Origin of the sequence: Sphingobacterium sp. BS-2, assembly GCF_046161205.1 — a bacterium.
GTDB classification, from domain to species: Bacteria; Bacteroidota; Bacteroidia; order Sphingobacteriales; family Sphingobacteriaceae; genus Sphingobacterium; species Sphingobacterium mizutaii.
The window spans coordinates 1-57,671 of record NZ_JBIXGO010000010.1; the positions used below are offsets into that span (position 1 = coordinate 1).

Genomic DNA, 57,671 nt, shown 5'->3' on the forward strand with positions numbered 1-57,671 from the left:
GACTAACATCCTCCGGGGTCTTTATGACCAATGACAAGTTAAAGTCTTGTTCCCTCTCTCGGCTGGATCATCAAATAGACCAACAAAATAATATTCTGTCGATTGATCTCCAATTATACTTTCTCAAACTTACGATGACAAAAAGTAGTGGGCATTTACGTACAGATTCTTCACTAATCGTTCAGAATTGGAAATGCGCTTAAGAGGGATTCAGAGTGAAGCGAAGAATCTATTTTTTAACTTATAGTGAATTGCGGTCATTGTGAATCGCAAGATGAACAAACTATTTTCTTGTTTCAGAAGGGTTCAACCCTAGCCCCCACCAATCCGGTCTCTTGTCTAATGTCTATTATCTAATGTCTAAAAAACACGAAAGGCTCCCTCTTCAGGAGCCTTTTCATGTTTTTTAAATATTTTCGTTAAAATTCTTCTTCTTGATTTAATACTTCTTTGTGATTACTTAGATTAGTTCTTGTTTTGGTCTTGTGTTTGTTAATCTGTCGTCTAATAGATTCAATTGCAATATCCGTTGCTTCCTCGAAACTCTTAGCTTGTGCTTTGGCAAACAGTTGATTGCCGGGAATATTAAATTTAAGTTCCACTATCTTGTTGGCTTCATCTTCTACGTTTTCCAGTCGTAAATAACATACACCTTCGATGATGTTATCCAAGAACTGATTTAGTTTTTCCGCTTTCTTCTTAATGAACTCGATTAGCTTACTGTCAGCATTAAATTTAATAGATTGCACTGTAATGTTCATTTTTCCTCCTTTTTTAAGCTTTTGGATGAGCTTGTTTATAAATTGATTTTAAACGTTCTGCCGAATTATGGGTATACACTTGTGTTGCCGATAACCCAGCATGACCTAATAATTCCTTGATTGCATTTAAATCTGCGCCGTTGTCCAACAGGGCGGTTGCAAAGCTGTGCCGCAAAACATGCGGACTCCTTTTCTTCTGGGAAGTGATTGTACTTAAGTATTTCTTGACAATGCGATATATCAGTTTAGGATAAGCTTCCTTCCCTTCTTTGCTAACGATTAATTCCGGTGATTTGTTTTGAAAATCCTTTGCTTTTTTCAAATCCAAATACTTCTTTAATTCGTTGGCCAATGTTTGGTGTATTGGAACAAAACGCTCCTTGCTCCTTTTTCCGAATATAAGTATTTTTTTATTATAAAAATCAATATCCTGCTCCTTTATTTTTAACAATTCCGCCAAACGAATACCAGTTCCAAACAAGAGTTCCAAAACTATGAAATCCCGAGTTTGCTCGAAATCTTCGGACTCCAAACTCATGTTGTCCAGTAGCTTGACCATCTTGTCTTTCTCAACAATTATTGGCAACCTCTTGGCAGTTTTCAGGGACTTGATCAAAGCACTCGGATTCTGTTTGGCCAGACCCTCGCGCATTAAAAACTTATAGAATGATTTCAATGAGGATATCGCCCGATTCACCGAGGTAGCTTCCTTTCCTTGCTCCTTTAGATTGGAAAAGTAATACCTTAAAAAACGGTAATCGATTTCTTCAAAAGGCATGCTTTCCACTTCCAAGAATTGGAACAAAGCATCTATTTCCCGTTCATAAGCAACGATCGTATGTTCAGAATACCGCTTTTCAAATTTTAAATAATTAATAAATCGATCCTTATACATTCTCATTTGCTTCTTATTGTAATATTAAGGATAATATACCGTAAAAAATGTGATAACGGACAATTTTACATTTGATTTACTTCAGCCTTTCCCGGAGCCTTAATTTTCAATAGACACCCTTATAATTATATACGTGCTTAAGCTTTGCTTATTATCCAGAAGTTTGAATTGTTTTCAACAGTAGCAGATTTACTTTATTTAAGAGAAGATAATAGCCAAATCAAGCATAAGCTTCTCTAAAATCCAGGATAATTTACCTTGCTTTGCTTCGGGAATTATTCGAGACATATTCGAGAAATCACTTGACCAGTCCGAGCGTTCTCGAATGTGCCTCGAATGAGGTCAGAATTAAATCCCTTAAAAGGAACAAAAAAAATAGCTATCCGAAATGGATAGCTATTTTTAGTATGTTAAATTATGTTTTAGAATTATATTTTATCAGTTGCATTCACCGCGTTCAATTCAGCAAAAGCTTGCTCTAAACGCTCAACGAAAGCTTCTTCACCTTTACGCAACCATACACGTGGATCGTAATATTTTTTGTTAGGAGAGTCAGCACCTTCTGGATTACCGATCTGCGCTTGTAAGTATTCACGGTTTTTAGCTTCGTATTTTCTCACACCGTCCCAGAATGCCCATTGCATATCTGTATCGATGTTCATTTTGATAGCACCGTAAGAAATTGCTTCTTCGATTTCCTCAGGAGATGAACCCGAACCACCGTGGAAAACAAAGTTAACCGGTTTTTCAGCAGTTAAGTTGAATTTCTCGCGGATGTACTCTTGAGAGTTATGCAAGATAACTGGTTGCAATTTCACGTTTCCTGGTTTGTACACACCATGTACATTACCAAAAGCAGCAGCAACAGTGAATTTATCAGAAACTTTAGAAAGCTCTTCAAAAGCATAAGCAACCTCTTCAGGTTGAGTATATAATTTTGAGCTATCTACGTCAGAGTTATCCACTCCGTCTTCTTCACCACCAGTAACACCCAATTCAATTTCGATGGTCATACCAAGTGGTTTCATACGCTCTAAATATTTTTTAGAAATCTCGATGTTCTCTTCCAACGGTTCTTCTGAAAGATCCAACATGTGAGATGAAAACAATGGCTTACCATGTTGAGCAAAGAATTTCTCGCCAGCGTCCAACAATCCATCAATCCAAGGCAATAATTTTTTGGCAGCATGGTCAGTGTGCAAGATAACTGCAACACCATAGTGCTCTGCTAATAAATGTACGTGTTGAGCAGCTGAAACAGCCCCTAGAATACATGCTTGTAAATTATCATTGTTCAGTGATTTACCAGCGTAAAATTGCGCTCCACCGTTTGACAATTGAATGATCACAGGTGAGTTAACTTTCTTAGCCGTTTCCATAACAGCGTTGATAGAATCTGTACCGATAATGTTTACTGCAGGTAATGCAAATTTATGCTCTTTTGCTTTCTCAAAAAGCTCTTGAACTTGATCTCCAGTTAAAACTCCTTTGAAATCTTTTAGGCTCATAGTATATTTTCTAAATTTTATTAATACCAATAAAGATAAAGTTTTTTTGTGAGTTCAAAGAATATAGTGTAAAAATTACACTAAGAACTTTTAGTTATTCCCGTCACCCCCCCCTCCCTTAGCTATTAAAGATTTTATTAATATCTTTAGCAGAACAAAAAAATCTATTAACAATATAACTATGCTTCAGGTCTACGGAATTAAGAATTGTAATACAGTAAAAAAGGCAATTGATTGGTTAAATGACAACCATAAAGAGTATGTTTTTCACGATTATAAGAAAGAACCGGCTACCCTAGAAAAACTTGAAGAATGGGAAAAAGAAGTTTCTTGGGAACAACTACTGAACAAAAAAGGGACAACCTGGAGAAAGCTTAGCCCTGAAGAACAAGCTGCCGTAAAGGATGCAAAGAGTGCAAATCAAGTCCTTCTTGGTAACAATAGTATGATAAAAAGACCTTTGATTGAAAGTCCGAAGGGCATTTTATTGGGTTTTGATGAAGACGAATACAAATCTAAATTATAAACACGCATGAATAAATCTATTATTAAAATATCCCTGGGGCTCTTATTGGCCCAAGCTGGTATTTTACAAAGCAGTTTTGCGCAGAAAGTCGAAAGTAAATATGATTACAAAGAGGCTTTCAAACCAGGTTTCTATACCCAAAACGGCAATGTTTACCGTTCTGCATCTGGAAAACCTGGACAATTGTATTGGCAAAACGCTGCAAGTTATGATATCAAGGTTAGCTTGGACGACAAGACCCATGAGGTAAAAGGAACTGTAAAAATCCATTATACCAATAACAGTCCGGATCAATTGGATTTCATCTGGTTGCAATTGGAGCAAAACATGTTCAATCAAAAATCTATAGGACAAGCTGTTGTTCCTTTGACCAATAGTCGTTATGGAGATGCAGGATCCGATTTCAATGGGGGTTATACCATTTCAAACGTTTCAGGTGGAGGTAAATCTGACGTGAAATACAGCATCAATGATACGCGTATGCGAATCGACCTTCCTACTCCATTGGCTGCAAACGGTGGTAAGACAGAAATCAGCATGGACTTCTCCTATATCGTCCCTCAATATGGAGCAGACCGTACCGGTATACTTCCTACTGAAAACGGAGATATTTATGCCATTGCACAATGGTACCCTAAGGTATCGGTTTATGATGACGTAACAGGCTGGAACACATTACCATATTCTGGACCAGGTGAATTTTACCTAGAGTATGGAGATTTCAATGTAGAAGTTACTGCTCCTGCAAACCATATCGTCGTTTTAGGTGGTGAATTATTGAACCCGCAAGAGGTATGGACCAAAGAGCAACTGGAAAGATACAACAAGGCTAAATCAAGCGATAAAACAGTGATCATACGTTCTCAGGATGAGGTAACGAATAAAAACTCTAGACCGAGCAAAAGTACCTTGACTTGGAAATATAGACTGGAAAACGCGAGAGACGTGGCTTGGGCTTCTTCTAAGGCATTTATCATCGATGGAGCACAGATCAACCTACAGGATGGCAAAAAAGCCTTGGCACTATCTGCTTATCCAAAAGAAAGCAATGGTGGAAATGCTTGGGAGCGTTCAACGGAATATACCAAAGCCTCTATAGAATATTACTCAAAAAAATGGCATAATTACCCGTATCCGGTAGCTGTAAACGTAGCATCCAATGTGGGTGGTATGGAATACCCTGCTATTGTATTCTGTGGTAGCAAAGCAAAAGCCGGAAGCCTTTGGGGCGTAACGGACCATGAATTTGGGCATATTTGGTTCCCAATGATCGTGGGTTCTAATGAGCGTCTTTATGCATGGATGGATGAAGGTTTCAACACCTTTATCAATGACCTTTCTACAGAAGCATTCAACAATGGTGAATATTACCGCAGAATGGGAGATAAAAATGCTATGGCTAAAGCCTTGATGCATCCGAACCTAGAGCCGATTTTCACTAGTCCTCAAGGCATGAAAGAAAGAAATATCGGTCTTTTGGCTTATTACAAACCGGGCTTTGCCCTTAGAATCCTTAGGGATGAGGTTTTAGGTCCAGAAAGATTTGACGCCGCATTCAGGAAATACATTGATTATTGGGCGTACAAGCACCCTACTCCGAATGATTTCTTCCGTACGATTGAAAATGAGACCGGGGAGAACTTAAATTGGTTCTGGAGAGGTTGGTTCTTGAACAATTGGTCTTTAGATCAAGCGATTTCTGATGTTAGCTACGTGGACTTAGATCCAACAAAAGGTTCGGTGATCACCATTGAAAACCTTCAAAAAATGGCTATGCCAGTGGTCGTTGAAGCAACGACTGCAAGTGGCAAGAAAGTAAGAAAGAAATTACCGGTGGAGGTTTGGGAAAGAAATACTTCATGGAAGTTCCAATTAGATACTACAGAGAAGCTTACTAGCGTTAAAATAGACCCAGACAATGTTTATCCGGACATCAATCCTGAAAACAATACCTGGTCATCAAAATAATATATGAAGATTCACAAAAATTTATTGCTAATGGTTATGTTGCTTCTAGGCAGCATAACCTTTTCATTTGCTCAAGAAATCAAAGGGATAGTTTATGATTTGGAAACCAGCCGGAAATTACCGGATGTACAAATCAAAAACTTGCGCACAAACGACATGGTTAAATCCGACCTGCAGGGAAACTTCACGATCCCCGGGAAAATGAACGACTACCTAAGCCTGATGGTCCAAGGATATGACCGAGACACCGCATTTATCTATCAAGAAGGAATCACTCGCATCTATCTGGTAAACGACAAAAGCACCATTACGATTGATGAAGTTGTGGTATCGAAGATTACCGATAGCCGATTGACCAGGGAAATCGAAAGGGCGAAGAACAACAGTAAAGCCGTTGAAACAAGCACAACCCGTGGAGGTTTGAGGATATCTCCTTCCAGATTATTTGGTAAGGAAGCGAAACAGGCACGGGCATCGATTGAAATCTTGGAAATTGAACGAGAACAGCGAAATGTGGACCGTGTGTTTACAAACGATGCCATTCTTTCCCTGATTCCTATGGAGCGACAAGATCTACTCTTGTTCAAAGATGGATATAGGCCTTCTTATGAGTTTATTAAGCAAGCCTCTCCTGAGGACCTTAAAGCTTATATCTTGGATTCCTATGCGAAATTCAAGAAAAATAAGGTGGAGCCTATCAAGCAATAATTGATTGGAATAAACATTTTATACAATAAATTGTATTAATAGCAGGTTAGTCAGACTTTGAAAGAAGTATGCTAACCTGTTTTTTATTGATTAAAATTGAATATTCATGAAAGTAGCTTTAATTGGAGCAACAGGCTATGTTGGCTCTCATATATTGGAAGAATTGGTAAACAGAAACATTAAAGTGACTGCGATTGCACGTGAGGTTAACCAAATCAAGGATAAACCAAATGTCCTAGCGGTTCAAATGGACGTGATAAAGGACACAAGCCTTGGAAGTGCCTTGAAAGGCAATGATGTAGTTATTTCAGCCTTCAATGCGGGCTGGTCAAATCCCGAGATCTATGATGATTACCTAGCTGGATATAGGCACATTTTGGATGAGATAAAAGAAGCGGGAATAAAACGTGTCATTGTCATAGGAGGCGCAGGAAGCCTACTGAATGAAAAAGAGGAAAGACTCGTAGATGACCCCAATTTCCCAAAGGAGATAAAACCGGGAGCATTGGCTGCTGCAGATTTTTATGAGGTCATTCAAAGGGAAGATGAATTGGATTGGACATTTATCAGTCCTGCGATTGAAATGAATCAGAGTAAATCTGGGAAAAGAACCGGAAAGTATAGAACTGGAACAGACCACCCTGTTTTTGATCATGATGGGCATTCCAATATATCAGTGGAGGACTTGGCAGTAGCTGTTGCTGATGAAGTGGAGAACAATAATTTTATCCAAAAAAGATTTACCGTTGGCTATTAATTATTTATCTTTTACCCTACTAATTTACTGATTTTTAAATATCCTACTTCAAGTGTATCTTCAGGTATATTGGATGCTTCTTGGATTAGGATATGGTATTTTTCTTTGAATGTAGGGTTGAGTAAATCCACCACTTCATAAATATCATCCACATCAATTCCATATTTATCATCAATATGTGAGGATTCATGATGTTTCCAAAAAACAGTGTCCTTTGCAATCTTTGTCGCTTCAGCTAGATTAGCAGCCACGACCAACTGCTTGTAATGGTATTCTTGCATATCATTGGGCTTATAGCCACCTAGATTGACAAAATATAATCTTTTGGAATTATTAGGGTTCTGTTCAGACTTCTCAATGATTTGAATATTGTATCCATCAACCTTTCCAACCTTGCGCCAAGAGTCAATATGCATCCTTCCCTCTAGTGCTGGCCAAAACTCAAACATACTGGGCACTAATTCTTTCAATTCATCAGCAATGCCAAAGAATACATCGTGCTGTTCTGTAAATCTTCCTTCGGGTTTTCCACCGACAACAACCATAAATAGTTCCATAGTATTTTATTAATCCTTAAATTCGAAGCTCAACTAATTTAATTCTAATCCATGAAAAAACTATTCAGTCTTTGCATTATTTTTTTAACCATTATTTGCCAAGCTCAAGCACAGAAAATAGACAAAAAACTTACTGAAAAAATAAACCAAGCCATAACAGGTTTTCAAGGTGATATTGGAATCTATGTCAAGCACCTAAAGCACAATAAAATTGTTAACATCAATTCAGACAGCACCTTCCCTACTGCAAGTGTAGTAAAGGTTCCGATACTGGTTGGGGTTTTCCAAAAAATTAAGGATGGGGAATTAAGATTGGACCAGAAATTTTTATACCGCGATTCTCGGGCTTATGGAGGTTCTGGACTCATGCAATTTTTCAAGGACAGTACCGAAACGGATTTAGCGACCTTGATCGGATTAATGCTCAGCTATAGTGATAATGTGACCTCTATCTGGTGTCAAGAACTCGCTGGCGGTGGTCAAAGCATCAATCCCATATTAGATCAGTTGGGCCTTCCAAACACAAAGGTAAACTCTAGGACGCCGGGACGTGAAGAAATATGGAAGAAATATGGCTGGGGACAGACTACGCCCCGGGAAATGGCAACCTTATATGAAATGATCCGAAATGGAAAAGTAGTTTCTCCTGCACATTCGGATAAGATGTACAGATTCTTGAAAAACCAATTCTACAATGAGCGAGCATTATCCCAATTTCCTGCTCAAGTCAGTTGGATTGGCAAGACAGGCTCTTTGGATGAAGTGCGTTCAGAGGTGGTCTTAGTGAATGCCCCACATGGAGATTTTGTATTCTCCTTCTTCAGCAATAATAACAAAGATAGAAGCTGGACCAAGAGCAATGAGGCGGAGATCCTAACTAGAAAGATAGCCAATATCATCTGGAACCATTACGAGGAAGATTATACTCCTTTTCCTGCAATCGATTAATGATATAAATAATCAATACAAATAGAGCAGCTTAATTGCTGCTCTTTCTGCATTTTATCAATCAGTTTCAAAAATTACTTTCGCATTAGTCTACTCTTTAAAGGTTTCCTTTTTTCATTTCTTCAATAGCATATTTACATGCACGTGCCGTCAATGCCATATACAGGATAGATGGACTTTGATTTCCTGTACTGGTCATACAGGCTCCATCCGTAACAAATACATTTGGACAGGAATGGATTTGATTCCATTTATTTAACATGGAATTCTGGGGATCTGTTCCCATTCTAACCCCTCCCATTTCGTGGATATCCAATCCAGGTGCAATCTTATTATCCACAGCTTTGATATTTTCACAACCGGCTATTTTTAGCATTTCAGAACTCTGGGTCAAAAAGTCTTCGAGCATCTTCTCATCATTTTCATCGTAATCCACTGAAGTAATCAGTTGCAGCATCCCATATTTGTCCTTTGCAGTTGGGGATAAACTCACTTGGTTTGATTCTTTCATAATAGTCTCTCCCTGCATATACATATAGACGAACCAGGGACCTGCCAAACTCAAATTATCTTTAAATGCAGCACCAACTTCCGGAATATTCTTGTCCACTATGCCCCGATGCCTTCTAGCAGCTATAAAGGTGGTATATCCGCCAACAAAAGGTCGATCTTGCTTATCTAGATTCACATAGTTTGCCAGAATGTTCTCCGATGGATTTCTACCGAAATAATAATCTTCGGTAAATCCCGGCATATCACCGGAAACAGAACCCCTATAATTATGGAAACCTATGTACTTACCCAAAAGCTCATGATCATTGCCTAAACCATTTGGAAACCGTTCTGATTTGGAATTCAAAAGGATCAGGTTGGAATTTAAGGTTGAAGCATTCAAGAATATGATCCTTGCGTAATATATGGTTTCCTCATTCGATTGGGTATCACGGACGCGGACGCCAGCAGCTTTTTTCGTTTGTTCATCATATATAATCTCCTTCACCAAGCTATTCAGTTTAAGGGTCAGATTTCCTGTTCTTTGCGCCCATGGAATCGTTGAGGAAACAGAACTAAAATAACCTCCAAATGGACAACCACTCATACAGGCATTCCGAGCTTTACAACTGACCCTGCCTTGTTGTTTATGGATTTCCTTTGCTTCTGTCAAATGGGCCCAACGGGCATGGACCATGTATCGATTTTTATAATGTTTGAGGATGGCTTCACGGACATGACTTTCCACCTTATTAAATTCAAATGGCGGCAGGAATTCTCCATCAGGCATAGCGGCTAAATGATCATTTGAGCCACATACCCCAATATATCGTTCTACATAACTGTACCAATCGGCTACATCATCATAACCAATCGGCCAATTCATCCCATACTTCATCCTTTCAGGTCCAGTAAATTCATAGTGACTCCAACGCTGGCAAGCCCGACCCCATATCAAAGATTTACCCCCAACTTGATAACCTCGGATCCAATCAAATGGTTTCTCTTGAATATAAACTTGTTCGGCATCCTTGGTAAAGAAATGCTGATTGCTTTCTCCAATTCCTGCTGCCCTACTCGCAATTGGGTTCTCTTTTCGAAAAGCATGACTGAGTTCGCCGGCATGGGGAAATTCCCAAGGGTCTTTATTTGCAGTTGGATAATCCACAATATGCTTTACATCCCTACCTCTTTCTAGAAGCAAGGTCTTCAAATTTCCCTCACAGAGTTCCTTTGCCGCCCAGCCCCCAGAAATGCCTGAACCGATGACAATCGCATCGAAGTTATGCTCAGCAGGGATGTTTTTTTTCATTGCGTTCATTTTTCATATTCTCTATAAGCACCAAAATTAGCGAGCTGGTCTTCACCCAGTGATTCTGGAATTGGAAGAAAAGGGATTTTTAGATGGTCCGTAATTTGCTTCCATAAAGTAGTTCGATTTATAATTTGGACCCATTTTTTAGCGTCCTAATACAATAAGTGAAACTAATTAAATAAATAATTGCGGTATATACAAATAATATAAAAAGAGCAAAACATGCCCTATTTCAATTATTATTCAAGAGATTAGGAAGAATTTATGGATAGCTACAATATCAAACTATTGTAATATCACTCCTAATTTAAGACAAAATACTCTTTAATTAAAAATACTGCTTATCTTTGAACTTTAGGTATTGATTATGTTTTCAAAAGCTTGTGAACACGGAATAAAGGCGATCATTTATATTGCCACGCAATCATTAGATGGAAACCGCGTAAAGATTACGGCGGTAGCTGAACATACGGGTACCCCAGAAGCCTTCACTGCTAAGGTTTTAGGGTTATTGACGAAGCATCAGATCCTACATTCGATTAAGGGACCATTTGGAGGTTTTGAAATGGACCAAAATCAAATCCATAACACCAGTCTATCACAAATTGTGAAGGCTGTGGACGGGGATCAAATCTTCATGGGCTGTGGATTAGGATTAAAAGAATGCAATGCTTTGAAACCTTGTCCGATGCACAATAGTTTCGTGAAGATCAGGACCGATCTAAAGAACATGCTGGAAAAAACTACTGTCTATGAATTGGCAGTAGGCATTATTTCTGGCGAAAGTATCTTAATGAGGTAACTCAGGAAACATGGGCCAGATGGCCAATGATTAAAAGGAATTTAAGCATGGAAAGTACAAAACATGATATTCAGAATATTGAGGATATCAAAGTCTTGGTCAATAAATTTTATGATCAAATAAGAGAGAATGAATTGTTGGGACCTATTTTTAACGGGATCATTCAAGATCGTTGGCCGGAGCATCTGGAAAAAATGTACAGATTCTGGCAAACTGTTCTTTTGGAAGAACATACCTATTATGGAAGTCCATTCCCACCCCATGCAAAGATGCCAGTAGAAAAGAGACATTTCGACCAATGGGTCGGTATGTTCTCAAAGACCGTTGACAGCCTTTACGAAGGAGAAAAAGCGGAAAGAGCAAAATGGCAAGGCGCAAGGATGGCTGAAATGTTTCAATATAAAATTGAATACTATCAGCAAAATAATTTAAAGCCACTAATGTAAATCAAAACCATATAACAACTATTTAGATAGGACTTTTATTTCTTGTATTCAGCAAGATTAGAAGTTGTTACGCCCAGGTTTGGGTAAAAAAAAGAGCTATAATTCCAAAATTATAGCTCTTTTTCTATTGTTTAAAACTCTTATTTCTTTGGAAGCCACTCATTAAAGAATGCCATGACTTTGGTTTCATCATAGCCTTTTCCGGATTCCAGGCTACCGCTTTCTCGTGTGAACAATACTTGACCATTGCTGTCCATGACAATAAAAAATGGAAAGCCATATTCCTCTCCTTTACCAGCTGCGTATTTATTGAATACTACCTCATTTTTATTTTCAGGAGAAAAATTCAGGTGGTAATACACAAAGTTATCTTTTAGCAAATTGGCTATTTTGCTGTTTTGATGGATAAAATTGTTGAACCGTAGGCACCAAATACACCAGTTACCACCAGCTTGAATGATAATGTTCTTGTTTTCCTTTTTAGCCAATACGACTAAACTATCTATATCTTTTTGAGCATCCGCCTCAGGATGGTATGGTTTTGCTAAGGAATCCAATTCTGGATTGGCTTTTTTAGTTTGGGCAAAACTCTGTGTTTGGAATGCTGAAAGCAGCATCACTAGGCTGAATCCTAATATTAAAGTCAATTTCTTCATTTAAATAGATTTTTCCAATGTAAAAACGACACGAATTTAATTAATCGTATGTAATTTTAGCATCATTTTACATATTCATTATCTGTGTACCATTATCTTCTAATCCTTCACTCCTATTTCCGTTGGCTTGTTTTATTTGCGCTTCTATTTCAAATCGCCTGGATTTTTATCAACCATAGAAATAACAAGACTTTTAGTTTGAAAGATTATCAGATCTTACTTAGATTGACCTCGATTTATAATATACAATTCCTAATTGGTTGGATTTTATACCTGAACAGCCCCATCGTTACTGCCTTTTGGAATGATATTTCAATTGGGGTCAAAACCAGGCAACTCAGATTCTTCGGATTGGAGCATATGACCATGATGACTTTGGCTGTATTCATGATCAATATCGTGAACAACCTTGTAAAGAAAAAGATTGGAAGCAATGGTTTTACTTATTTATGGAAAAGATATATTTGGATCAGTCTAATCATTTTAAGCTCCATTCCTTGGTCCTTCTCTCCCTTCACCAATCGCCCAAACTTTAGGTTTTAAGAAGAAGCAGCGTTGGTGAAATAGTTGATAAACTGGAAGACAGAGGTTAAAATGACTACAGCTAATACAATGTATTTGAAGACCCTTTCTGAGGTATATTTCAGGATTACTTTACCCAAATAACTTCCCAAAACACTTACAAGGATCAGGAAAGGAATGAGCTTGATATATTCTGATGGAAAATAACCTTGGGATACGTAAATGATTGCTCTACTGAAATCAACGCCTAGATCAATCAAGGCTGAAGTAGCAATAAAGATATCCTTTGGCAGATTGAAGGCAGCAAGTGTAATTCCCCTGATAGCTCCACCAGTGCCTACAAGACCTGCAAAAAAGCCAGAAATAACCCCGCCTATGTATAGGTTCTGATTGGTTTGTTTCAATGGCTTATCGAATCGGAAAAGCAGGAATACGGCAAGACTGGCAATGAGGAGGTTCATCCCTAATTCCATTTCCTTAACAGGAACGTATTTAGTTAACATAGCTCCAAGGATCACAAACAACACTGCTGGAATGCCAAGTTTTATAGCGATATCCTTATTGATCCCTTTGCGGAACAAAGTAATTTTGGAGAGGTTGCTAAAGACATGGAACACTGCAGTAATCCCCAATACAGCCTTAAAATCAAAAAACAAGGAGGCAGTCGGGACGAAAAGAATAGATGAACCAAAGCCTGATACAGTTCCTATAATCTCTGTAATCAGCGCTAAAACCAAGAAAACAAAATACTTCTCCATTTGAAGAATATCCGGTTAATAATTAATAATGTTTTTCATGCGATAAAATTGCCGGTCGGTATTCAAATATACTATTTAGGTGGTAGAATCAAGGTTATTCAATCGAATTGGGGTATTGAAAATCGGTAATGAATTAAATTTTTCCTTTAAAAAGCAAATGGGTCGGAATTTCAGAGAAACCCAACCCATTCTTTTGGTGTTCTTGGCTTTTAATCGGAAAGCTAAGAACGATGGAAATGTATCATAATGATACTGTGAAGCTTGTTTAATATGTGGTTTTATCTCCAACCACCGCCTAATGACCTGTATAGATCAACATAGGACTCTAGGTGTTCTTGACGTAATTCGACCAATGCCAAATCTGAATCAAGTGCATTGCCTTGTGCAGTGATAACCTCCAAATAAGTAGCATAACCACTCTTGAATAATAATCCTGCATTTTTTACTGCCTTTTCAGAGTTTTCCACCCTTAGTCTTGCAAATTCTAATTGTTCTCTTAATTTTTCTACCGTTACGACTACATCTGAAACTTCCGAAACTGCTTCTAATACGGTCTTCTGGAATTCAATTTCAGCCTTATCACGCTCAATCTTAGCAACCTCCCATTCGGTTTTTAATTTTCTGTTCTTGAAGATTGGAGCAGTTAAACTTCCCCCAATACCCCCTAATAATGATCCAGGGATAGAAAACCAGTTCTTAGGCAAACTAGAGTTAACACCAAACACTCCTTCAAGGGATAAGGTTGGATAACGCATAGCTTGTTGGATATTGGCATTGGCATTTGCTGCAATTAAGCCTAATTCTGCTCCCCTGACATCAGGTCTATTCCTGATGATATCAACAGGTGAACCAAGGGAAATATCTTTATTTTCAGCAAAAAGGTGTTCAAAACTGGTTCCTCTTGAAACTGAATCTGGCATTTCACCAACTAGAATCCGAAGAGCATTTTCCTGAAGGACGATCTCTTTTTCCAATTCAGGCACCAAGGAAGCAGCGATCAAACGCTGGGACTCGGTCTGTTGGATCGCTAAGGCAGTATTTTCACCTGCATCATATTGCAGTTTGATCATCTGTAGCGTGCTATCATTCAATAATACGTTCCGTTTGGCAACTTCGATTTTAGCATCCAACATCAATAAGTTAAAATATCCTTTGGCCACACTGGCAATCAAATTAGTCTGGATAGCATTCTTTGCCTCTTGGGTATTGAGGTATTCTGCAACCAATTGATCTTTTGCATTGCTGATCTTTCCCCAGATGTCAATTTCCCAACTAAAGCCTATTTCTGTACCGAATTGAGAGGTATAAGTAAACATGTTCTCAGGGGCCTTTTTGTCATTGAACTCATACCATCTAGTGGAAGGTCCAGAACCAAAATGCTTAGATCGGTATTGTTTATTGACGCCGGCAATGGTTGCATCCACTTCAGGGAGATAATTAAATCTGTTCTGACGCATCCACTTGTTTGCTATTTCTATGTTTTTCAATGCCGTTTGCATATCATAGTTATTGCTCAATGCAGAATCAATCAGATCCTTTAAGGTAGGGTCATGGAAAAACTCTTTCCATGAGATCTGGCTGATACTTGACGTATCCCCGAAATATGCCAGGGTATCGCCCCTGAATTTTTCAGGCAAGTTTAAGTCTGGTTGTTGGTATTTCTGCCCTACCTTACAGCCCTGCACCATAAAGAATGCAGCACAAAGACAACCGATTAAAACTCTAAATATTATTTTCTTATTCATTGATGATCTATTCTTCTTCCGTTTTAATTTTATTACGAACCTTCTCGTCCAGCGATTTGAAAACCACAAATAGCATTGGGATAATGAAAATACCAAAGGTCACTCCGAACAACATACCGCCCGCAGCACTGAAACTGATAGAATGGTTACCGATAGCTGATGGTCCAACAGTCCACATCAACGGGATCAAACCTGCTACGAATGCCAAACTGGTCATTAAAATAGGCCTTAACCTCAATCTAGCACCATTTATAGCGGCATCTACAATACTCATTCCCTTCTCTCTTTCCTGAACGGCAAACTCCACAATAAGGATGGCATTTTTCGCCAACAGTCCGATCAACATGATCAATCCGACCTGTACATAGATATTGTTCTGAAGGCCTGCTAATCCAATCGTTGCATATACTCCGATCAACCCGACAGGAATGGATAGTAATACCGCCCAAGGGAGGATATAACTTTCATACTGCGCTGCTAATAAGAAATATACAAACAGGATACTCAATGCAAAGATGAGGATGGTTTGAGAACCAGATTGGCTTTCTTCCAAACTCATACCAGTCCATTCATAGCCAATATTTCCTGGTAATTTATCTTTGGAGAAATTTTCAATGGCTGCCATGGCATCACCAGTACTGTAGCCTTTAGCGGGTTCAGCATTGACAACAATGGCATTGTATAAATTATAACGGGTTATGGTTTCTGGTCCAACGATCTTTTTCAAGGTGACGATGGTATTAATAGGAACCATTTTACCTTCTGTATTCCTTACGAAAATCGAACTAAAGGATTCAGGATCGGTACGGAAATCAAAGTCTGATTGTACATAAACACGATACTGTCTACCAAAACGGCTAAAGTCGGAAGCCTGTACCCTAGCAAAATATAAACGGATGGTTGACATCAAGCTGTTGATACTAACTCCTAATGATTTAGCTTTTACTACATCAATATTCACTTCATATTGTGGGAATGTAGATTTAAAACTGGTATATGCATTACCGATCTCTGGTAATTCGTTCAGCTGGTTGATAAAGGTATCTGCCAAGACGTTAAAGTCACGGATATCACCTCCTAACCTATCTTGAAGTACCAATTCGATACCGGCAAAATCACCAAAACCTTGAACGGTCGGTCTTGGGAATACCGTGAATTTAGCTTCATGAAGTTGAGAAAGGTCATTTCTGACAGTATCCATAAAGTCTTGGATATTCTTGATATGCTTACGTTCAGCATGCGGAACCAAAGTGATATAGCCAGCAGCAAATGCAGGACTGGAACTAGCATCCAGCGCATTATAACCTGATACCGATGTCATGCCTTCAATATCCTTATGTCTTCTCAAGATTGAATCTGCTTTCTTTAGGACTTCTGTTGTTCTTGAAAGGGAAGCACCTGCAGGCATGGCAATATTAAAGGTCACGAATCCATCATCCTCGGTCGGAATAAATGACTTAGGCGATTTCATCATTAGGAAGGCTCCTATGGCAGTAATTACTGCTAAGCCAGCCCAGGCTACCTTTTTGTTTTTGATCAACTTCTTAACGCCGATAATATATTTATCGGTAAACCTATCGAATGAAGTATTGAAGGCTGTAAAGAACTTGTCTTTATAGGTATTGAATTTATTTTTCTTCTTACCGATTTCCTTTTCATCTTGAGGTGCCTTAAGAAGTAATGCACATAATGCCGGACTTAAGGTCAAAGCGTTCAAGGCGGATATCAAAATAGCTGTCGCCAAGGTATAGGCAAACTGTCGATAGAATATACCGGCAGGTCCCTCCATAAACCCTACTGGTAAGAATACTGCTGCCATAACCATCGTAATGGATAGGATGGCTCCTGTAATCTCTGACATGGTCGATAAAGTGGCCTGTCTAGGTTTTTGACCCGTAGCATGCATTTTATGGTGTATGGCCTCGACGACGACAATGGCGTCATCGACCACAATACCAATGGCGAGCACGAGGGCAAACATGGTCAGTACATTCAGCGAGAAGCCAAAGAGCTGCAAGAAAAAGAATGTACCGATCAAGGACACCGGGATCGCGATGGCAGGGATCAAAGTAGATCTGAAATCTTGTAAGAAGATAAATACAATGATAAACACCAAGATAAAGGCCTCGAAAAGGGTGTGTTTTACCTGATCAATGGATTGATCAATCTGATCACGCACCGAATAGGTAATATCATAATCAATTCCTTTAGGAAAGTATTTCTTTTGTTCTTCTAGTACTTTACGGACTTCAACATCAATATCATGGGCATTGGAACCACTGGTTTGTGTTAAGTTCAGGGTCAATCCTGGTTTTCCATCAACCTTGTTATCCGAGTTTAAGTTGGTAGCACCAAATTCAACCCGAGCAACATCTTTCAGGTAAAGAACAGAACCATCATTATTTGTTTTAATGACTATATTCTGGAACTCTTCAGGTTGGCTAAATCGACCTTTGTGTTTAATAACGGTCTCAAAAGCTTCATCGGATGTTTCACCAAACTTACCCGGTGCAATCTCAAAGTTTTGATCCTTGATAGCGTCTGATATATCTTTAGGAACTAGATTATACAAGGCCAATTTCTCTGGATTCAACCAAACACGCATGGCATAATCCCTAGCCCCAAGTCTTGAAACCTGTGCTACCCCATCCACACGGAGCAATGGGCGCATTAAGTTAATTTGGGCGAAGGCTTGTAAGAATGTTTCATCATAAACCGAATCTTTTTGATTGGAAAAGATATTGATGGTCATGATGACACCACTCTGCCGAGGCATCGTAGTAATACCAGCCTCATTTACTTCCGCTGGAATGGAAGATATAGCTTTTGAGATCCTCGTTTGAACGTTTACTGAAGCCACATCAGGGTTGGTTCCGGTCTTGAAATATACGGTAACCGAACCAGATCCTGAGTTAGATGCAGTCGACCTGATATAAGTCATGTTCTCTACACCGTTGATTGCTTCTTCAATGGGCAATAATACGGAGCTGGCTACAGTTTCTGCTGTTGCACCTGGGTAACTCAAGGACACAACCACACTTGGCGGAGCAATTTCGGGGAAACGAGTTACCGGAAGCAACTTCATCCCAACTAAGCCCAAAATAACCAAGATAATGGATACAACGGTAGCTAAAACGGGACGACTTACGAATGTTTTAAGCATATAGCAATATTATGGGGTTTAGCTATCCTAAGCCCTTCCTGCAAATGCAGAGGAAAGGTTAGAATACGCATAATTAATTTGACAATTATTTTTGTTGAGGTATAGGCATGATCGCTGAGCCATCAGTTAGCTCTTCGAATCCACTTAGAATAACGCGGTCACCTTCTTGCAATCCTTCAGATACGATGTACTTATCTTTTGTAGAACCGTTCAATTTGATGTTTCTGCGTTGTGCCTGATTGTTTTTGTCTACAACAAACACAAAGGTTTTATCCTGCAATTCATTAGTTGCAACTTGCGGGATCTGCAAAACATCTTTCTTGACTTCAGCAATTTTTAAGGTACCGGTACTACCCGAACGCAAGATATTGTTAGGGTTAGGGAAAGTAGCTCTCAAAGAGATTGAACCTGTAGTTCTATCTACCTGTCCATTAACCGCATCTACAACACCTTTAGACGAATATTCTTCACCATCGGCCATCATTAACGTAACTTCTGGGAAAGTCAGGCGTTTCAACTTATCGTATTTACGCCCTTCCACACTATCAGCTTTAGCTTGTGCTTTGGAGAAGTACAAGAAATCTGATTCGTTCATAGCGAAATAGATATAAACCTCCTGAATATCTGATAAATTAGTCAAGGGCTCTTTGTCACCCTTGGTAATTAAGTTACCGATACGTTTCGGAATACGTCCAATATAACCACTCACTGGCGCGGTGATCGTTGTAAAATTTCTACTTAATTGTGCGGAACGCACTTCTGCAGCAGCTTGGTCAAGCCCCGCTTTTGCGACTTGATAATCAGATTCAGCCGAAGCTAATCTAACATCTGCAATGACCTCGTTCTCAACCAATGGTTTCAAACGGTCAACTTCTAACTTCGCATTTTTCAACTTGGCTTGCGCCACTTTCTCTGCAGCATACATATTATTTAAATCCTCTTGATAAAAAGATGGATCTATTTTGAAAAGCTTCTGTCCTTTTTGGACATAAGCACCTTCATCGACATAGATTTCCTGCAGCAGGCCCTCAACCTGAGGACGTACTTCGACATTTACCTTACCTTCAATGGTACCTAGGTAATCTTTTACCGTTACAGCATCTGATTTCTCGACGGTGTAAACTGGTAATGCCATGGGTTTTGCGGTGTCTTCTTTTTCTTTGGATTTACTCTCAGAACAACTGGCCATAATGCCGACTGTTCCTATTAATAATAATGTTGCTTTTAAAATTGATAACTTTGTTTTCTTCACAGTAATTTTCCGATTTTGTACTTTGTCTTCGTAATATTTTTATTACACTTCCATCTTATTAACGTATCATTTAACAATTATTGTACCGTTTAACATTTGTTAACATATTATACTTTAGTTAACATTTTGTTAATTATGAGATATTTAAGCTTTAAGACGTTGGTTTTCAAAGAATAAAACCACTCATTCGGAAAATAAAAAAAGACTGATTCATCTGATTTTTTTGATTAAACCTATAGCGGGTTTATTAGTCAAAGACAATCTTTTGTATGATTTTAGGGAATATTAAGGTAATAAAGGAGTAATTCTAACTTATATTACTCCAAATATTGACCTTGTCTGATCAATAGCCAACGATATTTATTGAAAACAGAAGACTTAGAAATAAAGCCTAAGTATTGCTCATCCTTATTGACCACAGGAAGGATCCAAACATCTTCTTTATTCATTTTGGTCATTACATGCTCCATGTTTTCCGTTTCAATGATGATATCATTTGGTTTTTGGGCCAAGGCAGCAAATGTCTTTTCTCTTCCCTCCTCTTCCCCTAATAAAATGGAGAACAGTCGCTCACTATAGAGTATTCCAAGTAGCTTACCTTTTTCATCGACAATTGGGAATATATTTCGTTTAGAATGAATAATATCAGATTGACGGTCTAATGGTGTTTGATCGGGTCTAAGGACCACAAAATTGGTTTCAAGCACATACCTCAGCTTCATCATACTGAGAACCGTTCGGTCCTTATCTTCATAAGAAAGCAAATCCCCGGATTCCGCCAATACTTTGGTATACACCGAGTGTTTCATTACTCCTCTATTGATTAGATATGAAATTGAAGCTACCAACATCAATGGGACCATCAAGGTGTATCCTCCAGTGATTTCTGCAATCAGGAAAATCCCTGTTAAAGGGGCGTGCATAATACCAGCCAAAGCAGCCGCCATGCCCGCCATTACAAAATTGGGAACATTCAGCTGTACAAAGCCTGTTTGGTTCATACCATAGGCAAAGGCAAAGCCGATCAATCCACCCATTACCAAACTTGGCCCAAAAATACCTCCATTCCCCCCTCCATTAATCGTGAACAGCGAAGCGAATGACTTTCCAAATAATACCAAAATCGTATAACAGACCACTACCCAGGCCATATCTCTATAGTCTGAAAAAAGGGAATTCTTGACAATGGAATTGAAATGACCGTCAAGAATTTGCTGAATCGTCAGATATCCCTCACCATATAAGGCCGGAAACACAAAAATCATGACTCCTAAGGAAATCCCACTGACCCAAACCTTATTGTATGGATTCTTGATCTTTGAAAACCAAGTCTTGACGACCTGACTGATCTTTGAGAAATAGATGGTATAAAGCCCTACCAACACCGCTAAGAGGATATAAAAGAAAATAGAACTTACTTCCCAGTCGGTAGCTGCAGTATGAAACAGGGGTTCACTGTACAAGATCCTAGAAATAACAGCGGCTAGTGCTGAAGAGATCAATAAAGGGATAAATACCGGAATTGAAAACTCAGGCAACAAGATCTCAATGGCAAAGACCATCCCAGCAACAGGGCTATTGAAAGCCCCAGAGATACCTGCCGCAGCTCCGCAAGCCAATAGCATGGTGACCTCCTTGTAGCTCAATCCGAAGAATCGTCCAATATTGGACCCAATCGCAGAACCTGAATAGGCAATCGGTGCCTCTAACCCAGAGGATCCACCAAAACCTACCGTAATGGCACTGGTAACAATTTGGGAATAAATATTATGTAGATCGATTCGACTGGAACGTCGTGAAATGGCGTATATAATGGGTGTGATTCCGTGCTCAAGCTTTTTGCCTTTGATAAATTTCCGGACGTAGAGCACACTGAGAAAAATACCTATCAGCGGAAATATTAAATAAAGGGAATATTTGAAATGCCATTCTAGGTCATCCTGCAATTTGGCCGCGATAAAATGAGTCATTCCTTTTAAAAGAGCAGCCGCTAAACCTCCTACGATACCCACCACAAAGGCTAGAACGATTAGAAAATTCCTGTTTGAAATCTTCTGCATTCTCCACCTATTTAAAGCCTCTAGTTTCTTTAGAAATTTTTGTCTCATTCCTTGGTCATTTCCCCTTTAAAACAGCTAAAACTTAACGTTCGCTATTAATAAAGGTTAAGGTTCCTATTATTTAATTAGCGTGAATATATTTCCTTAATTTCTGCAAATATAGGAACCATTTATCGAATAGTTAAATAATACCCTAGCTAATGCAGTAATAAATCTGATTTGGCGATTAACATTTAGTATTTTTGGGATGAAACAAAATCTATAGTTATGTTAAACTTTATCAAAGCAGGGATAATTGCTGCTTTCTTAACAACCGGAACGGTCATCATTCCAAATGCCATTCCTGATGAAGGGATGTTCCCTTTAAGTGAATTGGGCAAAGCAGGTTTGAAAAAAGCAGGATTAAAAATTAGCGAAAAAGAAATCTATAATCCAGGACAGATTGGGCTAGTCGATGCCTTAGTTCAGGTAAGTGGATGTTCAGGTTCGTTCGTTTCTCCAAATGGATTGATTATCACCAACCATCACTGTGCTTTCAGTGCAGTTCAATTAGCCTCTACTCCAGAACACAATTACCTAGAAAATGGATTCGTTGCTAATTCCCATGAGCAAGAGATCGAAGCAAAGGGACTCAACATTAGGATTACGGACTCTTATGAGGATGTGTCGCAAAGAATCTTAGATGCTGTTGCTAATGTCACAGATCCTAGCCAAAGAATTGACATCATTACCAATAAAAGAAAAGAAATTGCCAAAGAGGCTGAAGCTCAAGATCCAACCATAAAAGCTGAGGTATCTGAGATGTTCATCGGCAAGAGCTATGTATTGTTTAAATATAAAACCATAGAAGATGTGCGCTTGGTTTATATTCCTAGACAAAACATTGGAGAGTTTGGTGGCGAAACTGATAACTGGGTATGGCCAAGACATACCGGCGACTTCTCTTTCTTGAGAGCCTATGTGGCTAAGGACGGTTCCTCTGCAAAATATTCTAAAGATAATGTCCCTTATAAACCAAAGAAACATTTAAAGGTGAACCCTAAAGGCGTCAATGAGAATGATTTCGTATTTATCCTAGGCTATCCAGGTCGTACATTCCGTCATAGGCCTGCTCAGTATATCGAATACCAACAGCAATACCTATTGCCATATACTTCTGAACTTTATGATTTCCAAAATCAACAGATGTTACTGGCTGGGAAGGATGATAAAGCCACAGAATTGGCACTTGCAACAAGAATCAAGAGGAATGCCAATGTAATGAAGAATTACAGAGGTAAATTAAAAGGTCTAAGAAACATCGACCTTGTCAACACAAAAATCAAGGAGGACGAGGAACTAGCCAAGTTCATTGAAAATGATGCTGAACTAAAAGCTCAATATGGCTCTTTGATGAAGGATATTGATCAGCACTATCAATTGGTTTTTCAAAATGCTGAAAAAGAATTATGGTACAACAATGTATACTCCGGAATTCGTGGTTTACAGCTTGCTTCTTTGACAAACAGCTTCCAAGATGCAATTAACAAGGAATTATCTAGCAAACGTAAGGAAGAATTGTACAATGCTAACATTGAAAACTTCAAAAAGCAATTGGCTGGTCTTTACGAAAGCTTCAACTTAAATGTTGATAAAAGCATTGCAAGCACAATGTTTGCCCAAGCTTATCAATTAAAGGATGGTAATGCATTACCATTTGTTGCCGCTCATAAATTCAGTAATGAGCAGGCAGCATCTGATTATATTTCAAAAACAATTGAGGACTCAAAACTTTCTAACCAAGAGTATTTTGAGAACACCGTATTAAAGGATGTGAATTCATTTTTGAAATATTCGGATGATTTGATGAAGTTCCAAAAAGAACTGGACAAAGAAATGCAGCCTTTTTATGCCGAACAAAAAAGAAGAGAAGGTAATTTGAACAAATTAATGGCGGACTATATTGCCGTGAAAGAAAAATTCCAATCTAAAAGCTTTATTCCTGATGCGAATTCAACTTTAAGATTAACTTTCGGAAACATCAAAGGCTATAGTCCAGCTGATGCAACCTATATGGAGCCATTCACTACCGTGAAAGGTATTATAGAAAAAGGTAATTCTGGATTAAACGAATTCCATTACCCTGAAGCAATCAAGACGAATTGGTTGGACAAAAACTTCGGAAACTATTTCAAAAAGGACCTGAATGATGTTCCTGTCAATATGCTATATAATATGGATACTACAGGCGGAAACTCCGGATCTCCTATTATGAATGCTTATGGAGAATTGATCGGCGTAAATTTCGACAGGGCTTATGATGCTACCATCAATGATTTCGCTTGGAATGAAAGCTATAGCCGTTCCATTGGTGTTGATATCCGTTATGTATTATGGATAGCTGACAAGATTGATAATGCCCAATTCATTATCCAAGAAATGGGTGTAAAATAAGTAACACCTAATAAAAAAGAAATCGGTCAGTCTTGCTATGCAGACTGACCGAATCTTTTTTTACTATATTAGAATTTGGATTTGGTAATTTTTTCTGAATATGGCAGATACATTGGAAGAGCAGCCGAACCATACCAGGTATAAAGGGAATAAGTCAAATATCCCGCTTTTATTGCTGGATCAGTTTCCAGAATCGCTTTCGCTTCCTCCTCAGATTTCACATTGTTCAGAATAAACAGACCCCTATATTGATCTGTATTCTTTCCAAAAGGACCTGCTACTATTAACTTCTCCTCTTTAACCAATCTATTGATGTTGTCCATGTGACCCTTGAAAGCTGTATTGATCGAATCTTTATCTTGATTCTTATTCTCCCCAGTTTTCAATACCACATAAAAGTAGGACTTCATCCCATAATCATCTGAACCTAACTTTTCAGCTAGCTTCTCATCATAAGCAATTTCCTGCGCCTCATCTGAACCCTGGATCGGCTTCATGATTTGGGTATGCTCCTTTCCTTGACCTGCAATTTTGACAATCAAATTCCCAGTGGAATCAGACGCCTTGCTATAGGTTATTTCTTGAGGAAAATCATGCTTATGATTTACAAACTTGATCTGCTTATCAAAACTTTCACCTTCAGCAATGAATTCAATAGGTTTTCCGTTATTCTGACCTATCACTGTTGCTATCAAAACCAGTTTCCCTTTTTTTAGCTGAATATCCAGATATTCAGTAACCTGGGGAAGAGCATTATTAATCTTATATCCGAAGCCTTTCATGCTCTCAGCAGAAAGAACATCCCAATGTTCTTCGTTATTACTTCCTTGTATCCCCCAATGCCCTTTTAAGAACAGAGGTAGTTTATTTTGGGCAAAAGAAAGTTGAAAAAAGAACAAACACAATAGGCTAAAAAGTAATCTCATAATTAGATGTTTGTGCAAACATAATTATTTTCAAACTTCTTAAGTAATGCCCTATACAAAAGATGGTTCTACACTTGAATATTCAGCAATGAATTGCTCCACTTTTTCAACCATATTTTTACTTCCAATGATCAAAGGAGTTCTTTGGTGCAGTTCTACTGGCTCTATATCCAATATTGCCATTTCACCTGTAGTTGCTTTCCCTCCTGCTTGTTCAGCAATAAATGCCAATGGATTACATTCATACATCAAACGTAATTTCCCATTTGGATACTGATAAGTATCAGGATACAAGAACAAACCACCTTGAATCATATTTCTATGGAAATCAGCGACCAATGAACCTATATATCGTGAAGAATATGGACGATTGGTCTCTTTATCGATTTCCTTACAGAATTGAAGGTATTGTTTTATTGCAAGTGAAAATTGATTGTAATTACTCTCATTGACCGAATATGTCTTTCCATTTTCAGGAATCCTTAAACCTGGATGAGAAAGACAAAATTCTCCAATAGAAGGATCTAAGGTAAATCCATTCACTCCTTTTCCTGTACTATAAACGAGCATGGTGGAAGAGCCGTAAATTACATATCCAGCGGCAACTTGCTTTCTTCCAATCTGTGCGAAATCTATGCTTTCTAGGTCCTCTCCGGTACTTACTCTTTTATAGATGGAGAAGATGGTACCAACTGATACATTTGCATCAATATTAGAAGAACCATCCAATGGGTCAAAATAAACCATATACTTTCCTACAGAAAACCTGTTCCGTTTCGTAAGATCTATCCCATCTTCATGTTCTTCTGAAGCTAGATAACAGCATTCACCGAATCTTTCCAATGCATCCATAAAATAATGGTCTGCAAAAACATCTAGCTTTTGTTGCTCTTCACCTTGTGCGTTTGTATTTCCTTGTTTACCTAAGATATCAGCAAGGCCGGCTTTATTTACTTCTCTATGAACAATTTTTGCTGCTAACGAAATCCCTTGTAGCAACCGCGTCAACTCTCCTTTAGCTTGAGGAAATTGAGTCTGTTGCTCAGAAATAAATTGCTCTAATGTTTGATTTCCCATTTCTGTTTTTATTAACTCAATACCTTTTCAACTGGTTTCGGGATAAATTGAGCATAGTTTTCATCAAACATTCCCTTTAATTTCTCCGCTAACTCCTCATAAGCCTCTGGGTTATCCCAAACACGTTTTGGATTTAATAGATTAGTCGGGATTTCAGGACATTCCCTTGGCATCTGAAGGTTGAAGATCGGATGTTTCTCATATCCTGCTTCGCCAATATCCCCTTCCATTGCCGTGCGGATTAATTGACGTGTATATTTTAATTGAATTCTTCTACCTACTCCATAAGGACCAGCAACCCAACCTGTATTGACTAACCAAACTTGGATCTCAGGGTTTTCTTCAAGTTTTTTCCTTAACATTTCAGCATAGTGCATTGGGTGCAATGGCATAAATGCAGCGCCAAAACAAGCTGAGAAAGTTGCTGTTGGAGTCTTTACGCCCATTTCAGTTCCTGCTACCTTCGCGGTATATCCATTGATAAAGTAATACATCGCTTGTTCAGCAGTAAGTTTTGAAATTGGAGGAAGAACGCCAAATGCATCAGCGCTTAAGAAAAAGATATGTTTTGGTGAAGCACCATATCCTCTAGGATTCACATTTTCCAAAAACTCGATTGGATAAGATGCGCGCATGTTTTCAGTGATGCTGCTATCATCGTAATCTGCTTCACGAGTTCCCGGTTTGAAATTCACATTTTCTAATAATGCACCAAACCTGATGGCATTAAAGATCTGTGGCTCGTGTTGTTGAGTCAAGCCAATTGCTTTCGCATAACAACCACCTTCAAAGTTAAAGACCTCTTTTTCTGTCCAACCATGTTCATCATCTCCGATCAATAAGCGTCCATGATCAGATGATAAGGTTGTTTTACCCGTCCCAGATAGGCCAAAGAATAAAGCAGTGTCATTTTTCTTGCCAACATTAGCAGAACAGTGCATGGTTAACACATTATGCTTTAATGGCAAATAATAATTAAGAGCAGAGAATATCCCCTTCTTAATCTCTCCTGTATATGCCGTTCCGATGATGATTACCACCTTACGGCTTAGATCCAAAACCACACAATGAGAAGTTGGTAAACCAAGTGCCGCATAATCATCTACTTTTAAATTTGAAGCAGCTAAGACAGTCCAATCAATTTGTTGTTGGGATTCTACATCAACATTGATAAACATATTGTTTACAAAAATATCCTGACATGGGCTTTGCGTAACTGTAATTACATTTTGCGCGTAATCTTTATGATTACATGCCTGTACTGATCTTACATAAATGGGATTTAATGAAAGGTATTCAGTTACCCTTGCAAGCAACAGGTCAAACAGCTCGATGCTCATGGGCTTGTTTACTTTTCCCCAATTTACATGTTCAGCTGTCTCGGAGTCTTTCACGATAAATCTAGACTCTGGCGAGCGCCCTGTAAAGATGCCAGTCTTGAAACTTAATGCTCCTGTTTCTGTTAAAGAAGCTTCATTGTTTTTAATCGCTCTTTCTACCAGCTCTGGTACTGGAAGTTGAAAATAAATTGGACTTGATGGACGGATCCCAAGTGACTCCAATTGACTACTGATTAAATTTGTCATATATAGGATTTATTTTGCGAACAAAGCTATATATATTTTTAGCAATAAAAAAAGTAAATTTAGCATATTGTAAAATTTACACAATTGTAACTACCTTATTTTCAATTCAATAAAATCAAAAATATTGATATAATTAATTTAGCAATTTTTTATAGCAAAAAACAGGGTTTTTCATAATGTGCCTTTAAACAGTTTAAACGCAATTTTCAATGTTTTTGGCGATTTTTAAAGGATTTTAAGGCATTTATTATTTTAATTGAAATGAAAATGTAGTCATAATTCTACCTTGCTAAAATGAAATGACAATATCCTTTAATAAATTGACAATATATGTTAAAAATTATTCCCATTTTGATTAAAAATCAAAGGTAAATTTTGAACTTACTCAAAGAAAAAAAACTCCAATTCCTATGTTGATACTAGACTAATGCCAACTCCTTAAATCTGTCCAGCCGCAAATTTTGACAATCATGACAAAGCTCAAATAATTCCATACATTAAGATTACCATTTCAATGTATTTTGAAATGTATATTTACCTTATGAAGAACATCCAATATTCCCTACTGGAATTAGCTACTCTAAAGAAGAACAATACCGCTGCTGATGCTATTGAGAGAGCATCACAAGGTGCCAGACATATAGATAAATTAGGTTATACAAGAATTTGGCTTGCAGAGCACCACAATATGGAATTCATTGCCAGTTCCGCGACTTCCGTTTTAATTGGTCATATTGCTAGCCAAACTAAAAACATTCGTGTGGGTTCCGGAGGAATTATGCTTCCAAACCACTCTCCCTTGGTCATCGCTGAACAATTTGGAACCTTAGAATCGATCTATCCAAACAGGATTGATCTAGGGCTAGGACGAGCTCCAGGTACTGATCAGGTAACCGCCATGGCCTTAAGAAGGAATAATTTAAATACAGCATTCTACTTTAAAGATGATGTGCAATCCTTACAACGATATTTCAGCCAGGAAAACCATAGCTCGAAAGTCCGCGCTTTCCCAGGAGAAGGATTGGAGATTCCAATCTGGATCCTTGGATCAAGCACAGATAGCGCCTTCCTAGCTGCCGAACTCGGATTACCTTATGCATTTGCGGCACATTTTGCACCTAATATGTTGAAAGCAGCTTCTGAAATCTATAGAATGAATTTCAAACCATCCGAGCAATTGCAAGAGCCCTATTTTATGGTCTGTGTAAATATTATCGCCGCAGACACGAATGAGGAAGCCTTATTTCTATCCAGCAGTCTACAGAACTTATTTGCAGGAATAGTGACCAATCGAAGGATGCCACTATCCCCTCCTACCGAAAAAACAATTTTCCATGGGATCCCAGAAATTGAACAGGCAGTCCAATCCATGACCTCTAGTACCTATACTGGCAGCCCAGAACAATTGGCAAAAAGTCTAAAAGAATTAATCGATGAAGTGCATGCTCAAGAGATCATGACCACAAATTATATATACGATGACGAAAAGAGATTGAAATCTTTTGAATTAATTAAAGAAACGTTCGACTTAATAAACCAACAATAAAGAACTTCTTTATTATCGTAAAGCAACAAAAATGGGGATTTCACACAAATCCCCATTTTTATACCCTAATTGTAGGGTATTCATAAAAAAAATTAATAAAATAAACTCAAAAAACACATTTCTCTAAAACGTTTATGGTTATTTACTGTTATATTTACTACATCACACATAACTAAATCTTTGTTGAAAAGATTGCGAAGCAAGTGGCACATTAACGCTTGCCTAGCTTAATAAGGTACAAATAACATTAATGTGATTTAGTAATTAACAATTTTGGAGATATCAGTTAGATGTCCTTGGAGGGTTATGAATTTATCCCAAGGGTTAAAACATTGATTGAAGCAAAAAAAGTGAATTTCTAAACAAGTGAATCTAAACTGTTAGGCCATGGTTGATCAATCATAGCAAGATTTACAATGCACTAAAACGCTTAAATCTATTAGTAAATTTAATTGAGCTCCAATGATTAATAAAAAAATAGATTATGATTTGGAATTCTGCATATCTAGACCCACACCTTTGTAAGGTGACGAAAAACATTTACAGTCAAGTTGTGAATGAAGAGGAGTTGCTTGCCAAACAATCTGACGCGATTTATATCGCCATTATTGGAGGTGGCCCAAAAGGATTTTATGCTCTAGACCGATTTATTTCTAAAGCTATAAATCAAAACATCAATAGATCTATCAATATCCATTGGTTTAATCATAACCGAGATTTTGCTTCTGGGCCAAATTTCCAACCAAACCTTCCGTCATACCTCATCATGAATGATTGTATCGCGGAAATCAGTTGTTGGGAAGAATCCGATTCGCCACATTATATCCCCAATAGATTAAAACTCATTGATTGGATCCATCATAATAAGTCCGCAGAAAGCAATCCGAATCCTTCTGATTTTTGCTCTAGGGAATTGATGGGATTATATCTGATGGATGCTTTGCAAAAGACCATCAGCAATAAGCCAAATCATATCGAGATCAGCTTAGTCAACAGCAATATTTGGGATATGGATATAGAGGAAGATAAGGTTAGATTAACAAGCTCTAAAAAGACGTTGCCTTTCCTGTACGAATCCGCCATTTTTTGTACTGGCCACAGTTATTCCAATATGGAAGAGGAGGATTTGCTCGCGTCTGACTACAATGAAAATATCCTTTACCTTCCGCAAACCTATCCTGTTGAGCTCTTGGATGAAATCCCAGCTCAGGTTGATGTGGCAATTAAAGGGATTGGATTGACATTTATGGATGCAGTCCTGCATCTTACGGAAGGTCGTGGAGGAATATTTTACAAGCAGGACCAAGAGTATCGCTATCTCCCATCTGGATACGAACCTACCATCTATCCTTTCTCTAGAAGGAACCTCCCGATGTTACCTCGAAATGCATTCTGGAAAGGGAATAAATATGAATTAAAACTCATGAATGAGGATTGGCTCAATTTATTAAAAAGCAGAAATGAGCCCTTAAACTTCGAAAGAGACATTCTCCCAACCTATAATTTAGAAGCGCAATTGGCATTCTACTCTTATGTACACGCGACACAAGAATTGACAGTTTCCGAAATCCTGGATTTCATTGATACTTTTGACTCCACTAAACTGTTCTCTATTTCTGCGCTCATCGACCCGATGACCTATTCTAAAGTGCAGATGGAAACAAATTATCATGAGTTCATCGTAGATCTGAGTATTTACAGCATGAAGTTATCAGATCAAGGCGAATTAAAGAGCCCAATGGCTGCAGCGCTAGCAGCATTAAGGGAAGGATTTTACCTGATTGCAGAACTTTTTGCGCACAATGGTTTTGATGAAGAATCGCAAGAATCTTTTGAAAAATATTGGCAAGGATTCATCAATCATACCGCCTTTGGCCCACCAAGAGACAATATTGATAAATTATTCTGCTTAGCGCGGGATGGCTATGTGAAATTTATCTTTTCCGAAGAACCGGTTATTGAAGTCCAACAGGAGGCCTTATTGCTGAAGAATTCTTACGTATCAAAAGAGTTTAATTTCTTGATCGATGCTAGGATCCCAAAAGGTGATCTCAAACTTCGCAATAACAAATTATACGAACGGATGCGCAAGAAAGGATTCGTCCAAGAAATCGTCAATGGGAATTATAGTAATGGAAAAATAGCCGTAGATAAAGATGGAAAACTAATTGGAAATATCCAAAATAGCCTAGTTTATCTGTATGGTATCCCAACTGATGGCACCTTTTTGCAGAATGACAGCTTATCAAGAGAATTAAACAATTTTAGCATTCCTTGGTGTCAGGCTACTTTAGAAAGGATCAACAGCAATCTTAAGCAAGATAGCCGACCGCATTATAGTTTAAGTTTTTCCAATGTTAATTACACAAACTTAACACCGAATTAATACACAGATTAAAGTCTATTTATATTTTTGATAATAAAATTTATTAAAGATGATAAAAGACGAAGTATTAACACAAGAATCGAATTCTATACTGATAGAATTCCTGTATGATGGTGATGATTTTAATTCAGAAGAGGATTAAAATCCACCATCATTTTTTTACCCCTCCCCCAACAAAACCAACTCCATTTCACCCTTCTTAATTATTACAATTCGATTTTAGAAGAATCGAATAATCCTTTTGTTTTTATCCTATAAACTCAAAAACGCGATTCACACTGTCATTTTTCTACAATATGCAATATATTTAATTTTTAATTATATATATTTATTCATATTAAACCATTATAGCGGCACCTTTATTATTTTAAGATGAATACTCCAGTCAATATGTCTGACAAAAATTTGTACCTACAGTATTACAAATTCATAAACTTTTATGCCTACAAATTAACAGGGGATTATGAGCGTGCAGAGGACTTAACTCAAGATGCTTTCACGTCATACCTAGTAAACAAATCCAAGATTTCCAGCAATCCTTCCGCCATCAAATCCTTTCTTTATACGACCGTCAGGAATAAATTGATCAATGAGCATAAAAGAATCGAAATTTCCCAAAGATATTGGAGGATTACAGGCTTTAATGAAAAAGATCCTCAGGAAATTGATCGTTTAGTGATCTATACCGAGCTGTTGCAGGAAATTGATAGACTCGTCAATTCTCTTCCCAATATGTGCCAAAAAGTGATCAAACTTAGTTTTTTTGATGGATTGACCAATAATGAAATCAAGGATCAATTAAATATCAGTATCAATACGGTCAAGACACACAAAAAAAGAGGGCTAGCCTATCTTCAAAAGCATTTGAATCCTGAATACTTCTTACTCTTTCTCAATTTCTTAGCCTCCAATTAAATTTATTTTAATAATCGTTCATCCTTTTCACTAATTAAGTTTTCTTAATTATAATTATGAACCAAAAGGAGAAACTAATAGCCATTCTGATTTTCAAATACATCCAAGGTATCTGCACATTCCGTGATATCAGGAAACTCAATAGTTGGTTGGAAGAAAACATGGATAACAAAGACTTTTTTCGTGATGCTGTCAATACTTCCCAACTGAAAAAAGACCTTGACTTATTGAATTCTTTCGACGCTGAAAAATCATGGAGGAAGAGACAAAGGAAAAAGCAAAAGCAAATTTTCAAATGGTCTATTGCAGCATCCGTTTTCCTTGTTGCTATTTCCATATTATTCTTGGATTTTGAAAGCTGGATGACCAATAATAAAACTGTTCATCGAGATAAATATGAATTCATAGATAAACCTCATTCAGATGATAAATTTCCAGCAAAGGTCGGAGCTCAGCTTATCCTATCAAACGGAGAAAGGATACAATTGAATGAACCTTTGCAAGTAAAGCTTTCAGGTGAAATAGTCAATTCCGAACAAATTGTCATTGCTAAAATCGATCAAGAAGCAAAAAATGAGGACATAAAATGGCTTGAGGTCCAGGTACCAGCTGCTCAATATTATTCTATTGTATTACCAGATAGCAGCAAAGTCTGGTTAAATTCTAATTCTAGAATAAAATTCCCTTCTCAATTCAATACGCAAGTGAGATTGATCAACTTAAATGGGGAAGCCTATTTTCAGATCAAACACAACCCAAAACAGCCTTTTATTGTCAAAACAGCTGATGCAGAAATTAAGGTTTTAGGGACCTCCTTTAATGTCAATAATTATAATAACAATTTAATCGCATCTCTTGAGGAAGGTAAAATTGAAATTAAGTCAAAATTAGACCTAAAGGAATTAAAACCTAATCAAAAAGTGGAGCTTATTGCCGATAAACTTATCGTATCGGACTCCGATTTACAAAAAGAATTGGCCTGGAAAAACAATAAATTCATTTTCAACAATGACAAACTCATGGATATCCTATTCCAAATTGAGAATTGGTATGGGATAAAGACCAATTACCGTTCCATCCAGAACAATGATGAAACTTTCACAGGAACTATTGATCGAGATGTAAATCTTTCCAAGATACTGGACATCTTAAATAGTACTACCAGATACAATTTTCGGATTATAGATAACCAATTAATTTCAACACTTAAACATTGATACCATGAGCACATAACATCTATTTTAGGGACAAAACAAAACCTTTTGTAGTCCCATTACAAACAAGAACCAATTTTAAACATCTAACAAATTCTTAAAATGCTGTACTTTTTAGTTCATAAAAAACTAGGAAGAGGGAAAGGTATTGACCTTAAATTCCTAGTTAAAATCCTAAAGTTCATAATCCTATTGATCCTATTAATGCTATATAGCATCATCGTAAAGGCTAATGAACAATTAATTTCCGTAAAGTTTCAAAAGGCAAAATTAAACACTGTCTTAAAAGCAATTACTAATCAAACCGATTACCAATTCTTCTATAACGACCGTGTAAATGTAATTACAGGTCCCGTCACCATTGATATTGAAAAGGGGACTGTTGTCCAAATTTTGGAATTAATCCTTCCAAAGGAAAAACTTGCCTATGAAATTTCTGAAAACCAAATCACGATCAGTATCCGAAGGCAAAATACCCTGACATCCATTGAACCTAGACAAGAAAATATCCAAGGTACGGTCAGAGATACTGAAGGCAAGCCTCTTCCAGCTGCGTCAGTCAGTATTAAAGGAACCAACAAAAGCACCTCGACAGATCAAAACGGAAAATTTGAGATCAGTGCCTTACCTACCGACATTATCATTGTCAGTTTTTTAGGCTATAAAAGACAGGAAGTTTCCATTGCCGGGAGAAAAACCATAAACATTAGTATGCAAAGGGATCAACAAACCTTAGAAGTTGTTGATGTCGTCGCAACTGGCTACCAAACCATCGATAGGCGCAAGTTTACCGGAGCAGCCACTAAGGTAAAAGCTGAAGATGCACAACGCTTTGGTGTACCCGACGTTTCCAGAATGTTGGAAGGTCAAGTTTCCGGTGTAAGTGTACAGAATGTCTCGGGAACATTTGGAGCTGCTCCAAAAATTCGTGTACGGGGTGCGACTTCTATCACTGGTGATAATAAACCACTTTGGGTAATCGATGGTATTATCTTGGAGGATGTAGTCAACATCTCAAATGACCAGTTATCTACAGGAGATGCCAACACATTATTAGGCTCTTCCGTAGCAGGGATAAACCCCGATGACATCGAAAGTTTTGAAATCCTAAAAGATGCGGCTGCTACTTCACTTTATGGAGCAAGGGCAATGAATGGGGTTATTATTATTACAACCAAAAAAGGTAGGGCCGGTACCCAAGCGGTTTCTTACCTAGGAAATTATACGACCTACCTTCGTCCATCCTATTCTCAATTTGACATAGTCAATTCCTATGATCAAATGTCAATCTATTCAGAAATAGCCAGAAAGGGAGCCATAGATTATGCGCTGATCCGGAACAACATGAATTCAGGCATTTTCGGAAACTTATCCAGAGGTCTATCGACATGGAAAGAAGATGGAACGCCCTTAATTGAAAACACTCCTGAAGGTCGTGAAGCCTTCCTGAAAAGATACATTTATCAAAATACCGATTGGTTCAAAACTCTTTTCAACAATTCATTATTGCAGGAACATTCTGTGAGTTTCTCAAATGGCAGCAATAAGGTCCAAACCTATTATTCAACCTCATTTTTACAGGATAATGGCTGGGCAAAAGCTAATGGAGTAAGAAGATATACGGCAAACATTCGAGGAAATTACAATATCACTGATAAATTATCGATAGGCTTATTGACAACAGGATCTATCCGTGACCAAAAAGCTCCCGGCACATTAGGCCAAGATAGTAACCCAGTTACTGGTGTGGTGTCAAGAAATTTCGATATCAATCCTTTCTCCTATGCCATGAATACTTCCAGAGTCATCGCACCATTCGATGAGAATGGAAATAGAGAAAATGTAACCATGAATTATGCTCCGTTCAACATCCTAAATGAATTGGACAAAAATATTATGGAATTAAAAATGATCGACCTGAAGGTTCAAGGAGAATTAAACTATAAACTTCCAAAGAACGTTAATTACAACTTCATTGGTGCCTACCGCTATGCTAGCACTGGGAATGAACACAAAATTAATGAAACTTCGAATCTGTCCAATGCTTATCGCGCAGGAACGATTTACGGAGTAGAAGGTATTGAAAATAGCATCATTGCAAACCAAAACAGGTTCCTATATAGAGACCCTGCGAATCCAGATGCTAGACCCATGTCTGTTTTGCCTTATGGAGGTATTTATATTACCAATGAAAACATCCTAAAGAGCTTTTATTTAAGAAATAGTTTCAATTGGAACCTAACATCCCAAAAACACTATTTCACTGCCTTTGCTACCCAAGAGATAAGATTCTTGGACAGAATGACGAAAGATATGACAGGCTATGGATACCAGTTTGATAAAGGTGGGGTTCCATTTATTGACCCAAATATCATCAAAATGACTGTCGAAGGAAATTTACCTTATTATAAAATGCAGGTATTTTCTGACCGCTTTGTAGCCTTTGCTGCCAATGGAACTTACTCATTCGACAGTCGTTATCAATTCACCGGAACAGCTCGATATGATGGTTCTAACCAATTAGGTCGAAGCCGAGTAGCAAGATGGCTTCCTACCTGGAACCTTTCAGGATCTTGGAATATAGACCAGGAAAACTTCTTCAAAAACCAGACTTTCTTTAACACTTTGACCTTGCGAGGAACTTATGGTTTGACCGCCAGTATGGGCCCAGCCACCAATGCGAGTTTGGTGTTGCGCTCCGGATCCGTCAATCGACCTTTCATCCATGAACAAGAACCTGTAATCAACATTGATTTCCTAGAAAACCAAGACTTGACCTGGGAAAAGCAATATGAAACCAATATTGGCCTTGATGCAACTTTCGCCAACAGAAGGTATCAGATCGTCTTGGATTTATATAAAAGGGATGCATTTGATCTAATCGGTCCTATGCGGATATCAGGGATAGGTGGTGAAGCCATAAAATTTGCCAATTATGCCGATATGAAATCCCGAGGGATTGAATTATTGTTCAAGGCAACTGTATTTGACAGAAAGAATTGGGGCTGGAAAACCCAATTGACCAATGCTTTTTACGACAATGAAATAACTTCGATAAGAAACGAACCCAATATCTGGAACTTGGTCAATTCTGTTGGTGCAGCAAAAGAAGGTTATCCACATCGCGGTCTATTTTCTATTGACTTTGAAAAATTGAATGAGTTCAATGGTACCCCAATATTTGTCAATGAAAACAATGAAATCTCTAACAATGTTTTCCTACAAAGTATACAGACAAATTACCTAAAATATGAAGGTCCTGTTGACCCAACTTTCAATGGAGGTTTTTATAACAATTTCAACTATAAAAACCTTAACCTTTCCTTCCTAGTTACTTATAGCGCAGGAAATAAAGTCAGATTAAATCCTATCTATAAAAACCAGTATTCTGAATTGGATGCGATGTCCTATGATTTCTTGGATAGATTTCTTGCACCTTACGAAAACCTATCCCCTTCTATTGCGACCTCTAGGACCTCTTCCAGATTACCTGGAGACCAAGTCTATAACGCATACAATTATACGGATCAAAGGGTGGCAGATGGTGGATTCATCCGGATGAAACAAGTAACCTTAGGGTATCAATTTCCAAAAAAATTCTTTGGGAAATCAATTTTCAACAACCTCTCTTTAAATCTGGTTGCCAACAATCTGTTCTTGATTTACTCAGACCCAAAATTGAATGGACAAGACCCTGAATTCTATGGATCCGGAGGGGTGGCATTGCCAATTCCTCGTCAATTTACACTTTCCATTAAAGCAGGATTATAAACGAAAACCATTATGAAAACAACTGTAATTTTAACTCTCCTTTCTGCCTTCCTTTTGTTGGGATGTTCTAAATTTTTAGAAACTCCACCAGATTTAAGGACAGAATTAGATTCTCCTAGCAAGATTGCAGAACTTCTAACTTCTGCATATCCTAGGGGAAATTATATTCCCTTTACGGAATCTGCATCAGACAATGCTGGGGACAAAGGCATGACCAGCAGTTCAAACGTTCAAACGAATATGAATCCTTGGATGTTCCTAGATGTGGAAACCAACGATTCCGATTCTCCGACTTATTATTGGTACACCGCCTATAAAGCAATTAGTGCATCAAACCATGCCCTTGAAGCCATCGAAAAACTCGGGTTAAATAAGCAAACTGCCTCCTTAAAAGGTGAAGCATTGTTAACTAGGGCTTATGCACACCACATGCTGGCCATCTTGTACTGTAAAGATTATGAACCTGAAACTTCAGCTTCTGATCCAGGGATTCCATTTATTGATAAACCCGAAAAATTCGTACTCAATAAATATGAAAGAGGTACAGTAAAAGGTCTATATGACCTCATTGAAAAAGATATCGTGGAAGGTCTTCCCTTGCTTGATGACAACCGATACAAGGTCAAAAAATACCACTTTACTAAAACTGCTGCCCATGCCTTTGCAACTCGCTTTTATTTATTTAAACATAATTATACCAAGGCCGTTGAACATGCAAATCTAGCTCTTGGAGAAAATCTCTCAAACTATATCAGACCTGTAAACAATAGAGCTTTTGCAGCGATGGAATACTTGACTTTGCAACAATGGTATTCAAGTACAGATAACCCCACCAATCTTTTGTTAGTCGAAGCAGTTTCTTCTTGGGGTCGAGATTTACCATTCAATAGATTCGGATTTACCGCTCCAATTCTAGGTGACTTAATATTTGGAAATAACATTACCACCGGACGTTTTGCCTACCCAATATATGGCGGAACGGACTACTCATTGAACATCCCAAAATTCCGCGAACATTTTGTAAAAGGAAGTTTAAACGCGGCCTATGGTATCCCCTATAATATGATTCCATTATTGACAGCAGATGAGCTGCTTTTAAACCGTGCTGAAGCCTATGCTCGTGTAAAAAATTACGACAAGGCCATAGCAGACTTAAATACGTTCATCAGTCGAAAAGTGTATTACAGTCCCGATCAGCCCGTTTATGAACCAAATGTACATAATGTAAATCCCACTAGAATAAATGGTTTTTATGGAAGTTTAAACCTAGAAGAAAACATTATTAAAGCTGCCCTAGACTTTAAAAGAAGGGAATTCCTTTTTGAAGGGCTTCGCTGGTTTGATATTGTTCGACATAAAATCGTAGTAACCCATCGTACACATGATGAGAAAGAAACTTATGTTTTAGGTGCTAACAGCCCTATGCGTCTCTTTCAACTGCCTGCTGAGGTGGTATTATCAGGTGTGCAACCCAATCCAAGATAAAAACAAACTGTTATGAAATATTTAAAATATTCGATCGCCTTAATCATATTTCTCTTTTGTACTGCATGTTCAAAAGAAGAAACCTTGCCCGATGAACCCATTGTCGATTTAGGTGGTGAAAGATGGGTAAATGGTCCTTTAGATAAATTCATTTATCAAGAATTTATTAAATCCTACAATATTGAGATCAAGTACAAATGGACGCCTTTTGAAATCAATTTTAATAGGACTTTGGTACCGCCCCAAGAAAAAAGGGTCATTCCAGTTTTAACCGCGGTAAGAGATATCTGGATGAAACCTTATGAAAAAGTTGCGGGCAAAGATTTCTTGAAAAGGTATTCGCTTTCCAAGTTCATCTTGGTGGGTAGTGCTGAGTACCAAAACAATGGTACCATTATTTTAGGTACTGCTGAAGGTGGAACTAAGGTTGTTCTTTATGTAGTAAATGATTTTGAATTATCAAACCCAGATGCCGTAAGTCAGATGCTACATACGATCCATCATGAATTTGCACATATCCTGCATCAAAACATCCATTACCCTCAAGCATGGAGAGGTATAAGTACAGCTTGGTATACCCAAACTTGGTTTAATACGCCAGAAGAAACAGCAAATACTCAAGGGTTTGTGTCGAGTTATGCTAAATCTGCTGAACAAGAAGACTTCGTTGAAACGATCGCCTACTTGTTGGTAGAAGGGCAGGAAAAATTCGATGCACTTGTAAAGGCCAATGCTCCTGTGGAAGCTACTTTCCGTCTCAAGGAAAGCATCGTGGTCCAGTACTACAAGGAAGTCTTCAACATTGATTTTAGAGCTCTTCAAAGAGAAGTTCGAGCCGCATTCTTATCCTTAACTAAACCAACAACAAAATGAAACCAATAATTTTCTCATTGATTATGTGCTTGCTCCTAATTTCTTGTAAAAAGGAATTTGAAGGAGTTCGACCGGATGCCAAATTGAATAAATTAAAAGATGAATATGCTAAGCAATTAACAGGCTCGAAAAATGGCTGGATCGGATATTTATACCCAAAGGGTGGCGGAAGTTATACTTTTAAGTTCAATTTTGACGATAAAAACAGGGTTAAAAGCTTTGCCACTATTGATAATATCAAAGCTGGCACCTCCGACGAAAGTTCATACCGCTTAGCAGCTGATCAGGTAGTCAGTCTTTATTTCGACACCTATTCCTACATCCATCAGCTGTCCGACCCAGACGAACAAAAAAGTGGTGGTTTAAGAGGTGGCGGTTTGATTTCTGATTTTGAGTTTTCCATCATTGAAACCTCTAATGATACCATAAAACTAGTTGGAAATCATAATGAAAGCACTTTAACTTTAATAAGGGCTAAGGAAAACGAGGGGGACGACTATATTAGAAAAGCATTTCTCCTAAATGCAAAGGTTGAAGAAATAAACCAGTTGGCAAACTACTATAAAACTGTAAAAATTAACAACAAGGATTATGGTGTGATTTTCAATACGGAAACCAACAATATTGCTTTTTATTATGAAGAGAACGCCACTTTCAAAAGCTTTATTACAGAGTATGCCCTAACTGATAAAGGTATTTTTCTAAAGGACCCCTTAAATGCGGGTGGTTTGGCGGTGAAAGGTTTTGATAACTTCATCATTGACAAGACCAATAATAAAACAACTGCTAAATTGAATGGAACTGTAGATGTTGATATCCTTGATCAAAACAAACCAGTCTCAATCGATAAAGATGCACCAAGAAGGATGTACCTAATCAATAAAAGATATGCTTCCTCTTTTGGGTTTACGATCGCCGGAAAAAAAGACGCCTTAGGCATTAGAACTTTCCCTGGCTTCAATTTCCTGCTTTATATTCCTAGAAGATACATCGATCCACTTGATGCCTTGTACATCATTTTCTTGGGACAGTTTAACCTTGGACCTTTATTCAACACTTTATATAATGATCAAGGCATTTTATCCTTCAAGGTATTTAGCTCCCTCACCGGACTAACCCCAGGTACCGAATTTGAAGAAATAGCTAGAAAACAAAATCAGATCTGGTTTGATCCTCAGGGTTTTTACGTATTTGAAACTGGGGATGAGCAATTTGATTTTGTGAGCGTGAAAGATAGCAAGGTATGGATAAGATTTAATTAATAAAATCATGAAAAAATATATATTATTTATGTTGTCCCTTTGCTTCATTTTCTCTTGTAAGAAAGGAGATCTGAATACATTTGAAGTAGTAGAAGTCTGGGAAAAACCTGAAGTTAAGTTAAAGCAACTTACTGACGCAATTGCTTCGCATAAAACAGGTTGGGAGTTTGTAATTGAGTATGGTCCGAATCAAGTAGTCACTTACGGTTACCTAGGATTTAATTCTGAGAATTCTTCGGATTTTATCAGTGATTTCTCAAAGAATTTTTCAACATTCGATAAAACTAATTATCAATTCGGAATCATCAAAACCAATCCATCAATACGGTTTCCTAAAGGCAGTAAATTTGCAAATCTAGCGTCTGATGCCCGATTAATCGATACATTATTTACTTTTAAGAGCATCAAGTCGGATACCATTACTTTGGAAGGAGAAATGAGTAAATCCATTATGAAATTGACTAAATGCTCTCCTGAAAAATTAACACAATTAAAAGCAAATTCAATTAGTGCAGATTATGAAAAATTAAAGAAATTGGCAGAAATGCCTAGATATTTCTTTTCATATAAGCAAAACGGAAAAACCTTTGGTTTAGAAATTGACACGGCTAACCGTCTTTTATCATTTATTTCAGGGACCAATCAAAACCCAGTGGTTACAAAATCCAATTATTTCTTTAATGGAAGTGGAATATCACTGGTTAAACAAGTTGATATTGAAGGTGTGAAAATAAAATTGATTGAAGGTTTAGAAGTCAAAGCGACATCAATGAGCTCTAGGAATGGTGTTGAAATTTCCAATGAAAGTAAACCACAGATTTACGATATAAAAACAGCAAAGGAATTTACGGAAGTGAAAGGAAAAAGGTTATGGTGGTTATCGACACATGGCTTTGGAAAACGAAATCAACCCGATATTGCAGGTTTTCAAAAGATCCCAAATTTTACGGATTTTAATTTAGCCCCTAATTATGATTATTATGAAGAATACAAAACCTATTTCTGGTTTATGGGATTCAATCTAAGAGGTGAAAATCCCGGCAGCTTTCATGGTCCTGTTTCAAGGTTTGCTGACAATGGCATTCTCAGATTCATACCTTTTTTGGAAGGTGCTCCTGCAACTATTCCATCTGTTATTCAAGCAATGAATATCACTGCGAGATATATCTATAACCGAAATGGGTTTTATGTGATTAAAACCGGTATTGGCTACACTTTAGTCGATGCAACCGATGGTTTAACGTGGGCATATTTCCAAGCTCCACCTGATTTATCTTAAATTTATTCAAACAACTCCCCAAAGTAAATATTAAACCGGGGAGTTGTTTTTTATATTACCACACATTCAACAAACTATGCTGACTTGCCGTAAAAATATTCCTAAACACAATATTTAATTCATTTTCCCTTTGTGCCGCCCGAATTCCTAATAAAGGCAAAATCTCGGCACAATCCATCCGAACATCCTTTGCAATTTCTCTTGATAAATCTCCAATCTGCTTATAAAGATTTTCTTCCACCTCTTCTCCTGCTACTGCATACGCCCACAGTTCAACGCCATAAGCCTTTACCCTACCAACCTTTTCCTCAAACTTTGAACGCAATTGATCAAGCTGTTTAAATCGAACTTTGCTATGCTTTTCTGCCCAATTCACATCCTTTGACTTCTCGAAGTAATACTTTTCGCACAGGTCTAAAAACCGTTTAAACATCCCAACATAATTCACCAATAGGGTCAATTCTGCAAATGGCATAAAAGGAATATTGAATAGTGCCGAATCAGATTGCTTATATTTCGGATCCAGTACAAAAGCATTTTCCTTTGGTACTTTGAGGTCCTGAAAGGAAAACGAATGGCTAGCGGTACATTCCAAGCCAATGGTATCCCAATCATAATGGATCAGGACATCATCTTTTGGCACCAGAAATGAATAATATTTAGCCTGTCCAGATTTATCCTTAACCAGTTCTCCATTTTCAATGATTTCGGCATTAAAGGTGAAATGCGTTAAATGCGGAGCCCCAGTTGCATAGCTCCAAAAACCGGAAACCACATAATGATCGCCAACATCAATGGCCTTCCCTCCGACCCTTCCACTTCCGCCCAAACAGATCTTGGGATCAGACCATAGTTTCTGCGCAAATTCTGGCTGGATAAATCCAGCAAACATATTCGCTCCAGCACATAAAGTCACCGTCCAGGCCAATCCCCCATCCCAATAGGCAATCTCTTCCAATAAGTCCAAGCCTTCCGGGAATGACATCTCCAAGCCGTTTAATGATTTTGGAACCCAGAGGTTAAACCAATTGTTTTGATATGCAAGCGCTAGCTGTTCCCCGCTAAGGGTTTTATTCTTGATACCCACAGCCTGTAATTCTTTTATGATTTGGATTTGTTCTGATGTCAACATTTAAGGGTTTGTTTTTAATTCTAAATTTTGGGATTTCATAATACGCTGCCAATTCAGGAAGCCAAAAATAGCAACCACAAATAAAAAGGTAGTCAATGCAGCGAAAAGGTAGAGGTCCTTATGGATCAAAAGTGGGATGGCAAAAAAGTTACTGATATTGAGCAATATCCAATTCTCTATTTTTCTTTTTGCCAATAGCCACATTCCTGCCCAGGCAGTGGAAGTCACCCACGCATCCCAGATGGGTACATCGGAATTGGTAATGCTGCGAAGCAAAAAATAAAAGATCAAGAAACCTCCAAATACGATGCTGAGGACGGTGATCCATTCTTGCTTAGTCGCATGGGTAATAGGCTGTTCTTTCGCAGTCTTATTGCTAACCCAAAACCACCAACCATAAATACTCATGACCAAGTAATAGATTTGCAAGGCGATTTCAGCATAAAGTCCAGCATTGTACAGTACCAACATACCGGTAGTAATCCCTAAAATCCCAAATAGATAGTTGGATACTTTATTGTTCTTGGACAATAAGACTTGAATGATTCCACAGATTACAGAAAACCTTTCCAACCAGGAAGCCTGCTGCAATGTTTGAATGATGTTATTAAAGATTTCCTCCAATTTCGCTGAATGGTAAAAGCACTTATGGAGATAAGGGAAAGGATTTTTATTATTCCTACGCCAGCATTACCTGGATCAGGTTCATTCTGAATAAAATCAGAATTGGGTATCATCTCAGCCTAAAATATGTCCCGTTTGCAACGGGACATATTAGCACCCCATAAGTATTGTAAATATTATTTATCGATCTGCAAAATAGCAGAAGTACGATTTCTAGTTGATTGACACAGCTCGGCGTCATCATTTAATTTCTTGCCCCAAGATGGGATCATCTCACGCAATTTTTTACGGTAAGAGTCAGATTTTGCACGATCTGGGAAACATCTCTTCAACAGATTGATCATGATCGCTACTGAAGTCGATGCACCTGGTGATGCCCCCAACAAGGCAGCTATAGAACCATCTGCACTTGAAACTACCTCAGTTCCGAATTCCAAGATCCCCCCATGTTTCGGGTCTTTCTTGATAACCTGAACACGTTGCCCTGCTTTTTCGATTTCCCAATCTTCTAATTTAGCGGTAGGCATAAATTGTTTCAAGGAATCTAATTTGTCCTGAGGTTTCTTCATTACCTCGGTGATCAAATATTTAGTCAATGGTAAGTTATCCAAACCTGCCGATAGCATCGGACCGATATTCGAAAGTTTAATCGAGGCTGGTAGGTCGAAATAAGATCCTTTTTTCAAGAATTTAGTTGAAAAACCTGCATAAGGACCAAACAACAAAGCTTGTTTTCCATCGATATAACGGGTATCCAAATGGGGAACCGACATCGGAGGCGCTCCTACTGACGCTTTACCATAAACCTTAGCATGGTGTTGTTTAATGATCTCTTCATTATTACATCTCAACCATTGTCCACCCACTGGGAAACCACCATAGCCTTTCGCTTCAGGGATTCCTGATTTCTCTAACAATAATAAAGAGTGGCCACCTGCACCGATGAAAACAAACTTCGCCAAGATTTCTCTTTTCTTGCCTGTTTTCAAATCTTTAACTTCTACTTCCCATCTGCCATCATCTTCACGGTCAATATCTTTAACTTCTTGGTTCAAGGACAACTTGATGTTATCTTTCCCATCCAAGTAGGTAATCAAATCTCTGGTAAGAGCACCGAAGTTCACATCAGTACCGATATCCATCTTTGTAGCAGCAATAGCCTCATCAGCTGATCTGCCTTCCATCATCAAGGGAACCCATTCCTTCAACAATGCTTTATCCTCGGTATACTCCATACCTTTGAATAAATTTTGTTTGGTCATGGTCTCAAATCTGGTTTTCAAGAATTGCACATCTTTATCGCCGAATACTGCCGACATATGCGAAACACGACGGATAAAGTGATTAGGATTCTTGATAATATTCTTTTCTACTAGGTAAGACCAAAACTGCTTAGAAATCTCATATTGTTCGGCAATACTGATTGCCTTATCAATTTTCACACTTCCATCAGGCTGCTCTGGTGTATAGTTTAGTTCACAAAGTGCTGAGTGACCTGTACCGGCATTATTCCACGCATCTGAACTCTCTGCAGCAACAACATCCAAACGCTCGATTATCTCTATATTAATATCTGGACTTAGCTCATTAATTAACGTACCTAACGTCGCGCTCATGATACCTCCACCAATCAGAACGACGTCAACTTCCGTTTTTTTTGTTTTCTTACCCATGGTTTTTAAATGAAATACAAAATTAATATTCGCTTTATATTATAGCGAATAAATTTGTCAGAAACATTTCAAATATTTGTGATTTTATCAATAAACACCTATTTCCTTATTCAAATCTACCATAATCCCATTTTTTTGAATTTTTGAGAGGTGAAATGCGCTGTTGGGGGTAAATTTTGAACCAGGATTCCCTTCGGGAATCATCATCGGAGCCGAGATGCCACTCAGGGTACGGATATTTGGACCAGGATTATAGGCGGAATGCCAATCGCCTATATATTTATTCTTCATTTTTCCATTTCCATTGTCTTCCTGACGAAGGAAGGATCTAGGAACTATTTATTCAATAAATTTATTGGCGAACAGGTCATCCATCTTCGATGGATAATGACAAGAACGTTGTGGGGCATTTACGTACAGATTCTTCACTAATCGTTCAGAATTGGAAGCCTCCTGAGAGGGATTCAGAGCGCAGCGAAGAATCTATTGTTGTTTTATTTTTGCGGAAATTGTTATTCCGCTATCGTAAGATGAGGAAACTATTTACTTTATTTAGAAAGAATTATTGAAAAATATTTCACCCCCGCTATAGGTTTTCCATAAACATTCACCCTTCCGAAGGAAGTCCTTTAGCCCGCGGCTCATTTCCAGTGGCGGAAAAATGGAAAGAATGCCGATGCCTGTGCGATGGGATTGGCCTTGGAATGCTTTCAATAGCTCATCCCATCAAAAGGGATGAGCTATTGAAAGATATTCCCGACAACAAGGCATTCTATCCATGTGTGGGAGCTCGTGCGAAAAGCCACCTTAAATGGGCCGAAGCCGTTACGGATTCGAGTTGTTTTTTTGGTATCCGTGAGCTCCTTCGTCGGTTTGGTACTTTTGCGCTTCAAAAGTAACAAAGAATTTAATGTTGTTTACTAAAGGACCGTTGTCATCGTGAGCACCGCGAACGAACTATTTTTCTTTATTCAAGTAGAATTTATTGAAAAAGAATTCACCCATTCCAGGAGTTTTCTAAAAATGGGGCGAAGATAGTTCCGAGACCTTTCGTTCCTACGATGACAAGTTTGTTAAATCTGTGTTTTTAGGTATTTAGAGCTATATTTATTTTCCAGAAAAATATCTTTTTTGCGACATACTGCCCTAGAAGGGCAGAATTATTTTAGCAATGGTATTGAACTATAAAGGGGTAATGCAAAAACGATGTTCGATTAATCGAACATCGTTTTTGCGCTACCACCAGGCTAACGTGCCATGTTTGCTAAAATAATGGAACCCCAAAAGGGGTTATATATTTAAAAAATAAAAGAGCTAATTTATTTTCATTGCCAACATGCTGTCATCACCTTCCGATAAATTTAGTCCAAATTTTTACTTCTCAAGGTGACACTGGAGATGTAAAGCAAAAGGATGCTTATCACCCTTATGCTTCCCCCGCTTGCCCTTCCCTCTTTCCATAAATATGTCACTGAATACTTCCTATTACTATTCATTTTTTGTATTATGCAGTTTATTTTCCACTTTTGTGGACTTTATATTATTGAACATAAATATTTATTTATATGAAATTGTTAGCCGGAAAAACAGCCTTGATCACTGGGGCATCCAAAGGGATTGGTAGAAAAATTGCTGAAGTATTTGCACAGAATGGTGCAAACGTTGCATTCACCTACCTATCTTCTGTAGAAAAAGGTCAAGCCTTAGAAAAAGAACTTGAACAATTCGGAACAAAAGTAAAAGGATACCGTTCTGACGCTTCTAAATTTGATGAAGCTGATAAATTAATCAATGATATCGTTGCTGATTTTGGGACCCTTGATATCGTCGTGAACAATGCGGGAATCACAAAAGATGGCCTTTTGATGCGTATGACGGAAGAAAATTGGGACGATGTGATCAATATCAACTTGAAATCAATCTTCAACATTTCTAAAGCAGCTTCTAAAGTGATGATGAAAAACCGCAAAGGTAGCATCATCAACATGAGTTCTGTAGTAGGTGTACAAGGTAACGCTGGACAAGCTAACTATGCAGCTTCTAAAGCAGGCATCATTGGCTTCTCTAAATCTCTTGCAAAAGAGCTGGGTTCTAGAAACATCCGTACCAATGTGGTTGCTCCTGGATTTATCCGTACCGAGATGACCGATGTATTGGATCCTAAAGTTGTTGAAGGATGGGAAGCTAACATTCCATTAAAACGTGCTGGTGAGCCTGAAGATGTTGCAAACGCTTGTTTATTCTTGGCTTCAGACCTTTCTTCTTATATCACTGGACAGGTGATCCCTGTTTGTGGTGGTATGTTATAAGATCGAACGAATTTTTATATATTTCTTCGGGTCAAGTTCGGGTCTCATTCGAGACACATTCGGAAAATTCCGAATGTGTCTCGAATAAGGTCAAAGCTTGGCCCGAATTTTTTTTGTCCAATTTTTGGATTTTTTAAATTCGATGGTATTAAAAAAACATTTAATATTTGATGTTGTATATTTGCAGCAATGGAAATTTCGGACAAAATATTCGCTATTCAAAATGAAATAGACTTTAACAATTGTGCAGTTGAAATCTTTAGATTCCAAGCCAAGAACAATTTAGTCTATCAGCAATTTCTGGATATCTTAAAAATGAAACCGGAAGCAATCCAGCATTACCGAGAAATCCCTTTCCTCCCTATCCAATTCTTTAAATCACAGGAAGTAATAATCGAAGGATTAGAACCAGAAGTGACCTTCTCTTCATCGGGTACAACGGGCATGATCACTAGCAAGCATCTGGTAGCCAAGAGTGATTTGTATGTGGAGAGTTTCAGAAGAGCTTTCGAACAGTTCTACGGAAAAGTTGAAGATATGGCCATAGTAGCCTTATTGCCTTCCTATTTGGAGCGTTCAGGATCTTCGCTGATCTATATGGTGGATGACCTTATCAAGCGTTCTAATCAGGCTGAAAGTGGTTATTTCTTATACAACCATGATGACCTGTTCCATACACTGACAAAACTTAAGGAATCGGGAACCAAGACCGTCCTATTTGGCGTGACTTATGCCCTATTGGATTTCATTGAGCAATACCAGATTGATTTTCCTGAGTTGATCGTGATGGAAACTGGTGGCATGAAGGGCAAGAGAAAGGAAATGATCCGTGAGGAATTGCATCAGATCTTATGTGAAGGGTTTAATGTGAAGAGCATTCATTCTGAATACGGCATGACTGAATTGCTTTCACAAGGCTATTCTTATGGAAAAGGTTTATTCCATACCCCAAATTGGATGAAGATCTTGATCCGTGACACCAATGACCCATTGTCCCTATTGGACAATAAAAAAACAGGAGCAATAAATGTCATTGATTTAGCCAATTATTATTCCTGTTCCTTTATTGCTACGCAAGACCTTGGTAAGTTCCATGCAGATGGATCCTTTGAAATCTTGGGTAGGTTTGACAACTCGGATATCCGAGGTTGCAATCTTTTAGTTCAATAGCTTATTGCAAGCTAGGATCTTCAAAGGTGTTTCCAGCATTGATATCACCAGTATCATAACCTTTTTTGAACCAATACATACGTTGTTCTGAAGAACCGTGGGTAAATGATTCTGGATTAGACTGTCCATACGCTTGTTCTTGGATATGGTCATCGCCTACTGCTGCTGCTGCACGCATTCCTTCGACAATATCATCATAGGTAATCTCTACATCCGTAGATTTATTTAAGTGATGTGCCCAGACGCCAGCATAAAAATCTGCTTGCAGTTCAGTCATCACTGAGATTTTATTGTTCTCACGTTCACTCAATTTTCCTCGCATGGCATTGGTTTGCGATAGAACACCAAATATATTTTGGATATGGTGGCCTACCTCATGTGCAATAACATAAGCTAAAGCGAATTCACCTTTAGCACCATATTTTTGAGAAAGTTCACGGTTAAAGCTTAGGTCAAGATAGACTTTCTGGTCCCCTGGACAATAAAAAGGTCCATAAGCTGATCTACCGACACCACAACCACCTGTTTCAGTACCTTCGGTATAAACTACCATAGTTGGTTTTGGATATGATTTTCCATTTTCCTGAAAAATCTTGCCCCATACATCATCGGTACTTGCCAAAACCACATCCGCAAAATCCATCAATTTATCTTCTTCAGGAGTAGATTGATACTCCCCTTGTTCATTGACCGTGCCTTGTTGCCCTGAACCTTGCATTTGGTTCAACAAATCATTTGGATCACCACCCATTAAGAAGCCGATAATCAAAACGATAACACCTCCAATTCCCCCAAGAGTCATTTTCTGCCCACCAGACATCCCTCTACGATCTTCAATATTTCCGCCGCGGCGGCCGCCTTGCCATTTCATAAATATTTCTTTATTTAATTTTAGTTTGTTTTGGTTACACTACAAATTCTTTGCCATAGCTATTATCAGGTGATAATATTGGTTAAAGGTACAATTCATTCCCCTCATTTAAAATGCTTATCTTTGAAATCATTATATATTACCAAACATATGTTATTAGACGATCTGAAAAATAGAAGTGAGAGTCAATGCGAATTATGTCGCTCATCAGAAAACCTGGACATTTACGAAGTTCCTCCTACTTCCAACCCTTCTTTAGATAACAGCATTTTGATATGTTCTGTTTGCAAAGCACAGATAGAAAAAACCGAACAGATTGATCCGGAACACTGGAAAGTACTTGCTGAAACCATGTGGTCTGAGCATTTGCCGGTTCAAGTGGTTGCTTGGAGAATGTTGAGCAGATTGAGAAATGAAGCTTGGGCAGCCAATAATTTAGATATTTTATATTTAGATGATGAGACCCTCGAATGGGCAAAGAAAACAGGTGATCATGAAGCTGAGGCAACCGTAGAATTTCACCAAGATTCAAATGGCACCCGTTTGTTTGAAGGTGATACCGTGGTCTTAATCAAGACCTTGGACGTAAAAGGCTCCAGTATTTCAGCAAAATTGGGCACCGTCGTTAAGAATATTAGACTTGTTCCTGACAATACCGAACAGATTGAAGGTAAGATAGAAGGGCAAACAATCGTTATATTAACAAAGTACCTGCGTAAAGGCTAAGCTTTTAGGCAGCTAGAAAAACGTAAATCATGAGAAAATTATTATTCACCGCATTAATTGGCTTTGCTTGCTTACAAGTAAATGCACAAGAAAAAATTGATGCAAAAAAAATGGAAGAGGTCATAGCAAAACCTCAAACCCAATTATTGGATGTGCGCACTGCTGCTGAATATGCTGGCGGCCATATTCCAAATTCAGTAAATGTGGATTGGAACGAAAAAGAAAACTTCCAGGAGTCCATCAAAACACTGGATAAAAATGAGCCTGTTTATGTGTATTGCCTAGGTGGAGGAAGAAGCAAACAAGCTGCTGCATTCTTGACTGAAAATGGTTTTAAGGTATATGACTATTCAGGAGGAATGATGGATTGGAGAAGTGGAGAGAAACCAGAAATAAAACCGGATAACGCGAAAGAAAGCAAAGGATTAAGCACCGAAGATTTTGATAAGATCATCAATTCTTCTGAGCTAGTCTTAGTAAACTTTTCTGCTGTATGGTGTGCTCCTTGCCAAGAATTGAAACCAACAATTGAGAAGATTGAAAAAGAACAAGCAGGTAAAGTTAAGGTCGTAAGAATTGACGCGGACCAGAATAAAGAGCTGATGAAAGTTTTAAATGTCCGTGGCATCCCCCAACTATTGCTTTTCAAAAAAGGTGAAGAAGCATGGAATAAATCAGGCATTGCAACCGAGGCGGAAATACTAGCACAGATCAAAAAAGCGAAATAAATAATCAAATAATTAGAAAAAGGTGAATCAAACTGCATTAATATCCGGAGCTGTCCTAGGAATTCTATCCATCGTCTTTGGAGCATTTGGGGCACATGCCCTAAAAAAGGTTCTAACTGAGGAAAGATTAAGTTCTTTTGAAGTTGGAGTCCGCTACCAAATGTATGCTGCCATTACCTTGCTTATCATCGGTTTTCACCTTGATTTCAGTAGTTCTATTGAAAACTGGGCTTATTATGGTCTATTTTGGGGCTGTATCCTTTTTTCAGGAAGTATCTATATCTTGAGCTTCAAAGATCTTTTGAAATTCAACATGAAATTTATCGGACCAATCACCCCTTTGGGCGGTCTATTGATGATTGTTGGTTGGCTAATGCTCTTGATTTCTTTTATAAATTAAGAGCATTAAGTATAAAAAATACCCTCGAATAATTCGAGGGCATAAAAAATATCCGTTTTAGAAAAGGTAAAAACAAGGAGCAGAAAGCTATAGCTTTCTGCTCCTTGTTTTTTATCATGAATTCCAAATAATATTTCTAATATATGATATAAGTTAAATTTTATACTGAACAGATAGTAATACCTGCCTTGGTAAAGTATAAATAAATTGTTCAGTGAATAAATAGCTATTTTGAGAGGTTGTTATTATACTTTTATTGTTCAATAAGTTTCTACCTATAACACCAATGGTCCAGCCTTTATTCTTTAATTTATAGTCTAGCGAAACATCGAGTATACTGTAGTTGGAGGAAATGCTTTGAAGATCATTTTTATTATTAAGAAATGTATAATTAGATTTAAGTGTCCAATCTTCCTTAATTAAATAACTCAAATCGAGTTCTATTTCGTCTTTTAAGAATTTCAATTGGGAAAAGCCCTTATATAGTTGAAATCCTTTCTGGTAAGAAGTCAATAAAGTTGGCCATTTTTCTTTCTTGAAACGAACTCCCATTTTGAAAGAAACATTACTTATCCCTGTGTTGTACTTTCCTTCATTTAAATATTGAATGTAAGAAGAATAACTAGCAACTGAAGAAATTAAAGGTGTAAACAGTCCAAGGGTCCGTTCAAAAAACAAATTCCCTGATAGCTTTTTGTCAGGCGTATTAATTATATCAGTCTTAATCAGTTGTTCGATATCAGAATTTGAAACTGAATTCTGATAAGAATTAGCTTTAACCGAATACGATGCCAATAACCACATCATCCTATTCTTTGGTTTTATGTCTCGAAAACTTAGGGTCAAGTTGTTGACATGTTCTGTCCCAAGCTCAGAGGTACCCTGAAACAAGGTGATAATGATGACATTTCATAGCTTTCATTCAATTGTCTCAAATTTGGTAACCCAAACGACTTTTCATATTGCAAGTCCATTCTTGTTGAATTCGTAAAGGCATATTCAAAATTTGCTTTCGGAGTAAATAACATTTCAGTTTTTTTGTTTTCGAAATTTACATCCTCCAACCTTTGCCTAATAATGTGAAAGGAAGGTAAGAGCTTCATTGTTATTTTTCCTAAAACTAATTTGTATTGGACACCAAAAAGTAATTTATTTTGACTGATATTCAACATGTTTCCAAATCCGAAAGAAGTTAAATCAGTCTTTGCGTCGGTCTCCCGTAATTGGTATTTGTCATCTAGGTTTATGGAAAAATAATCAAGGCTTATTACAGGAGAAAATTGGTGATATCGGTTTAAAATATAATGATACTGCGCATGCGCAGTAGCTTTAAGTTGATGCAATTTTTTGCTTTGCTCGATATTTACATCGTCTGTAGTGCTAAGTGGCAGAAAGCTCTTGAACTGAAAGTTTTCAAATAAAAGAAAACGAGACATTGGACCAGTATTATACTGAACATCATAATAACTTTCAATAGCTTTTTTTGCGCTTATTTTTTTAGTCCAGTTAATTGAGCTATTGACGTTTGTCCCAAATTCATTTTTACGAATTTGTGAAAAAATATCTTCCTGCTGCAAAAAAGACTGCAAATTACTATTTCCTTTCTCCCGCTTAAATTGTAGTCCAATTTTGAAGTTAAAGATTTCAGTCAAAGAGGGCTTATAATCAAGCTTTAAGTCTAAAAATCCGTTTAAATTTCGTGGATCATCCTGTAATTTCCGTAGTTCCGTTAAATTATTATCAAATAATAAATAATTCAGGTTGTTCTCTGTTAGATCAGTAGCTTTTGTATGACTGACGATTCCATACATTGAAAGGTTTAATTTACTTTTCCAGTCCTTTTGATAACTAATCCCTCCAAAATGTTGCGCCATTTTTTTATGGTCTCTATTAACTTCAAGCAAGGAGGATAGTCCCTGAGTGCTAAAGTTATTACGGCCAATCAAGTATTTAGGTGCAGCCTGAAATTGCATAAGATCGGAGATGGAGAGAGCTGATTGACCAATTGTATTCCAATCGATAATCGCTTGGAAATTCCGACTTGGGTTGAAGGAAAATAATGCAGAATTAATTTTTAAAGCATCATTGCTTCCGGCAGCAGCCTGAACATCTCCAAAAATTATTTTTTTATGAGTTTCACTTAATTCAACATTCATGGCAATATCATCAGAAGAATGGATTTCCTTCATGAAATCTATTTCAGTAAAATGACTGATCAATTCAATTTTAGTTACAGCGTCAGAAGGGATGTTTTCAACAGCTAATTTGGTGTTACCGCCGAAAAATGGTTTATTCTCTACTTTAGTAGTATTGATTGCTTTCCCTTGAAAACTGACATTGCCATTTCTAACCTCCAGACCGGGCAATTTCTTGAGTACATCCTCTAACTTGCGCTCCGAGCCATCTTTGAAGGCCTTTAGATCGAAGACAATAGTGTCTTTCTTAATAACAATTGGCTCGTATTTGTAATCAATCGTGATTTCTTCTATATCGATGGATGTTGATAGTTTAAAATTAACAACCTCAGAATCCGAACCAACTGACAGTTCTATAGTCTTTTTATCCAGGCCCAAATAGCTTGCTGAGACTTTGAGTTGGGAGTTTTTAATAACATTCAATTCAAACCTTCCCACACTATTTGTTTTGATAAAAATATTATTCTCATTAGAATTTAAATACTCTATCATTACACTTGATGATTCAAGGGGTTGATCTAAATCGTCAGTGACTACACCTGAAAGGACCACAAAATTTGATTGAGCTTTCAGTCCCAATAAGGAACAAAAAAGCATTAGAATTATTATTAAAATATATTTCAACACTAATATATTTCTTGAAATCGTTTTATTAATTCTTCTTCTGAATATTGTTTCAAATTAGGAAGGTTAATGCTTTCAGCATTTTGATCGAATTTAATTGATTTTAGGCCGTATAAATATTTGTCAGTTTGAGCTTCGATTATTAAACCTGGTAAATTACCAAATTTAGATGGGCCAAATGAAAAAGGGATATCTGGACAGAACCATGCAATCAGAGGTGTAGAAAATGTTTTCTTACCGCGTTTTATAATGGCTGTCCTTGTAGCTTTAAAACACGTGAGGTCCCCAATTATTTTTGTTTCTTTAGTAATTTTCCAAGTTGGATTTGAAAGGTCTTCCTTTAAAAATACTGGTTCCTTATTTTGGAAATCTATAAATGTTTTGCTAAGCAATAAACCGTTCGTTTGATAGGTGGTATCAGAATAGCCAAATTGAATAAGGCTTAATTTCAAACTACTTTCGGAATATTGTTTTTGTTCCTGAGTTTCACTTAATGTGAATCGACTAATGGCGTTATTAAATTCCAACTTGAACAGAAAAGATTTTGAAATTTCATCTGAAAAAGGTTCCAAAGACCTCGCAATATCTGTACTACCTTCATGATTGTCATTTTCTACAGGTCTAACTAAATAATAGGCAACAGCACCGTTAATGTTCTGGCCAAATAAAGACAATGTTAAAATTGAAAAAATTACACATAAAAGTGCGTCCCTCTTGTTCATAGGTTTTGGTTAATAAGTTCAATGATAGAAAAGCGATTAAGAAACCAAGTATGATTCTTGAAATAAGGATATTAGGGTAATATATTCCTGCCTATTATTGTCATCTGGTCTTTTACTTGTCATGTGACTGTGCTACAAGTATTCAAGCATAGTCCCTGATATTAAAGTCGGAAACAGCTAGGTCTACGAAATTAGCTACTTTCTATGAGCATATTTTGCCCTTAGTCTCAAGCTAACCCATATGATATTCCGAGAAACATTATGTTCGTAAATATTAACGCTTTCCCTATTCTAGAATTTCATTTATTTATTACAACAATAAAATATCTCAATTGGATACACAAAATTTTAAAAGAATTTAATATATAATTTGGTAGTTAATTAGCATATAAATAAAAAGTGAAAATTATTTAACGCATACTACTGTTTTAGTTTTAAGATATAATTAGAAATTCGTTACCAACACGCTTTTATTGCTTATAGATATATTTTTACGGGCAATTGGAAATTTTAATTGATAATTGCAATATTCACAGGTGATCTAATGTATCCTTTTACAGTTTATTTTAATACTTATCTAATCTATTAAACAGCAAAAGCATCTGCTAGAAATATATCTTGATTCTGTTTCTCAACCAGAATATCGTAATAATAAAATTTACCCTCAAAAAACGATATCCTTTTGTCCATCATGAAATTGATGTTCATAAGAAAAAGAAAGAGTCCAATAATGGAATATTACTGGACTCTTTCTTTTTCTTAGGCAGTTTATTGCGGCACTGCTTTAATAATTAATATTTCTTTTAATTAACCACTTTAGGGCCTTTTTATAACTCTTTATACCATTTTAAATACTGTACAATGGCTTTTTTCTTGTCATCGTCCAAATGGTAATTCAAGCTCTCATTTAAATATTTGTGGTAATCAAAATTGGGAAATACCGGCAGACCCGGAATAACATCATCAGGTCTAGAAACACCATCCGCTAAGGCAGCATTGAATTTCTCCTCAAAACTATCTGGTAATTTTTTATTGGAAACCCAGACTGCATAGGCAAATGGTAAGCCTGTCAATTCTTTCCAATAATGCCCCAAATCATAAGCATAAGGTACTTGTTCTTTCTTACCAAAGGTTCTATCACCAATCAATACAAAGGCATCAGCCTCTCCTTCTGTGACAACTTCCACATCTCTCTTCCAGTAATGCTTTAATAGTATTCTAGCTAGACCATTTGAAGTCCTAGATTGCTTATCTAACAGCAAAGTATTGATTTCCTCAATGGGTTTTGTGGAGAAGATAAAAACAGAATCTACATAATCGGTTGAACCAATACAATAATCACCGATATAATGGTATTCCTGTAGATCGGTTAAAGCGGCGGTGGGAATAATTCCCATATCAGATTCGTCTGCAATAACCTTACGAGCACATTCTGATGGATAATCTACAGAAAGCTCAATATCGTTCATTACATCTGAGTTTCTTATTCCTTGCAAAAAGGGCAATGTATTGGTATAAGAAACTGCAGATATTCTAATCTTATTCATTTAACAAACCTTCTAAATGTTTGGTGTTGAAATAATCAACAATAGAAAAACTGTTGTTTTCATACTCTAATTTATATAGAGCAGTATTAGTGTGTGGGAAGTCATCCATTTTACATACGGGAACATCAGTCAGATGGCAGAGCATAATCCGCATCGCACGACCATGCATGCAGACTAGGATAGTTTCTTCCTCTTGTTGTTCGAGCATATAATCAACGGCTTCTCTCTGTCTGAAGACGAGGGCATTTGGCGATTCCCCGTTTTCAATAGCTAGATCCAGATCATTGTTTCTCCAAGAAGTCACCACTTTATCAAATCCCGAAAGGATATCTTCCGTTTGCTCCTGACCTTCATAGAT

General features: G+C 37.6%; 48 protein-coding genes and 1 riboswitch (1 of these 49 running past the window's edge). Of the genes, 24 read left to right on the forward strand and 24 right to left on the reverse strand.

The window, feature by feature from the left end; all coding sequences use genetic code 11:
* Nucleotides 1–419: 419 nt before the first annotated feature.
* From hpf to fbaA, 3 genes are all read right to left on the reverse strand, one after another.
* Entirely contained in the window at nt 420–761 is a 342-nt protein-coding gene (gene hpf, locus ACK2WI_RS03110) for a ribosome hibernation-promoting factor, HPF/YfiA family (RefSeq protein ID WP_093096020.1), read from the reverse strand.
* 13 nt (nt 762–774) lie between these two features.
* Nucleotides 775–1,662: a tyrosine-type recombinase/integrase gene (locus ACK2WI_RS03115; RefSeq protein ID WP_312698558.1), complete on the reverse strand. Its 888-nt coding sequence runs from the start codon at nt 1,660–1,662 to the stop codon at nt 775–777.
* 422 nt (nt 1,663–2,084) lie between these two features.
* Nucleotides 2,085–3,164 carry a class II fructose-bisphosphate aldolase gene (gene fbaA, locus ACK2WI_RS03120; protein WP_093096016.1) on the reverse strand — a complete coding sequence of 360 codons (1,080 nt, stop codon included), beginning with the start codon at nt 3,162–3,164 and terminating at the stop codon, nt 2,085–2,087.
* 181 nt (nt 3,165–3,345) lie between these two features.
* On the opposite strand from fbaA, the gene ACK2WI_RS03125 reads away from it, so the two are divergent.
* The 4 genes from ACK2WI_RS03125 to ACK2WI_RS03140 all read left to right on the forward strand — a co-directional run bounded on the left by ACK2WI_RS03125 (nt 3,346) and on the right by ACK2WI_RS03140 (nt 7,123).
* Nucleotides 3,346–3,690 (forward strand): ArsC family reductase, encoded by a 345-nt coding sequence (locus ACK2WI_RS03125; RefSeq protein WP_312698557.1) that lies wholly within the window; start codon nt 3,346–3,348, stop codon nt 3,688–3,690.
* Nucleotides 3,691–3,696: 6 nt separating this feature from the next.
* A complete protein-coding gene (locus ACK2WI_RS03130; protein ID WP_093096014.1) occupies nt 3,697–5,658 on the forward strand; it encodes a M1 family metallopeptidase in 1,962 nt (653 codons plus the stop codon).
* A gap of 3 nt (nt 5,659–5,661) precedes the next feature.
* The gene (locus ACK2WI_RS03135) at nt 5,662–6,366 is read left to right on the forward strand and encodes a hypothetical protein (RefSeq protein WP_139185431.1); all 705 of its coding nucleotides are present in this window, start codon (nt 5,662–5,664) and stop codon (nt 6,364–6,366) included.
* Nucleotides 6,367–6,472: 106 nt separating this feature from the next.
* On the forward strand, nt 6,473–7,123 hold the full coding sequence (locus ACK2WI_RS03140) for an NAD(P)-dependent oxidoreductase (protein WP_093096011.1): 651 nt from the start codon (nt 6,473–6,475) through the stop codon (nt 7,121–7,123).
* Nucleotides 7,124–7,134: 11 nt separating this feature from the next.
* Here the strand turns inward: ACK2WI_RS03140 and ACK2WI_RS03145 are convergent, their stop codons facing one another.
* Nucleotides 7,135–7,680, reverse strand: coding sequence for a DUF1543 domain-containing protein (locus ACK2WI_RS03145; RefSeq protein ID WP_409149751.1), 546 nt, complete (start codon nt 7,678–7,680; stop codon nt 7,135–7,137).
* A gap of 51 nt (nt 7,681–7,731) precedes the next feature.
* Here ACK2WI_RS03145 and ACK2WI_RS03150 point away from each other — a divergent pair, with 51 nt between their 5' ends.
* Nucleotides 7,732–8,628: a serine hydrolase gene (locus ACK2WI_RS03150; protein WP_312698555.1), complete on the forward strand. Its 897-nt coding sequence runs from the start codon at nt 7,732–7,734 to the stop codon at nt 8,626–8,628.
* A 97-nt stretch (nt 8,629–8,725) separates the two neighbouring features.
* On the opposite strand, the gene ACK2WI_RS03155 is transcribed toward ACK2WI_RS03150, so the two are convergent.
* Complete coding sequence (locus tag ACK2WI_RS03155; RefSeq protein WP_312698554.1) at nt 8,726–10,432, reverse strand: GMC family oxidoreductase; 1,707 nt, start codon at nt 10,430–10,432, stop codon at nt 8,726–8,728.
* Nucleotides 10,433–10,802: 370 nt separating this feature from the next.
* Here ACK2WI_RS03155 and ACK2WI_RS03160 point away from each other — a divergent pair, with 370 nt between their 5' ends.
* Both ACK2WI_RS03160 and ACK2WI_RS03165 read left to right on the forward strand, forming a co-directional pair.
* Nucleotides 10,803–11,237 carry an Rrf2 family transcriptional regulator gene (locus tag ACK2WI_RS03160; RefSeq protein ID WP_093096005.1) on the forward strand — a complete coding sequence of 145 codons (435 nt, stop codon included), beginning with the start codon at nt 10,803–10,805 and terminating at the stop codon, nt 11,235–11,237.
* 47 nt (nt 11,238–11,284) lie between these two features.
* Nucleotides 11,285–11,683 carry a group III truncated hemoglobin gene (locus ACK2WI_RS03165; RefSeq protein WP_312698552.1) on the forward strand — a complete coding sequence of 133 codons (399 nt, stop codon included), beginning with the start codon at nt 11,285–11,287 and terminating at the stop codon, nt 11,681–11,683.
* A gap of 140 nt (nt 11,684–11,823) precedes the next feature.
* On the opposite strand, the gene ACK2WI_RS03170 is transcribed toward ACK2WI_RS03165, so the two are convergent.
* The gene (locus tag ACK2WI_RS03170) at nt 11,824–12,339 is read right to left on the reverse strand and encodes a thioredoxin family protein (protein ID WP_312698551.1); all 516 of its coding nucleotides are present in this window, start codon (nt 12,337–12,339) and stop codon (nt 11,824–11,826) included.
* Between the two features lie 198 nt (nt 12,340–12,537).
* Here ACK2WI_RS03170 and ACK2WI_RS03175 point away from each other — a divergent pair, with 198 nt between their 5' ends.
* On the forward strand, nt 12,538–12,882 hold the full coding sequence (locus ACK2WI_RS03175; RefSeq protein WP_139185430.1) for a hypothetical protein: 345 nt from the start codon (nt 12,538–12,540) through the stop codon (nt 12,880–12,882).
* Here the strand turns inward: ACK2WI_RS03175 and ACK2WI_RS03180 are convergent.
* The 5 genes from ACK2WI_RS03180 to ACK2WI_RS03200 all read right to left on the reverse strand — a co-directional run bounded on the left by ACK2WI_RS03180 (nt 12,879) and on the right by ACK2WI_RS03200 (nt 21,839).
* Nucleotides 12,879–13,619, reverse strand: coding sequence for a sulfite exporter TauE/SafE family protein (locus ACK2WI_RS03180; protein ID WP_312698550.1), 741 nt, complete (start codon nt 13,617–13,619; stop codon nt 12,879–12,881). The genes ACK2WI_RS03175 and ACK2WI_RS03180 overlap by 4 nt on opposite strands.
* A 278-nt stretch (nt 13,620–13,897) precedes the next feature.
* On the reverse strand, nt 13,898–15,364 hold the full coding sequence (locus tag ACK2WI_RS03185) for an efflux transporter outer membrane subunit (RefSeq protein ID WP_093096000.1): 1,467 nt from the start codon (nt 15,362–15,364) through the stop codon (nt 13,898–13,900).
* A gap of 7 nt (nt 15,365–15,371) precedes the next feature.
* On the reverse strand, nt 15,372–18,527 hold the full coding sequence (locus tag ACK2WI_RS03190; protein WP_409149752.1) for an efflux RND transporter permease subunit: 3,156 nt from the start codon (nt 18,525–18,527) through the stop codon (nt 15,372–15,374).
* Nucleotides 18,528–18,612: 85 nt separating this feature from the next.
* On the reverse strand, nt 18,613–19,779 hold the full coding sequence (locus tag ACK2WI_RS03195) for an efflux RND transporter periplasmic adaptor subunit (RefSeq protein ID WP_236736449.1): 1,167 nt from the start codon (nt 19,777–19,779) through the stop codon (nt 18,613–18,615).
* A gap of 317 nt (nt 19,780–20,096) precedes the next feature.
* On the reverse strand, nt 20,097–21,839 hold the full coding sequence (locus ACK2WI_RS03200) for a chloride channel protein (protein WP_236736448.1): 1,743 nt from the start codon (nt 21,837–21,839) through the stop codon (nt 20,097–20,099).
* A gap of 267 nt (nt 21,840–22,106) precedes the next feature.
* Here ACK2WI_RS03200 and ACK2WI_RS03205 point away from each other — a divergent pair, with 267 nt between their 5' ends.
* Complete coding sequence (locus ACK2WI_RS03205; protein ID WP_312698548.1) at nt 22,107–24,272, forward strand: S46 family peptidase; 2,166 nt, start codon at nt 22,107–22,109, stop codon at nt 24,270–24,272.
* Nucleotides 24,273–24,340: 68 nt separating this feature from the next.
* On the opposite strand, the gene ACK2WI_RS03210 is transcribed toward ACK2WI_RS03205, so the two are convergent.
* From ACK2WI_RS03210 to pckA, 3 genes are read right to left on the reverse strand one after another with little or no spacing between them, the layout of a single operon-like run.
* Nucleotides 24,341–25,198, reverse strand: coding sequence for a DUF6265 family protein (locus tag ACK2WI_RS03210; RefSeq protein ID WP_312698547.1), 858 nt, complete (start codon nt 25,196–25,198; stop codon nt 24,341–24,343).
* Between the two features lie 51 nt (nt 25,199–25,249).
* Nucleotides 25,250–26,275, reverse strand: a complete 1,026-nt coding sequence (gene fbp / locus ACK2WI_RS03215; RefSeq protein WP_312698546.1) for a class 1 fructose-bisphosphatase — start codon at nt 26,273–26,275, stop codon at nt 25,250–25,252.
* Between the two features lie 11 nt (nt 26,276–26,286).
* Complete coding sequence (gene pckA / locus ACK2WI_RS03220) at nt 26,287–27,861, reverse strand: phosphoenolpyruvate carboxykinase (ATP) (protein WP_409149753.1); 1,575 nt, start codon at nt 27,859–27,861, stop codon at nt 26,287–26,289.
* Between the two features lie 541 nt (nt 27,862–28,402).
* Between pckA and ACK2WI_RS03225 the strand changes: the two genes are divergently transcribed.
* The 9 genes from ACK2WI_RS03225 (at nt 28,403) to ACK2WI_RS03265 (ending at nt 42,592) form a co-directional block, all read left to right on the forward strand.
* Entirely contained in the window at nt 28,403–29,407 is a 1,005-nt protein-coding gene (locus ACK2WI_RS03225; protein ID WP_409149754.1) for an LLM class flavin-dependent oxidoreductase, read from the forward strand.
* Nucleotides 29,408–29,891: 484 nt separating this feature from the next.
* Complete coding sequence (locus ACK2WI_RS03230; protein WP_312698543.1) at nt 29,892–31,793, forward strand: FAD/NAD(P)-binding protein; 1,902 nt, start codon at nt 29,892–29,894, stop codon at nt 31,791–31,793.
* A gap of 372 nt (nt 31,794–32,165) precedes the next feature.
* A complete protein-coding gene (locus ACK2WI_RS03235) occupies nt 32,166–32,708 on the forward strand; it encodes an RNA polymerase sigma factor (protein WP_409149755.1) in 543 nt (180 codons plus the stop codon).
* A 56-nt stretch (nt 32,709–32,764) separates the two neighbouring features.
* Nucleotides 32,765–33,925, forward strand: coding sequence for a FecR family protein (locus ACK2WI_RS03240; RefSeq protein ID WP_312698542.1), 1,161 nt, complete (start codon nt 32,765–32,767; stop codon nt 33,923–33,925).
* A gap of 99 nt (nt 33,926–34,024) precedes the next feature.
* Nucleotides 34,025–37,693, forward strand: coding sequence for a SusC/RagA family TonB-linked outer membrane protein (locus ACK2WI_RS03245; protein ID WP_312698541.1), 3,669 nt, complete (start codon nt 34,025–34,027; stop codon nt 37,691–37,693).
* Between the two features lie 12 nt (nt 37,694–37,705).
* Nucleotides 37,706–39,178, forward strand: a complete 1,473-nt coding sequence (locus ACK2WI_RS03250; protein WP_313368823.1) for a RagB/SusD family nutrient uptake outer membrane protein — start codon at nt 37,706–37,708, stop codon at nt 39,176–39,178.
* A 12-nt stretch (nt 39,179–39,190) separates the two neighbouring features.
* Complete coding sequence (locus ACK2WI_RS03255; RefSeq protein WP_312698539.1) at nt 39,191–40,051, forward strand: substrate import-associated zinc metallohydrolase lipoprotein; 861 nt, start codon at nt 39,191–39,193, stop codon at nt 40,049–40,051.
* Nucleotides 40,048–41,313 (forward strand): DUF4302 domain-containing protein, encoded by a 1,266-nt coding sequence (locus ACK2WI_RS03260; RefSeq protein ID WP_409149756.1) that lies wholly within the window; start codon nt 40,048–40,050, stop codon nt 41,311–41,313. The genes ACK2WI_RS03255 and ACK2WI_RS03260 overlap by 4 nt, the downstream gene beginning before the upstream one ends.
* Before the next feature lie 7 nt (nt 41,314–41,320).
* The gene (locus tag ACK2WI_RS03265) at nt 41,321–42,592 is read left to right on the forward strand and encodes a DUF4302 domain-containing protein (RefSeq protein WP_312698537.1); all 1,272 of its coding nucleotides are present in this window, start codon (nt 41,321–41,323) and stop codon (nt 42,590–42,592) included.
* Between the two features lie 55 nt (nt 42,593–42,647).
* Here ACK2WI_RS03265 and ACK2WI_RS03270 read toward each other — a convergent pair whose 3' ends face one another.
* The 4 genes from ACK2WI_RS03270 to ACK2WI_RS03285 all read right to left on the reverse strand — a co-directional run bounded on the left by ACK2WI_RS03270 (nt 42,648) and on the right by ACK2WI_RS03285 (nt 46,312).
* A complete protein-coding gene (locus ACK2WI_RS03270; protein ID WP_409149757.1) occupies nt 42,648–43,724 on the reverse strand; it encodes an acyl-CoA dehydrogenase in 1,077 nt (358 codons plus the stop codon).
* The gene (gene pnuC / locus ACK2WI_RS03275) at nt 43,725–44,348 is read right to left on the reverse strand and encodes a nicotinamide riboside transporter PnuC (RefSeq protein ID WP_197700999.1); all 624 of its coding nucleotides are present in this window, start codon (nt 44,346–44,348) and stop codon (nt 43,725–43,727) included. It lies immediately after the preceding gene.
* Between the two features lie 35 nt (nt 44,349–44,383).
* Nucleotides 44,384–44,519: riboswitch (TPP riboswitch) on the reverse strand.
* 5 nt (nt 44,520–44,524) lie between these two features.
* Entirely contained in the window at nt 44,525–46,021 is a 1,497-nt protein-coding gene (locus ACK2WI_RS03280) for a malate:quinone oxidoreductase (protein ID WP_093095975.1), read from the reverse strand.
* 87 nt (nt 46,022–46,108) lie between these two features.
* Nucleotides 46,109–46,312, reverse strand: a complete 204-nt coding sequence (locus tag ACK2WI_RS03285) for a hypothetical protein (RefSeq protein WP_409149758.1) — start codon at nt 46,310–46,312, stop codon at nt 46,109–46,111.
* Between the two features lie 413 nt (nt 46,313–46,725).
* Here ACK2WI_RS03285 and ACK2WI_RS03290 point away from each other — a divergent pair, with 413 nt between their 5' ends.
* From ACK2WI_RS03290 to ACK2WI_RS03300, 3 genes are all read left to right on the forward strand, one after another.
* On the forward strand, nt 46,726–46,920 hold the full coding sequence (locus ACK2WI_RS03290) for a hypothetical protein (RefSeq protein WP_409149759.1): 195 nt from the start codon (nt 46,726–46,728) through the stop codon (nt 46,918–46,920).
* Nucleotides 46,921–47,586: 666 nt separating this feature from the next.
* Nucleotides 47,587–48,330, forward strand: coding sequence for a 3-oxoacyl-[acyl-carrier-protein] reductase (gene fabG, locus ACK2WI_RS03295; protein ID WP_093095971.1), 744 nt, complete (start codon nt 47,587–47,589; stop codon nt 48,328–48,330).
* A gap of 189 nt (nt 48,331–48,519) precedes the next feature.
* Nucleotides 48,520–49,500: an acyl transferase gene (locus tag ACK2WI_RS03300; RefSeq protein WP_409149760.1), complete on the forward strand. Its 981-nt coding sequence runs from the start codon at nt 48,520–48,522 to the stop codon at nt 49,498–49,500.
* Between the two features lies 1 nt (nt 49,501).
* On the opposite strand, the gene ACK2WI_RS03305 is transcribed toward ACK2WI_RS03300, so the two are convergent.
* Nucleotides 49,502–50,371, reverse strand: coding sequence for a neutral zinc metallopeptidase (locus ACK2WI_RS03305; protein WP_093095967.1), 870 nt, complete (start codon nt 50,369–50,371; stop codon nt 49,502–49,504).
* A 150-nt stretch (nt 50,372–50,521) separates the two neighbouring features.
* Between ACK2WI_RS03305 and ACK2WI_RS03310 the strand changes: the two genes are divergently transcribed.
* The 3 genes from ACK2WI_RS03310 to ACK2WI_RS03320 are packed head-to-tail and all read left to right on the forward strand — an operon-like array spanning nt 50,522 to nt 52,225.
* Nucleotides 50,522–51,097: an alkylphosphonate utilization protein gene (locus ACK2WI_RS03310; protein WP_093095966.1), complete on the forward strand. Its 576-nt coding sequence runs from the start codon at nt 50,522–50,524 to the stop codon at nt 51,095–51,097.
* Nucleotides 51,098–51,126: 29 nt separating this feature from the next.
* Nucleotides 51,127–51,825: a thioredoxin domain-containing protein gene (locus tag ACK2WI_RS03315; RefSeq protein ID WP_409149761.1), complete on the forward strand. Its 699-nt coding sequence runs from the start codon at nt 51,127–51,129 to the stop codon at nt 51,823–51,825.
* 22 nt (nt 51,826–51,847) lie between these two features.
* Nucleotides 51,848–52,225 carry a DUF423 domain-containing protein gene (locus tag ACK2WI_RS03320; RefSeq protein ID WP_409149762.1) on the forward strand — a complete coding sequence of 126 codons (378 nt, stop codon included), beginning with the start codon at nt 51,848–51,850 and terminating at the stop codon, nt 52,223–52,225.
* Between the two features lie 153 nt (nt 52,226–52,378).
* Here ACK2WI_RS03320 and ACK2WI_RS03325 read toward each other — a convergent pair whose 3' ends face one another.
* The 5 genes from ACK2WI_RS03325 to ACK2WI_RS03345 all read right to left on the reverse strand — a co-directional run.
* Nucleotides 52,379–53,032 (reverse strand): hypothetical protein, encoded by a 654-nt coding sequence (locus ACK2WI_RS03325; protein WP_409149763.1) that lies wholly within the window; start codon nt 53,030–53,032, stop codon nt 52,379–52,381.
* A gap of 35 nt (nt 53,033–53,067) precedes the next feature.
* On the reverse strand, nt 53,068–55,044 hold the full coding sequence (locus ACK2WI_RS03330; protein ID WP_409149764.1) for a hypothetical protein: 1,977 nt from the start codon (nt 55,042–55,044) through the stop codon (nt 53,068–53,070).
* A 2-nt stretch (nt 55,045–55,046) separates the two neighbouring features.
* Nucleotides 55,047–55,766: a GLPGLI family protein gene (locus ACK2WI_RS03335; RefSeq protein ID WP_409149765.1), complete on the reverse strand. Its 720-nt coding sequence runs from the start codon at nt 55,764–55,766 to the stop codon at nt 55,047–55,049.
* A gap of 827 nt (nt 55,767–56,593) precedes the next feature.
* Nucleotides 56,594–57,313: a menaquinone biosynthesis protein gene (locus ACK2WI_RS03340; RefSeq protein WP_313367428.1), complete on the reverse strand. Its 720-nt coding sequence runs from the start codon at nt 57,311–57,313 to the stop codon at nt 56,594–56,596.
* Nucleotides 57,306–57,671, reverse strand: partial view of a histidine phosphatase family protein gene (locus ACK2WI_RS03345; RefSeq protein WP_409149766.1) — the 3' portion only. Its footprint extends 261 nt past the window's final position; 366 of the gene's 627 nt are visible here — the last part of the coding sequence; its start codon lies off the right edge, out of view — the gene reads right to left on this strand; its stop codon occupies nt 57,306–57,308. The genes ACK2WI_RS03340 and ACK2WI_RS03345 overlap by 8 nt, the downstream gene beginning before the upstream one ends.

Coding starts and splice junctions, on each gene's coding strand:
- ACK2WI_RS03160 (WP_093096005.1), top strand. CDS start 10,803: ATGTTTTCAAAAGCTTGTGAACACGGAATAAAGGCGATCATTTATATT.
- ACK2WI_RS03115 (WP_312698558.1), bottom strand. CDS start 1,662: ATGAGAATGTATAAGGATCGATTTATTAATTATTTAAAATTTGAAAAG.
- ACK2WI_RS03185 (WP_093096000.1), bottom strand. CDS start 15,364: ATGAATAAGAAAATAATATTTAGAGTTTTAATCGGTTGTCTTTGTGCT.
- ACK2WI_RS03255 (WP_312698539.1), top strand. CDS start 39,191: ATGAAATATTTAAAATATTCGATCGCCTTAATCATATTTCTCTTTTGT.
- ACK2WI_RS03270 (WP_409149757.1), bottom strand. CDS start 43,724: ATGTTGACATCAGAACAAATCCAAATCATAAAAGAATTACAGGCTGTG.
- ACK2WI_RS03210 (WP_312698547.1), bottom strand. CDS start 25,198: ATGAGATTACTTTTTAGCCTATTGTGTTTGTTCTTTTTTCAACTTTCT.
- ACK2WI_RS03135 (WP_139185431.1), top strand. CDS start 5,662: ATGAAGATTCACAAAAATTTATTGCTAATGGTTATGTTGCTTCTAGGC.
- ACK2WI_RS03265 (WP_312698537.1), top strand. CDS start 41,321: ATGAAAAAATATATATTATTTATGTTGTCCCTTTGCTTCATTTTCTCT.
- ACK2WI_RS03155 (WP_312698554.1), bottom strand. CDS start 10,432: ATGAAAAAAAACATCCCTGCTGAGCATAACTTCGATGCGATTGTCATC.
- ACK2WI_RS03335 (WP_409149765.1), bottom strand. CDS start 55,766: ATGAACAAGAGGGACGCACTTTTATGTGTAATTTTTTCAATTTTAACA.
- ACK2WI_RS03150 (WP_312698555.1), top strand. CDS start 7,732: ATGAAAAAACTATTCAGTCTTTGCATTATTTTTTTAACCATTATTTGC.
- ACK2WI_RS03205 (WP_312698548.1), top strand. CDS start 22,107: ATGTTAAACTTTATCAAAGCAGGGATAATTGCTGCTTTCTTAACAACC.
- pckA (WP_409149753.1), bottom strand. CDS start 27,861: ATGACAAATTTAATCAGTAGTCAATTGGAGTCACTTGGGATCCGTCCA.
- fbaA (WP_093096016.1), bottom strand. CDS start 3,164: ATGAGCCTAAAAGATTTCAAAGGAGTTTTAACTGGAGATCAAGTTCAA.
- ACK2WI_RS03240 (WP_312698542.1), top strand. CDS start 32,765: ATGAACCAAAAGGAGAAACTAATAGCCATTCTGATTTTCAAATACATC.
- ACK2WI_RS03310 (WP_093095966.1), top strand. CDS start 50,522: ATGTTATTAGACGATCTGAAAAATAGAAGTGAGAGTCAATGCGAATTA.
- hpf (WP_093096020.1), bottom strand. CDS start 761: ATGAACATTACAGTGCAATCTATTAAATTTAATGCTGACAGTAAGCTA.
- ACK2WI_RS03140 (WP_093096011.1), top strand. CDS start 6,473: ATGAAAGTAGCTTTAATTGGAGCAACAGGCTATGTTGGCTCTCATATA.
- ACK2WI_RS03245 (WP_312698541.1), top strand. CDS start 34,025: ATGCTGTACTTTTTAGTTCATAAAAAACTAGGAAGAGGGAAAGGTATT.
- ACK2WI_RS03250 (WP_313368823.1), top strand. CDS start 37,706: ATGAAAACAACTGTAATTTTAACTCTCCTTTCTGCCTTCCTTTTGTTG.
- ACK2WI_RS03340 (WP_313367428.1), bottom strand. CDS start 57,313: ATGAATAAGATTAGAATATCTGCAGTTTCTTATACCAATACATTGCCC.
- ACK2WI_RS03190 (WP_409149752.1), bottom strand. CDS start 18,527: ATGCTTAAAACATTCGTAAGTCGTCCCGTTTTAGCTACCGTTGTATCC.
- ACK2WI_RS03130 (WP_093096014.1), top strand. CDS start 3,697: ATGAATAAATCTATTATTAAAATATCCCTGGGGCTCTTATTGGCCCAA.
- ACK2WI_RS03145 (WP_409149751.1), bottom strand. CDS start 7,680: ATGGAACTATTTATGGTTGTTGTCGGTGGAAAACCCGAAGGAAGATTT.
- fabG (WP_093095971.1), top strand. CDS start 47,587: ATGAAATTGTTAGCCGGAAAAACAGCCTTGATCACTGGGGCATCCAAA.
- ACK2WI_RS03170 (WP_312698551.1), bottom strand. CDS start 12,339: ATGAAGAAATTGACTTTAATATTAGGATTCAGCCTAGTGATGCTGCTT.
- ACK2WI_RS03235 (WP_409149755.1), top strand. CDS start 32,166: ATGAATACTCCAGTCAATATGTCTGACAAAAATTTGTACCTACAGTAT.
- fbp (WP_312698546.1), bottom strand. CDS start 26,275: ATGGGAAATCAAACATTAGAGCAATTTATTTCTGAGCAACAGACTCAA.
- ACK2WI_RS03200 (WP_236736448.1), bottom strand. CDS start 21,839: ATGCAGAAGATTTCAAACAGGAATTTTCTAATCGTTCTAGCCTTTGTG.
- ACK2WI_RS03230 (WP_312698543.1), top strand. CDS start 29,892: ATGATTTGGAATTCTGCATATCTAGACCCACACCTTTGTAAGGTGACG.
- ACK2WI_RS03315 (WP_409149761.1), top strand. CDS start 51,127: ATGAGAAAATTATTATTCACCGCATTAATTGGCTTTGCTTGCTTACAA.
- ACK2WI_RS03290 (WP_409149759.1), top strand. CDS start 46,726: ATGCTTTCAATAGCTCATCCCATCAAAAGGGATGAGCTATTGAAAGAT.
- ACK2WI_RS03225 (WP_409149754.1), top strand. CDS start 28,403: ATGAAGAACATCCAATATTCCCTACTGGAATTAGCTACTCTAAAGAAG.
- ACK2WI_RS03180 (WP_312698550.1), bottom strand. CDS start 13,619: ATGGAGAAGTATTTTGTTTTCTTGGTTTTAGCGCTGATTACAGAGATT.
- ACK2WI_RS03280 (WP_093095975.1), bottom strand. CDS start 46,021: ATGGGTAAGAAAACAAAAAAAACGGAAGTTGACGTCGTTCTGATTGGT.
- ACK2WI_RS03260 (WP_409149756.1), top strand. CDS start 40,048: ATGAAACCAATAATTTTCTCATTGATTATGTGCTTGCTCCTAATTTCT.
- ACK2WI_RS03285 (WP_409149758.1), bottom strand. CDS start 46,312: ATGAAGAATAAATATATAGGCGATTGGCATTCCGCCTATAATCCTGGT.
- ACK2WI_RS03305 (WP_093095967.1), bottom strand. CDS start 50,371: ATGAAATGGCAAGGCGGCCGCCGCGGCGGAAATATTGAAGATCGTAGA.
- ACK2WI_RS03300 (WP_409149760.1), top strand. CDS start 48,520: ATGGAAATTTCGGACAAAATATTCGCTATTCAAAATGAAATAGACTTT.
- ACK2WI_RS03125 (WP_312698557.1), top strand. CDS start 3,346: ATGCTTCAGGTCTACGGAATTAAGAATTGTAATACAGTAAAAAAGGCA.
- ACK2WI_RS03165 (WP_312698552.1), top strand. CDS start 11,285: ATGGAAAGTACAAAACATGATATTCAGAATATTGAGGATATCAAAGTC.
- ACK2WI_RS03325 (WP_409149763.1), bottom strand. CDS start 53,032: ATGATGTGGTTATTGGCATCGTATTCGGTTAAAGCTAATTCTTATCAG.